The organism is Pseudomonas sp. GW822-FHT03F08 (genome assembly GCF_058801265.1).
On record NZ_JBXANC010000002.1, the window covers coordinates 164940 to 220478 of the forward strand.

The 55539-nt window shown below is 59.8% G+C and carries 57 protein-coding genes and 1 tRNA gene (2 of these 58 running past the window's edge); 28 read left to right on the top strand and 30 right to left on the bottom strand.

The window, feature by feature from the left end:
* Positions 1–545, bottom strand: partial view of a paraquat-inducible protein A gene (locus tag AC1RME_RS04630; protein ID WP_096821765.1) — the 5' portion only. Its footprint begins 52 nt before the window's first position; the window shows 545 of its 597 coding nt (coding positions 1–545); its start codon is at positions 543–545; its stop codon lies beyond the left edge, outside the window.
* A gap of 176 nt (positions 546–721) precedes the next feature.
* Here AC1RME_RS04630 and AC1RME_RS04635 point away from each other — a divergent pair, with 176 nt between their 5' ends.
* Complete coding sequence (locus AC1RME_RS04635) at positions 722–1408, top strand: alpha/beta hydrolase (RefSeq protein WP_493070515.1); 687 nt, start codon at positions 722–724, stop codon at positions 1406–1408.
* A 23-nt stretch (positions 1409–1431) separates the two neighbouring features.
* Here the strand turns inward: AC1RME_RS04635 and gstA are convergent, their stop codons facing one another.
* Complete coding sequence (gene gstA, locus AC1RME_RS04640; protein WP_096821767.1) at positions 1432–2043, bottom strand: glutathione transferase GstA; 612 nt, start codon at positions 2041–2043, stop codon at positions 1432–1434.
* A gap of 108 nt (positions 2044–2151) precedes the next feature.
* Here gstA and AC1RME_RS04645 point away from each other — a divergent pair, with 108 nt between their 5' ends.
* From AC1RME_RS04645 to AC1RME_RS04655, 3 genes are all read left to right on the top strand, one after another.
* Complete coding sequence (locus tag AC1RME_RS04645; protein ID WP_096821768.1) at positions 2152–3039, top strand: transcriptional regulator GcvA; 888 nt, start codon at positions 2152–2154, stop codon at positions 3037–3039.
* Between the two features lie 131 nt (positions 3040–3170).
* Positions 3171–3593, top strand: a complete 423-nt coding sequence (locus AC1RME_RS04650; protein WP_096821769.1) for a cupin domain-containing protein — start codon at positions 3171–3173, stop codon at positions 3591–3593.
* 212 nt (positions 3594–3805) lie between these two features.
* Positions 3806–4450 (top strand): hypothetical protein, encoded by a 645-nt coding sequence (locus tag AC1RME_RS04655; RefSeq protein WP_141401796.1) that lies wholly within the window; start codon positions 3806–3808, stop codon positions 4448–4450.
* 15 nt (positions 4451–4465) lie between these two features.
* On the opposite strand, the gene AC1RME_RS04660 is transcribed toward AC1RME_RS04655, so the two are convergent.
* From AC1RME_RS04660 to AC1RME_RS04670, 3 genes are all read right to left on the bottom strand, one after another.
* A complete protein-coding gene (locus AC1RME_RS04660) occupies positions 4466–4840 on the bottom strand; it encodes a hypothetical protein (RefSeq protein WP_096821771.1) in 375 nt (124 codons plus the stop codon).
* Between the two features lie 5 nt (positions 4841–4845).
* The gene (locus tag AC1RME_RS04665; protein ID WP_096821772.1) at positions 4846–5289 is read right to left on the bottom strand and encodes a hypothetical protein; all 444 of its coding nucleotides are present in this window, start codon (positions 5287–5289) and stop codon (positions 4846–4848) included.
* A gap of 120 nt (positions 5290–5409) precedes the next feature.
* Positions 5410–5571 (bottom strand): hypothetical protein, encoded by a 162-nt coding sequence (locus AC1RME_RS04670; RefSeq protein WP_176504878.1) that lies wholly within the window; start codon positions 5569–5571, stop codon positions 5410–5412.
* A 220-nt stretch (positions 5572–5791) separates the two neighbouring features.
* On the opposite strand from AC1RME_RS04670, the gene AC1RME_RS04675 reads away from it, so the two are divergent.
* Entirely contained in the window at positions 5792–6250 is a 459-nt protein-coding gene (locus tag AC1RME_RS04675; RefSeq protein WP_096821773.1) for a GNAT family N-acetyltransferase, read from the top strand.
* Positions 6251–6342: 92 nt separating this feature from the next.
* Here the strand turns inward: AC1RME_RS04675 and AC1RME_RS04680 are convergent, their stop codons facing one another.
* Together AC1RME_RS04680 and AC1RME_RS04685 are read right to left on the bottom strand one after the other, a co-directional pair.
* Positions 6343–6762: an organic hydroperoxide resistance protein gene (locus AC1RME_RS04680; protein ID WP_096821774.1), complete on the bottom strand. Its 420-nt coding sequence runs from the start codon at positions 6760–6762 to the stop codon at positions 6343–6345.
* Positions 6763–6889: 127 nt separating this feature from the next.
* Positions 6890–7507: a LysE family translocator gene (locus AC1RME_RS04685; protein WP_096821775.1), complete on the bottom strand. Its 618-nt coding sequence runs from the start codon at positions 7505–7507 to the stop codon at positions 6890–6892.
* A 66-nt stretch (positions 7508–7573) separates the two neighbouring features.
* Between AC1RME_RS04685 and AC1RME_RS04690 the strand changes: the two genes are divergently transcribed.
* Positions 7574–8491: a LysR family transcriptional regulator gene (locus tag AC1RME_RS04690; RefSeq protein WP_096821776.1), complete on the top strand. Its 918-nt coding sequence runs from the start codon at positions 7574–7576 to the stop codon at positions 8489–8491.
* Between the two features lie 92 nt (positions 8492–8583).
* Here the strand turns inward: AC1RME_RS04690 and AC1RME_RS04695 are convergent, their stop codons facing one another.
* The 7 genes from AC1RME_RS04695 to AC1RME_RS04725 form a co-directional block, all read right to left on the bottom strand.
* Positions 8584–10560, bottom strand: a complete 1977-nt coding sequence (locus AC1RME_RS04695; protein WP_096821777.1) for a caspase family protein — start codon at positions 10558–10560, stop codon at positions 8584–8586.
* The gene (locus AC1RME_RS04700; RefSeq protein ID WP_096821778.1) at positions 10553–11329 is read right to left on the bottom strand and encodes a copper chaperone; all 777 of its coding nucleotides are present in this window, start codon (positions 11327–11329) and stop codon (positions 10553–10555) included. Before AC1RME_RS04700 ends, AC1RME_RS04695 begins: the two co-directional genes overlap by 8 nt.
* A gap of 11 nt (positions 11330–11340) precedes the next feature.
* Positions 11341–12813 carry a tyrosinase family protein gene (locus AC1RME_RS04705; RefSeq protein WP_096821779.1) on the bottom strand — a complete coding sequence of 491 codons (1473 nt, stop codon included), beginning with the start codon at positions 12811–12813 and terminating at the stop codon, positions 11341–11343.
* A 110-nt stretch (positions 12814–12923) separates the two neighbouring features.
* A complete protein-coding gene (locus AC1RME_RS04710; protein ID WP_096821780.1) occupies positions 12924–15104 on the bottom strand; it encodes a multicopper oxidase family protein in 2181 nt (726 codons plus the stop codon).
* 104 nt (positions 15105–15208) lie between these two features.
* Positions 15209–15439, bottom strand: coding sequence for a type 1 glutamine amidotransferase family protein (locus AC1RME_RS04715; RefSeq protein ID WP_096821781.1), 231 nt, complete (start codon positions 15437–15439; stop codon positions 15209–15211).
* Between the two features lie 237 nt (positions 15440–15676).
* The gene (locus AC1RME_RS04720) at positions 15677–17056 is read right to left on the bottom strand and encodes a sensor histidine kinase (RefSeq protein WP_096821782.1); all 1380 of its coding nucleotides are present in this window, start codon (positions 17054–17056) and stop codon (positions 15677–15679) included.
* Positions 17034–17726 carry a response regulator transcription factor gene (locus AC1RME_RS04725; protein ID WP_096821783.1) on the bottom strand — a complete coding sequence of 231 codons (693 nt, stop codon included), beginning with the start codon at positions 17724–17726 and terminating at the stop codon, positions 17034–17036. The genes AC1RME_RS04720 and AC1RME_RS04725 overlap by 23 nt, the downstream gene beginning before the upstream one ends.
* 117 nt (positions 17727–17843) lie before the next feature.
* On the opposite strand from AC1RME_RS04725, the gene AC1RME_RS04730 reads away from it, so the two are divergent.
* The 4 genes from AC1RME_RS04730 (at position 17844) to AC1RME_RS04745 (ending at position 24294) form a co-directional block, all read left to right on the top strand.
* Complete coding sequence (locus AC1RME_RS04730) at positions 17844–18533, top strand: response regulator transcription factor (RefSeq protein ID WP_096821784.1); 690 nt, start codon at positions 17844–17846, stop codon at positions 18531–18533.
* 105 nt (positions 18534–18638) lie between these two features.
* Positions 18639–20057: an efflux transporter outer membrane subunit gene (locus AC1RME_RS04735; protein WP_096821785.1), complete on the top strand. Its 1419-nt coding sequence runs from the start codon at positions 18639–18641 to the stop codon at positions 20055–20057.
* Positions 20054–21220 (top strand): efflux RND transporter periplasmic adaptor subunit, encoded by a 1167-nt coding sequence (locus AC1RME_RS04740; RefSeq protein WP_096821786.1) that lies wholly within the window; start codon positions 20054–20056, stop codon positions 21218–21220. Before AC1RME_RS04735 ends, AC1RME_RS04740 begins: the two co-directional genes overlap by 4 nt.
* A complete protein-coding gene (locus tag AC1RME_RS04745) occupies positions 21217–24294 on the top strand; it encodes an efflux RND transporter permease subunit (protein ID WP_096821787.1) in 3078 nt (1025 codons plus the stop codon). Before AC1RME_RS04740 ends, AC1RME_RS04745 begins: the two co-directional genes overlap by 4 nt.
* A 3-nt stretch (positions 24295–24297) precedes the next feature.
* Here the strand turns inward: AC1RME_RS04745 and AC1RME_RS04750 are convergent, their stop codons facing one another.
* Positions 24298–25359, bottom strand: coding sequence for a YncE family protein (locus AC1RME_RS04750; RefSeq protein WP_493090596.1), 1062 nt, complete (start codon positions 25357–25359; stop codon positions 24298–24300).
* Between the two features lie 293 nt (positions 25360–25652).
* Between AC1RME_RS04750 and AC1RME_RS04755 the strand changes: the two genes are divergently transcribed.
* The 3 genes from AC1RME_RS04755 to AC1RME_RS04765 all read left to right on the top strand — a co-directional run bounded on the left by AC1RME_RS04755 (position 25653) and on the right by AC1RME_RS04765 (position 29288).
* A complete protein-coding gene (locus AC1RME_RS04755) occupies positions 25653–26807 on the top strand; it encodes an MBL fold metallo-hydrolase (RefSeq protein ID WP_493090598.1) in 1155 nt (384 codons plus the stop codon).
* Positions 26804–27553 (top strand): class I SAM-dependent methyltransferase, encoded by a 750-nt coding sequence (locus tag AC1RME_RS04760; protein WP_096821790.1) that lies wholly within the window; start codon positions 26804–26806, stop codon positions 27551–27553. Before AC1RME_RS04755 ends, AC1RME_RS04760 begins: the two co-directional genes overlap by 4 nt.
* A gap of 337 nt (positions 27554–27890) precedes the next feature.
* Positions 27891–29288 carry a hypothetical protein gene (locus tag AC1RME_RS04765; protein ID WP_493090600.1) on the top strand — a complete coding sequence of 466 codons (1398 nt, stop codon included), beginning with the start codon at positions 27891–27893 and terminating at the stop codon, positions 29286–29288.
* A 113-nt stretch (positions 29289–29401) separates the two neighbouring features.
* Here AC1RME_RS04765 and AC1RME_RS04770 read toward each other — a convergent pair whose 3' ends face one another.
* The 7 genes from AC1RME_RS04770 to AC1RME_RS04800 all read right to left on the bottom strand — a co-directional run bounded on the left by AC1RME_RS04770 (position 29402) and on the right by AC1RME_RS04800 (position 34450).
* Positions 29402–31261, bottom strand: a complete 1860-nt coding sequence (locus AC1RME_RS04770; RefSeq protein ID WP_493090602.1) for an ABC transporter ATP-binding protein — start codon at positions 31259–31261, stop codon at positions 29402–29404.
* Positions 31262–31529: 268 nt separating this feature from the next.
* Positions 31530–32075 carry a riboflavin biosynthesis intermediates N-glycosidase gene (gene ybiA / locus AC1RME_RS04775; RefSeq protein ID WP_096821793.1) on the bottom strand — a complete coding sequence of 182 codons (546 nt, stop codon included), beginning with the start codon at positions 32073–32075 and terminating at the stop codon, positions 31530–31532.
* Positions 32076–32209: 134 nt separating this feature from the next.
* Entirely contained in the window at positions 32210–33010 is an 801-nt protein-coding gene (sseB, locus tag AC1RME_RS04780) for an enhanced serine sensitivity protein SseB (RefSeq protein WP_096821794.1), read from the bottom strand.
* Positions 33011–33150: 140 nt separating this feature from the next.
* Positions 33151–33372 (bottom strand): hypothetical protein, encoded by a 222-nt coding sequence (locus tag AC1RME_RS04785; protein WP_096821795.1) that lies wholly within the window; start codon positions 33370–33372, stop codon positions 33151–33153.
* 48 nt (positions 33373–33420) lie between these two features.
* Positions 33421–33828: a hypothetical protein gene (locus AC1RME_RS04790; protein WP_096821796.1), complete on the bottom strand. Its 408-nt coding sequence runs from the start codon at positions 33826–33828 to the stop codon at positions 33421–33423.
* 48 nt (positions 33829–33876) lie between these two features.
* Complete coding sequence (locus tag AC1RME_RS04795; protein ID WP_096821833.1) at positions 33877–34260, bottom strand: hypothetical protein; 384 nt, start codon at positions 34258–34260, stop codon at positions 33877–33879.
* Positions 34261–34362: 102 nt separating this feature from the next.
* Positions 34363–34450 (bottom strand) — tRNA-Ser (locus AC1RME_RS04800).
* A 122-nt stretch (positions 34451–34572) separates the two neighbouring features.
* On the opposite strand from AC1RME_RS04800, the gene AC1RME_RS04805 reads away from it, so the two are divergent.
* Positions 34573–35244: a Bax inhibitor-1/YccA family protein gene (locus AC1RME_RS04805; RefSeq protein WP_003224442.1), complete on the top strand. Its 672-nt coding sequence runs from the start codon at positions 34573–34575 to the stop codon at positions 35242–35244.
* 72 nt (positions 35245–35316) lie between these two features.
* Here AC1RME_RS04805 and AC1RME_RS04810 read toward each other — a convergent pair whose 3' ends face one another.
* Positions 35317–35643, bottom strand: a complete 327-nt coding sequence (locus AC1RME_RS04810) for a YceK/YidQ family lipoprotein (protein WP_096821797.1) — start codon at positions 35641–35643, stop codon at positions 35317–35319.
* A gap of 40 nt (positions 35644–35683) precedes the next feature.
* Positions 35684–36121: an Lrp/AsnC family transcriptional regulator gene (locus tag AC1RME_RS04815; RefSeq protein WP_064381847.1), complete on the bottom strand. Its 438-nt coding sequence runs from the start codon at positions 36119–36121 to the stop codon at positions 35684–35686.
* A gap of 139 nt (positions 36122–36260) precedes the next feature.
* On the opposite strand from AC1RME_RS04815, the gene AC1RME_RS04820 reads away from it, so the two are divergent.
* Positions 36261–37154 (top strand): DMT family transporter, encoded by an 894-nt coding sequence (locus AC1RME_RS04820; protein ID WP_096821798.1) that lies wholly within the window; start codon positions 36261–36263, stop codon positions 37152–37154.
* Between the two features lie 2 nt (positions 37155–37156).
* On the opposite strand, the gene AC1RME_RS04825 is transcribed toward AC1RME_RS04820, so the two are convergent.
* The gene (locus AC1RME_RS04825; RefSeq protein ID WP_176504879.1) at positions 37157–38197 is read right to left on the bottom strand and encodes an FUSC family protein; all 1041 of its coding nucleotides are present in this window, start codon (positions 38195–38197) and stop codon (positions 37157–37159) included.
* A 46-nt stretch (positions 38198–38243) separates the two neighbouring features.
* Positions 38244–39869 carry an NADP-dependent glyceraldehyde-3-phosphate dehydrogenase gene (locus AC1RME_RS04830; protein ID WP_096821799.1) on the bottom strand — a complete coding sequence of 542 codons (1626 nt, stop codon included), beginning with the start codon at positions 39867–39869 and terminating at the stop codon, positions 38244–38246.
* 265 nt (positions 39870–40134) lie between these two features.
* Here AC1RME_RS04830 and AC1RME_RS04835 point away from each other — a divergent pair, with 265 nt between their 5' ends.
* The 3 genes from AC1RME_RS04835 to AC1RME_RS04845 all read left to right on the top strand — a co-directional run bounded on the left by AC1RME_RS04835 (position 40135) and on the right by AC1RME_RS04845 (position 43176).
* The gene (locus AC1RME_RS04835; protein ID WP_096821800.1) at positions 40135–40488 is read left to right on the top strand and encodes a c-type cytochrome; all 354 of its coding nucleotides are present in this window, start codon (positions 40135–40137) and stop codon (positions 40486–40488) included.
* A 76-nt stretch (positions 40489–40564) separates the two neighbouring features.
* On the top strand, positions 40565–41893 hold the full coding sequence (locus AC1RME_RS04840) for a D-arabinono-1,4-lactone oxidase (RefSeq protein ID WP_176504880.1): 1329 nt from the start codon (positions 40565–40567) through the stop codon (positions 41891–41893).
* Positions 41894–41967: 74 nt separating this feature from the next.
* Complete coding sequence (locus AC1RME_RS04845) at positions 41968–43176, top strand: DSD1 family PLP-dependent enzyme (RefSeq protein ID WP_176504881.1); 1209 nt, start codon at positions 41968–41970, stop codon at positions 43174–43176.
* Between the two features lie 3 nt (positions 43177–43179).
* On the opposite strand, the gene AC1RME_RS04850 is transcribed toward AC1RME_RS04845, so the two are convergent.
* The 4 genes from AC1RME_RS04850 to AC1RME_RS04865 are packed head-to-tail and all read right to left on the bottom strand — an operon-like array spanning position 43180 to position 45291.
* Positions 43180–43452: a bacteriocin immunity protein gene (locus AC1RME_RS04850; RefSeq protein ID WP_096821803.1), complete on the bottom strand. Its 273-nt coding sequence runs from the start codon at positions 43450–43452 to the stop codon at positions 43180–43182.
* Positions 43449–43715, bottom strand: coding sequence for a bacteriocin immunity protein (locus tag AC1RME_RS04855; protein ID WP_096821804.1), 267 nt, complete (start codon positions 43713–43715; stop codon positions 43449–43451). The genes AC1RME_RS04850 and AC1RME_RS04855 overlap by 4 nt, the downstream gene beginning before the upstream one ends.
* Positions 43712–43966 (bottom strand): bacteriocin immunity protein, encoded by a 255-nt coding sequence (locus AC1RME_RS04860; protein WP_096821805.1) that lies wholly within the window; start codon positions 43964–43966, stop codon positions 43712–43714. The genes AC1RME_RS04855 and AC1RME_RS04860 overlap by 4 nt, the downstream gene beginning before the upstream one ends.
* Positions 43967–43974: 8 nt before the next feature.
* Positions 43975–45291, bottom strand: a complete 1317-nt coding sequence (locus tag AC1RME_RS04865; RefSeq protein WP_493090606.1) for a pyocin-S2/colicin E7-DNase domain-containing protein — start codon at positions 45289–45291, stop codon at positions 43975–43977.
* A 277-nt stretch (positions 45292–45568) separates the two neighbouring features.
* On the opposite strand from AC1RME_RS04865, the gene AC1RME_RS04870 reads away from it, so the two are divergent.
* The 10 genes in view from AC1RME_RS04870 to AC1RME_RS04915 are tightly spaced (at most 55 nt apart) and all read left to right on the top strand, a layout consistent with a single transcriptional unit that may run on beyond the window.
* Positions 45569–46186: a transposase gene (locus AC1RME_RS04870; RefSeq protein ID WP_493090847.1), complete on the top strand. Its 618-nt coding sequence runs from the start codon at positions 45569–45571 to the stop codon at positions 46184–46186.
* Positions 46187–46241: 55 nt separating this feature from the next.
* Entirely contained in the window at positions 46242–47837 is a 1596-nt protein-coding gene (locus AC1RME_RS04875) for a ShlB/FhaC/HecB family hemolysin secretion/activation protein (RefSeq protein WP_493090608.1), read from the top strand.
* A gap of 14 nt (positions 47838–47851) precedes the next feature.
* Positions 47852–49651, top strand: coding sequence for a DUF2341 domain-containing protein (locus AC1RME_RS04880; protein ID WP_493090610.1), 1800 nt, complete (start codon positions 47852–47854; stop codon positions 49649–49651).
* A gap of 11 nt (positions 49652–49662) precedes the next feature.
* Positions 49663–50088 (top strand): ExbD/TolR family protein, encoded by a 426-nt coding sequence (locus AC1RME_RS04885; RefSeq protein ID WP_096821810.1) that lies wholly within the window; start codon positions 49663–49665, stop codon positions 50086–50088.
* A gap of 3 nt (positions 50089–50091) precedes the next feature.
* On the top strand, positions 50092–50796 hold the full coding sequence (locus tag AC1RME_RS04890; RefSeq protein WP_096821811.1) for an energy transducer TonB family protein: 705 nt from the start codon (positions 50092–50094) through the stop codon (positions 50794–50796).
* Positions 50797–50835: 39 nt separating this feature from the next.
* Positions 50836–52533, top strand: a complete 1698-nt coding sequence (locus tag AC1RME_RS04895) for a putative porin (protein WP_096821812.1) — start codon at positions 50836–50838, stop codon at positions 52531–52533.
* A gap of 17 nt (positions 52534–52550) precedes the next feature.
* Positions 52551–53180: a DNA repair protein gene (locus tag AC1RME_RS04900; RefSeq protein ID WP_096821813.1), complete on the top strand. Its 630-nt coding sequence runs from the start codon at positions 52551–52553 to the stop codon at positions 53178–53180.
* A gap of 29 nt (positions 53181–53209) precedes the next feature.
* A complete protein-coding gene (locus AC1RME_RS04905) occupies positions 53210–53677 on the top strand; it encodes a YbjN domain-containing protein (protein ID WP_493090612.1) in 468 nt (155 codons plus the stop codon).
* Positions 53674–54621 (top strand): peptidylprolyl isomerase, encoded by a 948-nt coding sequence (locus tag AC1RME_RS04910; RefSeq protein ID WP_493070570.1) that lies wholly within the window; start codon positions 53674–53676, stop codon positions 54619–54621. The genes AC1RME_RS04905 and AC1RME_RS04910 overlap by 4 nt, the downstream gene beginning before the upstream one ends.
* A 39-nt stretch (positions 54622–54660) precedes the next feature.
* A protein-coding gene (locus tag AC1RME_RS04915; protein WP_493090614.1) for a LysR family transcriptional regulator crosses the window boundary here: on the top strand, positions 54661–55539 show its 5' portion. 99 nt of this gene lie beyond the right edge of the window; 879 of the gene's 978 nt are visible here — the first part of the coding sequence; its start codon is at positions 54661–54663; its stop codon lies beyond the right edge, outside the window.

Genomic DNA, 55539 nt, shown 5'->3' on the forward strand with positions numbered 1-55539 from the left:
AACAGGCTGAGCACGGCCAACGCAAACAGACCGATGCCGGGAATCACGTCGAGCATGCCCGCCAGTTTGAACACCGCGACCATGGCGCCGAGCAGACACACTTCGAGCATGCTCCACGGCCGCAATGTTTCCAGCCAGCGCATGCACACCTTGAAGGCCGGGCAACGGCGCGAGGCGAGGGCGAAGCTCAACACCCAGATCAACAACACCAGCTGAAAGGCCGGGGCGATGATGATCGAGATCGCCGCGACCATCGCCATGAAGGTGATCGGCCCCTGACTCAGCGCCAGCACCGAATCCCACAGGGTCGCGCTGTTTTTCAGGCCCTGCATGCTGATGCTCATCACCGGGTAGAAATTGGCGAACAACCACAGCATCGCCGCCGTGAAACTCAAGGCCAGCCGTTGTTCCACGGTCAGGCCGCTATAGCGCTGGAGCACGCCGCCGCAGCGCGAACACAGGGTTTTCTGATGTTTGGCGAGCGTGGCGTGTTCGTACACGCAGTCGCAATGCTCGCAGATGATCAGTCGATCGGTGCTGGCCATGGGCGCTCGAGGGGAGGAGGGTTTGAACCTCTTCAATATAGGCGCGATGGGGCATTCGACAACTGTCACATCCGGAAACGCGCCTTTGGTCTGGCCGGCAGACACGTCACCGGAACCGTTCCATACTCCTGTGCGCCATTGGTAAATCGACCTTCATCATCCGCAGGAGAAACGCCATGAGTGAAAAACCGACGATTGTGCTGGTGCACGGATTCTGGGGCGGTGCCGCGCACTGGGGCAAAGTCATTGTTGAGTTGACACGCAAGGGTTACAGCGCGATTCAGGCCGTGGAAATGCCACTGACCTCGCTGGCCGACGACGCCGAGCGCACCCGCAAAATGGTCGCTCAGGTGAGCGGGCCGGTGCTGTTGGTCGGGCACTCGTATGGTGGGGCGGTGATCACTCAGGCCGGCAATCAACCGAATGTGGTCGGGCTGGTATACATCGCCGCGTTCGCTCCGGATCAAGGCGAAAGCCCCGGCGGTATCACTCAGGAACATCTGCCTGCCGCCGCGCCGAATCTGGCGCCGGATAGCGACGGTTACCTCTGGCTCAAGGCCGACAAATTCCATGAAAGCTTCTGCCAGGACCTGCCGGCGGATGAGGCGCTGGTCATGGCCGTGACGCAGAAAGCGCCGCTGGCCAGCACCTTTGGCGATGTCATCAGTGATCCGGCGTGGAAGCACAAACCGTCCTGGTATCAGATTTCCAGTCAGGACCACATGATTCACCCGGACAACCAGAAGCGCATGTCCGCCCGGCTCAATGCGAAAAAAGTGATCACCCTCGACGCCAGCCACGCCTCGCTGGCCTCCCACGCTGCTGAAGTGGCGGCGCTGATCGATGAGGCCGCCAAGGCCTGACAACGACCACGCAACCGGGCGTTTCAGACCGGTTGCGTGGCATCTTCTTCCGCGATGGCCGCCCGCACGCTGGGCCGTTCGGCGATACGCGCCATGTAGTTCGCCAGCGCTGGCCAGTCTTCAATGGCGATACTGAATGTCGGCAGCCACTTCAACACCGTGAACAGATAGGCATCCGCCACGCCGAACGCCTGCATCAGGAAGGGCTGGGTCGCGAGGATGCGGTTCAGGTAATCCAGACGTTTGAACAGTTTGTGTTTGAAGATCGTTTTGGTGGATTCCGGGATTTCGCTGCTGAACAATGGCGCGCTACCCCCATGAATTTCCGAACTGATGAAGTTCAGGTATTCCTGCAGGCGCGAGCGCTCCCAGGTGCCATTGGCCGGGGCCAGCGTATGACCGGGCACGAGGTCGACGAGGTACTGCAAAATGGCCGGACCTTCGGTCAGCACCGCGCCGCTGTCCAGCGTCAGCGCCGCCACGTAGCCCTTCGGGTTGATCTCGCGAAAGTCCCGGCCATCGGCGGTGCGCTTGGTCTGGTTGTTGACCCGGATCAGTTCGAACGGCAAGTCCAGTTCTCGCAGCACGATGTGCGGGGATAGCGAACAGGTCATGGGCGCGAAGTACAGTTTCATGGGATCTCCTTCCTGGTGAAGGCTCAGAATCCACTACCGCTGCGCCGCTTCGCAAAGGACATCTGTGGTGCTAGCGTATGACAAAATCTCATGGACTGAAGAGGTCATATGCTCCCCCGACTGCCATCGCTCAACGGATTGCGCGCCTTCGAATGTGCGGCCCGCCATTTGAGTTTCACCCGCGCCGCCGAAGAACTGAACGTCACGCAAACCGCGATCAGCCATCAGATCCGCCGCCTCGAAGATGAACTCGGCGTGCGGCTGTTCATGCGCTCGAAGGATGGGTTGACGCTGACGGATGAAGGCAACGCTTATTTTCCCGGTGTTCGTTCGGCGTTTCTGGAGCTGCGCCATTCGACCGAGCGTTTGCAGGAGGCGAACAACCAAAGCGTCCTGACGATCAGTACCCTGGTTTCGGTGGCGTCCAAATGGTTGTTGCCGCGCCTGCCGTCGTTTCGCGAGGCGCATCCCGAGATCGATGTGCGGATCAGCGCGTTAACTCGACTGGTCGACTTTCGCAAGGTCGGCATCGACGCGGCGATCCGCTACGGCAAGGGCGAATGGCCTGGATTACGGGCTGACTGGTTGATGTCCGACGAGGTCTTTCCCGTGTGCAGCCCGCGACTGCTGACGGGCGAGAAACCTTTGAAGACGCCGGCGGACCTGGTTCATCACCCGTTGCTGCAAGTCAGCGGCCTGACCGCCAATGACTGGAACGACTGGCTGCACGCGGCAGGCCAGCCACCGCTCACGACCAAAGGCCCGCGTCTGACCTTCGATCTGGCCATGATGGCGGTGCAGACAGCGATTGACGGGCAGGGCGTGTGCATCGGGCGCTCGACCTACGTCGATGACGATTTGCGCGCCGGGAGACTGGTGGCGCCGTTTGATCTGCGGCTGAAGTCCGACTCGGGATTCTACTTCGTCACGCCCCATGAAAACGCGAATTCGAAAAAGGTCGTCGCCTTCAGGCAGTGGCTGTCGCAAGTGGTGTGAGTTGTATGCGCGTGTATCAATCCCGCGCTCGTACACAGTGAGGTAACAAGCGCCGGTATCGGGACACATTCCCGGTACATGCCATGCTCAAAGTAGAGGCGTCACTTCACTACTTCCGAGAGGGCAACACCATGCGCCGCACACTTCTGATGACCGCAGCCGCCGCACTCGTTTCACTGACCGGCCTCGCGTACGCGGCTGACACCCAACCCGCCGCCCCCGCGAAGAGCTGGCAACAAGGCCTGAGCCGCACGGATCTGGTCCGCCAGGATCTGGGCGCAGCGGAGCGCGAAGTGATTCAGGCCCGGGTGGATTTCGAGCCAGGTATCACCTCGCCCCGGCATGCGCATCCGGGCGTTGAAGTCGCCTACGTGATCAGCGGCACCTTCGAATACCAGCTCGAAGGCCGGGCACCGGTGACACTCAAGGCGGGAGACTCGCTGTTCATCCCGGAGGGCGTGGCGCATATCGCGAAGAACATCGGTAACGAAAAGGGTTCGGAGCTGGCGACTTACATTGTCAGGAAGGGCGAGCCGTTGCTGATTCTCAAGTGACAGCTTGATGGTAACTCGCCAAAACTGCACACAAGCGTTGATTTGACTTCAGTCCGGGCGCAACAAGAGCGACAAAGGCCTGCCACAATGGCAGGCCTTTTTTTTCACCGCAGATTCGTGTGCGATCGATCCCGGAAAGAGCCATCTGTCATGAAACCGTATAATCTCCTTTCCGGTTTTTCAGGTGATGGGCGCAACTCAAAGGACGAGTCATGAGCAGGATGCTGTGTATCACGTTGACAATTTCGATCATCACTTCATCGCTGACAGGTTGTGCTACGCCGTCGGTGCAACAACCGATCATTGGACCTCAAGTGCTGGGTTACACCCTGAATCAGCCACTGACCGAAGAAGAATTCAACGCGGTGACCAATACCGGAGACAAGTGGGGATTCGGGGGCTGGGTATATCAGCGTGATGACGGGCAGGGCGGTGTGTTGCGGGTGTACCTCGACAAGAATCATCGCCCCAAGGGTATTGAACGGATCAGCCAGACCTTTGACACCAAGGATGAATGCGAATCCGTATTCGCGGCTCAAACCGTCGAACTGAAGAAGCAAATGACGGCCTACAACATCGCGAACAGGCGGTCAGAAAATGCAGGGCGACGTGAGTATCTGCCGGGAGAGCGCCATGTCGAAGTGAGCGGGGGCGGCTGTCGGGATCGTCAAGGGGATCCGCGTGATGTTTACCGTTTTGACCTGCAGGTTCGTGAATCCATTGAAACAGCGGCACCGAAGCGAGGGCTGAGTGACAAGTTTCACGACGCCTACGGGAATGCGTGGATGACGGTGTTCGTGATTGTACTGCTGCCGTTTGTATTGATAGGCGCCGCCGTTGATGCCGCTACCGATTGATCGCCTGTACGACGCCTATTGCATGCCAGGACACTCATCGGCCCACCGTGTAACCGTCATCTCCTTGAATTGCTCTCCAATGGTGTCGACGCGCAGACAGGCGTCTTTCTTTGAGTAAAACAAGATGCAGCGCGAGCTATCAACAGAGCAGGTCTCTACCTCGAAGAGCTTGTGTGCAACCAGCTCTCGTTCCACACCACTCAATACATATCCGTCGGTGGAATGCATTCGCGTTGGCTTCCATCCTTGTTTGACGAGCCTGGCCCTGGCGGTCATCAGCGGCTCACCGACAGTGATGACTGCCGGCCCACCGCTGTCGGGTGAACCACCCGCAAACGCGGTGTGGGTGCCAATGCAATAAAGCGCGATGAGCGCAAGTGCACGCTTCATAGGCTTCAACCTGATTTAGAGTCCCAGCCAGTGACTTGGCCATTCTCGACAGTGATGCGAAGGCCATATCTGTTCGCACCTCGGTGTCGATACTTCCAGATATCTCGGGTTTTTGTTTTCAAGAATTTGTGATCGGTAGCGGCAGGCTGGCCAAGGGAGTCGATCAGTTGCTCGGAAGTTTGACCGATCCAGACTTTTCGTCCGAGGATGTTTTGAACGATATCTTCGCTCTGGTATTTGTCTCTCAGGTATTTCAGTCGTGCGCGCTTTTTAGACCAGCTATTGAGTATCAGCAGCAAAAGAACTCCGCCAACCACCAAAGCCGGGATCTGCCAGCCAATTGACTTGTTCATTCTGTCAAACAGGTAGATCGGCAGCCCGACAACGATTGCGAGCAGAAACAGCCACCCAGTCAACTCCTTCTCAGCCTTTGAGACTCGCTTCGCCATGTTCTTTCCCTGAAATCGGCAAGGTTGATAGCCGAAAGCTACTACTTTGAGTGTGCACGGCGTTACTGAGGATTCGTACAGGCCAGAAAAGCCCGGACCTGGCCGGGCTGGTGGAGGATTTCAGCGCGCATCCACCTCTTTCACATTCCCGGCCGATGCTCTTTGCCTGCGCCTCTTAAGCCAGCTGAAAAACGCATGCACCGGATGAAGAACGGCGGTCAGCACGCCAAGCAGCAGGATGATGAAGAGGATGATCAGCGGGACGCTTTCGTGCGAGAACATGGTGGGTTACTCCTGTAGTCACTATGTTGGAACCCGCAGACTAGACGCATCCGACGATGTTTTTGGTGAACGTATGTTCATCCTCGGGTGCTTCGATTGTGCTACGGCAAGGCTTGGGATCGGCTCCGGAATGGTCAGAAATTCAAAGGCCCGGCGTTGGCAACGAACGCCATCCATCGCATGCTGAACGTCTTATTCATCGTCACTGAAGAGGCATCCCTTGCAGACCCTTCGCCGTGCTCAATCCGAAGACGCCGCGCCCATCGCCGCGCTGGTCGATGAGGCCTACAGCCCCTACATCGCCCGAATCGGCCGCAAGCCCGCGCCCATGCTCGATGACTACGAGCAAGTGCTGCGCGAAACCGATACGTTCGTGCTGACCGACAACGAGGAGATCCTCGGTGTGCTGGTGATGAGCCGGGAAGGCCAGGAGCTGCTGCTGATCAACGTCGCGGTTTCGCCTCGGCACAAGGGCAAAGGTCTGGGCAAAGTGCTGATGTCGTTCTGTGAAGAGCATGCGTTGAGTGCCGGCTGCGAAGCGGTGCGGTTGTACACCCACGAGCGGATGACCGAGAACATCGCCATCTATGAAAAGCTCGGTTTTGTGGAAACCCATCGCGCCACCGAGGACGGATTTGCCCGGGTTTTCATGCGCAAGACGCTGGCCGGTTCTCGCTGATTGTCACGCCGGTATGCCGCACACGAGTGATGTAAAAAAAAGCCCAAAGCAGTGCTTCGGGCGTTTGAGGATGAAACCGGCGTAAACCTGTTTCAGATCAGGCGCAGGGTCACGTCGATATTGCCGCGAGTGGCCTTGGAGTACGGGCAGGTCTGGTGCGCGGCTTCCACCAGTGTCTGGGCGACCGAAGTTTCCAGCCCCGGCAGGCTGACATTCAGGCGTGCCTGAAGGAAGAATGCATCACCGGTCTTGCCCAGATCGATTTCGCTTTCCACCGCCACATCGGCCGGCAGTTTGATTTTCAACGCGGCAGCGGCTTTGCCCATGGCGCCGATGAAGCAGGCTGACCAACCGGCCGCCAGCAATTGCTCCGGGTTGGTGCCGCTGCCAGCGGAGCCGGGTGGTGACAGTTTGATGTCCAGGTTGCCGTCCGAACTGCGCGAGGCGCCATCGCGCCCGCCGGTGGTGCGGGTCTTGCCGGTGTACAGCACGGTGTCGATTTGATTGATCATGGGAATGCCTGCCTGAGTGAGTGATGGAGTCGGAAACGAAGGTTCCGATGGCCCACACTTTTGCATCGGCATGTACCCGGGATGTGTCGTGCAGCGGGGGTTTATGTATCGCTGTGTAGCGGTTGGATCATCCTGAGCGCTGAGAGAGGCTCAGCAATATCCCGAAGCTCACGAGCAGGCCGCCAAACGCTCGGTCAATCCACAGTCGTGCCGCCATCAGCTTCTCGCGCACCCTCCCGGCCGAGAAACACAGCGCGACCAGACTGAACCACACCACATGCGCCCCGGCGATGAACAGTCCATAGGCCAGTTGCACCGCCAGCCCCGTGTCCGGCCGGACGACACCCATGAACAGGCTCACGATGAAAATCGAGGTTTTGGGGTTCAGCGCGTTCGTGAGAAACCCCGTACGCAGCGCGGCCAGATCCGACAGGGCAGGTGGCGGCGCATCCTGCGGCTGAACATCGGGCCTTGAGCGAAGCATTTTGATGCCCAGATAGACGAGATACCCAGCCCCGGCCAGCTTCAGCGCATTGAACAACCAGGGCGTTTGTTGAAGCACCCATCCGAGCCCGAGCAGCGTATAGCCGACGTGAACCAGCACCCCCAGACCAATGCCCATCGCAGTGAGAACGCCTGCGCGTCGAGAGAGCAGCAAGCCGTTGCGAGAGACCATGGCGAAATCCGGCCCGGGGCTGATGCATGCCAGCAATGTAATGGTGATTACGGCTATCCATTCGCTCATGGTGGAACCTTGCGGTGGTTGGTGATAGAAAGCCATGTTTACAGATATCGTGCGCTGGAACTAACGATGATTTCTGAAGTAGATGGTGACTTTGAATCACTGAAATCCGAATCGAGAATGCCTTCTCTGCTGGCGCTGCGTTGCTTCGAATCTGCTGGCCGGCTTGAAAACTTCGCCCGTGCGGCTGATGAACTGCATCTGACACCCGGCGCCATCAGCCGGGCCGTGCGCCTGCTTGAAGAGGACCTGGGCGTTGACCTGTTCGAGCGGCGCAAGCGAAGGGTTTTCCTGACGGACGCTGGAAGACGACTGCTGACCGCGGTGAGTGAAGGGCTTGGGGTGATGAACCATGCCGTCCGCGAGATACGCAGCGAGGCACGCCGTGCGCGGCGGCTGGTCCTGTCCTGCGAGCCAACGCTGTTGATGCGGTGGCTGATCCCGCGCTGGAGTGAGTTCCAGGCACAACATCGTGGCCCGGACATCCATCTGGTGGCCGGCGGTGGTCTCTTTTCCTTTGAGCAGGGGATAGACCTGGCCATTCGGCGAGACGATTTTCCCCGTCCGTCCGGTTACCACGCCGAGAGGTTATTTGCCGAGAAGGTCGGGCCTGTCTGTCGACCGGAAAGGGTCGGCCAATGGTTCGATGAAAGCGGCAAATGTCTCCGCGCCACGGCCCCTCTACTGCAAACGAGCAGCCGACCCACCGCCTGGCAGGAATGGGCCGCCGCAACAGGGCAGCCGGTTCCGGCGACGCAGATGCAGTCCTTCGAACACTTCTATTTCAGTATTCAGGCAGCGGTTGCTGGTCTTGGAGTGGCCATGGGGCCGTGGCACCTGGTTCGCGACGATATCCAGAGCGGCGTATTGGTCGCGCCATCCGGGTTTGTTGAAGACGGCTCGCATTATTGCTTGCTGTCGCCCACACCTCCCAAGCCGGGCAGCCTGGAAACGGATTTGCTGGAATGGTTGCGGGCGGTGGGTTGAGGCGGTGACGGATTCACCTCTGAGCCCTGTCAGTTCTCAGGTCAGAGGTGATCCGATCGAGCGAGGTTGTGAGACATGTGACCGTCCGCCGATCAACCCGGCAGCAGGCCCCAGTCCTTTGCCAGTTGTTGTGCAGAGTCCGGAGGCAACGCTGTCGAGCCGCTGCGGCGAACATTCGCTGCATGACCCGCAAGCCCTTCGACAAGCACGGCCCATTCCGGCCGAGGATCGTTGACATAATCCCAGCCAAGTCCAAGCCATGGGCATCGGCCGCCAATACGGGCTTCCACGGCAGGCGTTGCCTGGGTGGCGTAGTCAGGGAGTGATGGCGTGTTCTGTCGCGACTCGCGTGCCTTCACCGCTGGCACACTCAGCCGTAGATTGCCCTGTTCGTCTCGTGACACCTGCATCGCCCCGAGCAGGGCGATGTCATAGGGTACGGCCTGGCCTTGGGTGACGTAGAAGTAAGCCATGCGACGGATGTTGTCGTAGTCGGCCACCGCTCGATAGAGATAGGCGCAGATGACGCCCAGCATCGGGTCGGCATGTTTTTCGTGCCGCAGGTCGGCGGCCAGTCGGTCAAGACTGTCGACTTGCAGTCGGCCTGCCACGAAGTCGTCAATGGCCTGCAAGGCAACCTGGTACCGATCGGGAGAACCTTGAACCCCATAGGCCTGGAAAACGTTTCCTCCGGTGCTGGAGGTGACCACCGAGTACAAACCGTCATAAGGCACAACCGGGGTAAACTGCCCGTCGCTCAGTTCCACCAGAACAGGGGTGCCGTTGGCATCGGGATCAACGTGAAACTCAATGGAATGGGATTTGATCCCTAGCTGCTTGATCCGACTGCCGGACAGGGTTTTCACCTTATTGCCCCAAACGATCAGGTTTGCGCTGCCAATCTGTTCGATCTGCTCCAGTCGGTTTCGAACCTCTCCGGCGGCGGCTTCGGATTCAAGTTGTTGAACCAGCGCCTTGATCTTTTGCTGCTTGCCGGGAATCCGGACTACGGCCTCGCGCAGTTCAGCCAGGCTCTTCAGTAACTCTTTGCTGTCCACCGGTATTGGAATGGCATGACTGAGCGGAGCCGTCAGGTTGAAACGTTTGAGCCCGAAATTCTTGCCGAGCATGCGATCCCGGAAAGTACCGTCGATCTGTACCCGTTCAAGGATGTGGTCGGCGGAATCCGGTACGCCCACTGCTGCCTCTGCGCCCAGTTTCGCCACATTGTTTCCGGCAGGCCAGGGTTGCAGATCGGCAGGGCCTTGCAGTGGAATAGTCGTGTCGTAAAGCACCACCGATTCGGGATCGACCTGGCATTGAGGATTGAGCTTGAGATGATATTCGCTGGCACGCTCGGTAGTGAGCGTGCGAACGCATTTACCCAGCGTCGAGGTGGTAATCACCCCGTCTTCGATCGCAGTCGGCTCCTGCCCCCAGAGCACATCCGCGACAACCCCGGAAAACACACACTTTCCCGGCGCCGCTGCTGCCGGATCATGGACCATGTAGCCGAGCTGTCCGTCCTGGCAGGATGCGAGGCGATCGAATCGAGGGCTATCCACTTGAGTGCCCTGGACTACGATCCCGCGTACACCATCAAGCCGCATCAACTCCAGACCCTGGGGCGCTTCGCGGCAGGCATCGCTGATGAGTGTGATGCGCTTGATGCCGTGCAGCAGTAATTCTGCATAGAAAGAGTCAGCCACGACTCGGTACTTCAGCTGCAACGAGTCGCTGAACAGCCAGGAAATCGAACCGAAATTCGCATCGGTCAGTCCATGCCCGCAAAATGCCAGGATCAGTTGGTCAACGACGTCGGCACCTGCGGGAAACAACTCATCGACAGCTTTTTGTACCCGTTCACGCGTGACTGGAATCACTTGGCCGCGGATGTCACCGTCGTCGACGACTCTTACATTGTCAGCACCGAAACCCGAGCGCAGGGCCCATTCACCCATTGAGCGGGCGGCGAAAATGGCGCCGTCCAGATATGCGAAACTCAGAGGCGGGTTTGCAACAGTCGTTACAGTACTCACTCCAATTGCCAGACATGCACGCCTAACCATGACGACGCTCCTTGTTGGGTTTGGTGAGGAGGGTGTAAAGGTGAACAGGAGAAAAAAACAGCGGCCAGTACCCGCGCCGAGGACCCGGAGGCGTGAGCCGTTCAGCCAGCATGATGGCGCCCGCCAGCAGCATCACCGGAATGTGCCAGGCCCCGCTGATCAGCGGCACCAACATCCATGCCCAGCACGACACAATGCAAAACAGGCCGTGGGTCATGCCGAAGGCCAGACAGTCCCTGTCAGCGGTCCAGCCGAACAGACCGATTCGCCGCGGTTGATGGCCACGAATCAGTGCCGCGCGGTGCCACGGCCCCATACGCCATAGCAGGGCGATGAGGATTGCCACGACCAGCGCGCTTTTTCCCGCAGTGATCTGCAGCAGCAACGCCAGGGCCGACAGAAGCGGGCCGATGGCCATCCATAGCGCGCAGTAGCCGAGCAGAAACATGACTGACGCCCGTATTCGCCTGTTGGGCAGGCTGGAACGCCAGACATGCATGAGCGGCATCGCCAACAGGGGCGGCATCATGGCCAGCAGCATCAGGAACCAACCCGCCAGGATTCGGTGAAGTGGGTTCAATGCCAGCTCCGCTTGCAGCGCAGCGGGCCAACTGGTGATGATCGATAGCCCATTTACCGCCACACAGAAGGCCGGGCCTTCGGCACTCACATCGTTGTAAAGGGACAGCGCCAGGCCGAGCCCCGCCGTGGCCAACAGCAATGGCCAGGGAGCGTAGGTGAAGCTGCGTAGAACCAGGCCTGGTCGCATGACGTCGACCCTCAGCTCACGACACCACTTCGCTTGAGAACGCTGATGCGTTCGACCGTCACGGGTTTGGCATCCGAGATCTGTTCTCCCGGCACCAGCGTCACTCGCAGATGATCCAGGTCGAAGTCTCCGGCGTCTGTCAGCCGCTGGGCGAGATCGGTGATGTCGATGGTATAGCCCAACCCGGTGCCGGCGTGGGGCCCGTTCTGTCTTGAAGCGACGTTGAGTCCGAAGAGTGTCAGGTTGCCGGCCAGTCGGTCGGGATTGAGTGCCGGGTCGGCGCCTTCGGGCAGGTTGACGTAAACCTGCAGGAGAGGTGATGGCGCGGAGCCGCGCACTGACTCCAGGGAAAGATAGAGCCGGGCCACTTCCTTGCCCGGTGCTGTCGCGCCCATGGTGGCGACGCTCTTGGCGGTGGCCGTCGGTTCGAGGTCGATGTGGGTGTCTACCGCTGTGCCCCCGACCTTGACCACTGAAGTGTTGGCGCCGATTGGCAGAACGGTTTGGTTACCGGGCGAACCCATATTGACCCGTGCCACTGCATGAACTCCCGGCGTTACACCCGTGCCTGTGATCAAATCATCATAGGGCCGATAATACTTGCCACCTTTCAACGTGTCCTTGCTGGTAAAGGTTACTCCAGGTGCGTTGTCGCCGGGAGCTGGCATGATGAAGCTACGATTTACCGGGCCATTGGACCACAGCGGATTGTGAACCATCGTCTTGCCCGGCGTGTTCATCCACGCCTCCCAGAGCCGGTCGATGTTGCAATGATGCAGCCAGAAAATCGGGTCGAGGCCCGCCAGATCGGCATCGGCCATGAATCCCCCAATGAGACGGTGAACCGTGTTGTGGGGATTGCTCTCCAGGTCGCCGGTTTTTCTGGCGAAATGAGCGAAATCGCCCATGACTCCGCCACCGAATCCAATTGTTCCGTCGTTGCCCACGACAAAATCGTTTTCATCCATCGCATCGAGACTGAACCCATCCCCGTCACCCGGCTGCAATTCAGTGATCCCGGGGGTACGAGGGTATTTGTTCAGAGGGTTCGGGCTACCATCGGGCAATGTTTTTGCCACAAAGGCATCTGGCAGATACCGTGCTTGCGGGTTATTGCTGTTGAGGTAGTTCCAATAGGGAAGGGCCCAGTCGTCGCCGGTCAGCTCTTTTACTTTGGCTGCGACGATCGACTCGAACGCAAACAGATAAGCGCGGTGCCAGGAAAGGAAGTACCAGCTGCCATGCTGACACTGAGCGCCAAATGTGTCGTTGGTCCAATCCGTCGGAATCGGCTCAGTCGCCGTGATGAGGTTCTCGTCGATCCATGTCTGGGGCTCGAACCCGTGGATGGCACCAAGGAATTTCCAGCTATTGCGATCCATTATCGGCAATGCGTCCAGCGCTCGCATGGCCAGTGCGTAGTTCAGTAATGTCTTGTTCCATCCAGAACCCAGTGTTGCAACATCCTGGCGAGAAGCGGTCATGATCCTTTGCTCCATTTCTGTTAGGTGATGTCTGCCCAACGTCAGCGCCGGCCCTCATCACGTAGGGTCTGGCGCCAGGGCCCAGCAGCCTTGCTCTGTTTGCAGCAACATCAATGTGAATGAGTGCCCGACGGTTGATTCGCTGCGTGCTTCATGCCGGCCATGCCGATGCCGCCGCCGGCGGCATTGAGGTCCGGGACGATCCGGATGTTGGTCATCATGCCGCCGTCTTCGTGGTCGAGGATGTGGCAGTGGATGACGAACTCACCGATGTAGCGGTCGTAGTGAGTGCGCACCAGCACCTGATAGTCGTTCTGCACGAAAAGGGTGTCCTTGAATTCATGCCACATTCCGCAGTACTGGTTTTGCAGTCCCAGTTCGTCGGCCGGCACCAGGCATTCGCCGTTGGGGCCGTAGATGCTTTTGGGCTTCTCGCCGGGCTTGGCGTACAGCACATCCATCACTTGGAACGGGTTGACGTGAATGTGAAAGATGTGGGGTTCGCCCTGGGAGGTCAGCACCCAGTCATCGGTGGTGTTGACCTGGCGGGTGAAGTCGACCCGGTCCGGGTCATAGGATTTGTAGTTGATGAAAAAACCGAACGCGCCCGTCCATGGTTCTCCCGGTTTCGACGGTGGGGTCGCAGGAGGTGAGGGCGGGAATGGCGGATTGCCGATGAAGAAGTCGACCTTCTGAATGTCATCGTTGACCACGGCATCCTTGAGGTCGTCCATCCCGCGCCACGGCTTCAGGTTGCCGGTCAGCAGTCCTTGCAGGGCCTCGGCGGGCAGCGATGAGTCTGATTTGTTGCCGTCGTAGAGCGCTTGCTGGATATAACGCTGCGGGTCGTCGGTGACGACTTTTCCACCAGTGACGATGACCGTCGCCAGCAATTGGGTTTCGTTCGGTCCCTGGCCGCCGGGGCCACCATGAGGCCCGGCGTTGGCGCGTTCTGCTGGCGTTGCCGCCTGGTTCAGCACGCAGTAGGTGCCGTCACGGGGGAACATCAGCAGCACATCACTGCGATAGCCGGGTTGCAGAAAGTTGCTGCCGATGCCGCCGCTGATGCTTTTCTTGTTCACGCCTATGGGGCGGATCGCCGTGCGCGTGATTCCGTCGGCGGCAATTTCGAATTGCGGGACAAGCTCGACCGGTTTGCTGGAGTCGGGCACCGTCACCGGGCACAGGTCGGCGATGATCGATTCCTGTTCCTTTGGCGTGCCGCCGAGCACACCCTTGAGGGCGAGACTCGCTTTGGGACTGGCCGTGTTCATGGGCACGATCTGCAGGTTCACGGTGTCGTGGATGCCGCCGTGAATAAAGCGCCAGCGTTGGATCTCGCCCGCAGCGATGCCTTGCAGTGTCGGTTGCACCACGCCGTTGATGCTGGTGAATCGACCGCTCTCGTCCCAGACCGTGGCCGAAGCGAGCTGCTTGTCGAAATTCTCCACCACGCCAGTCTTGCCGCTGGGGCACGTCCAGGTGTGATCCTTTTGCGTGATGATGGTGCCGTCGTCGTTGAAACAGGCGTAGGGAATCTGCTGGAACAGAAAAACCTGTTCGGTAAACGGCTTCCCGGTTGCGTCCTTGAGGATGGTGTCGATGTCGCCCTGTTTGTCGCCGGTGTAAGGGCGGTCGCCGCGCACAATCAAGGCGCCGGCCGCGCCGCTGGCCACCTGCAGCGCGGTGGAACCATGCCGGTGCGCGTGATACCAGAAAGTGCCGGATGGGTGATCGGTGGGGATGTTGATCTCGTATTCGAATTTTGTTTGCGGCGCGATGTTCAATAGCACGTTGTCACTGTTGCCCGCTGGCGAAACGTGCATCCCGTGATAGTGCAGGTTGATCGTGTTGAAGCAGCCGGGGTCACCGTTCGCCGGGTCCTGTCCACCTGGACAGCTGGGGTCGTTTTTATCCAGTTGATTGTCCAGATGCACCCGCAGGGTGTTGCCGGGCCTAACGTCGATGAGCGGCCCCGACAGACAGCCGCCATACGAACGCAGCATCACTTTGTCCTTGGCACCATCGGGATTGCCCGGGTTGTACATGTAGTTTTCGCGTTTCTGCACTTGCAGGTTGAGTTCCACGGTTTGCCCGTCGCGGGTGATATCGCCCGCCGGATTGCAACCCGTTTGCGCAACGGCCAGTTCGGTGGCTTTGAGTGTGCCGGGCCGGCCCTTTTCAAGAAGCCTGGGCGGTGACAGGAAAGGCTGCGCCGCCAGGTCGGCGAGCGCTGCGTGGGAGGCTGTACACATCATCAATCCGGCCAGAACCCTGTGAAGCGAAGCCATGTTGTGCTCCCTGCGTCGTTGCGCGCGTGTCTGCGACAGCCTCGATGGCCGCGTGTCCCTTGATCAACTGAACAACTTGAAAAGTGTTGGCTGCACGCTCGCTGTCAGGAGGGGGCTGTGCGTTTGAGCACGCTGACGATGGTCATGCCGTCACCGGTGGCAATGGCTGGTCCATCAAGGGAATTCAACTGAACGGGGCGGGGTGAGGTGGCGGGATCGTGCTGCGATTCAACCGGAGCCATGCAGTTGAATGGCTGGTAGGGAACACTGACGTCGAGCAGATCCACGCCATCGTAGACCGCGATTGCGATCAGGTATTGTCCTGGTGCAGGCATGACTCCCTCCTGGGGAACACCGCGGCGACCGCAATGGCGTCGTCAGGTGCATAGCGTCTTGCTAATCAGCGTTGCGAGGCCCGGACAGCAAAACCGGAGGTTCAGCCGCTTAAGGCCAATGGCCAGTAGGGCAGCTGTTGGGAGCATAGTCGGCGTTATTCTGCGTGCAAGGCGTTTTCCAGGGCATCTGCCGAGTGGTATCAGGCGCTGCTGGCGGCATCCACAGGCGCCCGTTTTTCAAGGCCGGTCGATAACCGGCGTTGCCTTGCCCAGCAAGTCAATCCGACAGCCCGGCGCCGCATCGCTCACCGTCACCCGCATGTCATGCAGGCGCGCAACCGCCGACACCATGCTCAATCCCAACCCGTTGCCCGGGGTGTGGCGGCTGGATTCCGCGCGGTACAACCGGCGCAACACCGCTTCACGCTCGGCCGGGGGAATGCCGGGTCCGTTGTCGGTGACGCGAATCCCGACGCTGTCCTGATCCGCGATAACGCTCAACCGCACTTGGCTGTGGTCGGGCGAGAATTTGATGGCGTTGTCGAGCAGATTGCACAAGGCGTCGAACAGCAGTTGTGCATCGCCCGCCATGATCGCGGGGGCCTGACTGTTTTCGATGGTCAGGCTGATGCCGCGTTCTTCGGCCAATGGCTCATACAGCTCGGCGGCATCGGCGCTGATCAGGTTCAGGTCCAGCGGGGCGAAGTGACTGCGCCGGGCGCTGTTTTCGATTTCCGAAATCCGCAGCAGAGCCTTGAAGGTCAGCAGCAAGGCCTTGGCTTCCGTCAGCGCCGCATCGATGCTGGCGGCGTATTGCGCTTCATCCAGGCCCCGGCGCTGGGTGCGTTCAAGGCCAGCGATCAAGCGGGTCAGCGGGGTGCGCAGGTCGTGGGCGATGTCGTCGCACACGCCTTTGACCTCACTCATCAGTCGTTCCAGCTCATCGAGCATGCCGTTCACCACCGAGGCGAGCCGGTCGATGTCGTCGTTGTTGCCCTGAACCGGCAAACGCCCGGTCAGGTCGCCCTCGATGATGCCTTTGATCGAGCGGCTGACTTTATCCAGCCGGCGATGCGCCGAATAACCCAGCACCACGGCGCCGAGCAACCCGACCAGCAACAGCAGCAGGCCGCCGGAGATCAGCGCGTTGATCAGCAGCTCGTCGAACTCGCGAATGTCGTGGACGTCCTGGGCGACCAGCAGGGTCTTGCCGTCGGCCAGTTTATGAACGATGAACCGAACCGGCCGATGATGCCCGTTGGACTTGAGCCAGCGAAATTCCTGCGGCTTGTCATAGGCGGAGAAGGGCGGCAGTTGCTTTATCACGCCGGCAATGAATTTGCCGTCGGCGTCGAACAGGCTGTGGGGCAGGCGCGCTTCGACGTCCTGCAAGGCGTGCTTGCGGATCTCCTGCAATTGCAGTTCCGGCGGCTGTGCACTGCGGTTTTCCACCTGACGATACAGGGCCGTGTCCGCTTCGGTTTTCAGGTAGAACGCGGTTTGCCAGTAGACGTAACCGAACAACGCCAGAAACGAACAGCCGAACAGCCCGAGAAAAAGCAGCGCGGTACGAAAGCTGATGGTGCGCGGGATTTCACTCAGGTGAACGGAGGACATACCCGGCTCCACGAATGGTATGGATCATCGGCGGTTCGCCGTCACTGTCGACCTTGCGGCGCAATCGGCTCATGTGCACTTCGATGACGTTGGTGCGCTCGTCATAGCTGTAATTCCACACCGCTTCGAACAGCATGGTGCGGGTGACCACCTGATCGGCATGACGCACCAGATGTTCGAGCAGCGCGTATTCCCGGGGCACCAGATCGATGGTGCGCTCGCCGCGTCGGACGGTCCGGCTCAGCAGATCGACTTCCAGACTGCCGACTCGCAAACGGGTTTCCTGAACCTGGGATACCGGTTCGGCGCGGCGCCGGTTCAAGGCATCGAGGCGGGCGGTCAATTCGATGAACTCGAACGGTTTGGTCAGGTAGTCGTCGCCGCCCGCACGCAAGCCGCGTACCCGTTCATCGAGCGCACTCAGGGCGCTGAGAATCAGCACCGGCGTGTTCACACTGGCGGCCCGCAACGCGGTGAGTACGCCCAGGCCATCGAGGCCACCGGGCAACATGCGGTCCAGAACGATCAGGTCGAACGGCTCGCCGAGGGCTTTGAGCAGGCCATCGCGGCCATTGTCGACGCTGCTCACGGTGAAACCGTGGTCGGTGAGGGCCGCTTCGATTTCGCGGCGGGTGGGCAAGTCGTCCTCGACGACCAGAACATGGGTCATGGCTTTTGAACCACTCACATCATCAGGCAGAGATGGCATAGTGTGGCAAAGCCTGCGGTCGCGCCACGTTCCCGCTGGATAAATAAAAGTTCAGGTTGGCTTGATGGAGTAGGTGCCTTGCGCATTCTCGTGGTTGAAGACGACGCCCAGACCGCCGCTTACCTGCTGCGCGGGTTGAGCGAAAGCGGGCATGTGGTCGATGTCGCCAGCGATGGCAACAGCGGTCTGGACATGGCACTGGAGGGGATCCACGACGTGCTGGTCGTCGACCGACGCTTGCCCGGCCTCGACGGCATCGGCCTGATCAAGGCCTTGCGCGCCCGGCAGGTGCGGGTGCCGATCCTGATGCTCAGTGCCCAGGCATCGACCGAGCAGAAAGTCGAAGGCTTGCAGGCTGGTTGTGATGATTACCTGGCCAAACCTTATGCCTTCGCTGAAGTGCTGGCGCGGCTCGAAGCTTTGCTGCGCGGGCGTGATCAGGTCGCCGGGCCGGCACGGCAATTGGTCGTGGGTGAATTGCAACTGGACTGCGCGACACGCACGGCCGTGCGTCGGGGCAAGGTCATTGCGTTGCAGCATCGCGAAGCCCTGTTGCTGGAAAAACTCATGCGCCACAGCGGCCAGATCGTCACCCGCGACATGTTGCTCGACAGTGCCTGGGATTACGAATTCGACCCCAACAACAACGTCATCGACAAACACATCCATCGCTTGCGGCGCAAACTCGATGACGGTTTCGAGTATTCGCTGATCAAGACGGTGCCCGGTGCCGGCTACAGCTTCCAGACGACGCCCGAGCAAGGCTAAACAAAAGTTTATCTGCCGGGGAACGCTCTGGCAGGCACCCCTCGCTATCTTCGCCGCATTCGTGGATCGCTCCACAAAGGCTCAAGCGGGGGAGACAGCTTGCTCATGTCGGTTTCAAAGACGAAGGCGCGCAGACGGCGCGTTGCATTTCAATCATCAGCGACGCTGATCCTGCTGGGCGTTCTGACGCTCGGCGGCTGTTCGATGGTGCCTGAATATCGGCAACCCGAACTGCCCTTGGCCCAGCAGTGGAACGAGGCTTCCGGCGGTCAATCGGCGGCGGGTGGGCAATGGTGGCGCGAGTTTCACAGCGCCGAGCTGGATCAGTTGATCGATCGCGGGCTGGCCTCCAACTTCACCCTCAAAGCAGCGATCAGCCGTATCGACGAGGCGCGGGCCTCCGCGCAAGTCACTGGCGCCGGGCAATACCCGGCGCTGAATCTGGGCGGCAACTTTCAGCGCCAGAACAATTACGGCACCACGCAAAAACGCAGTGTGTTTGCCGAAGCCACGTATGAAGTGGATTTCTGGGGCAAGCAGCGCGCCGCCGCCGATTCGGCCGATGCGCTGGCCAACGCGACGGCGTTCGATGCCCAGACCCTGCGCATGAGTCTGAGCGCGAGCATCGCTGACAGTTACTTTCAGGTGCTGTCGCTGGAAGAGCGCCTGCGTCTGGCCCAGTCGATCGCCGACGATGCCCGGCAGGTGCTCGATCTGGTGGAGATCCAGGCCAGTCAGGGCGCGGTTTCCAATCTTGAGGTCGCCCAGCAGCGCAACGCCATGCAAACGTTCGAAGCAGCGATGCCACCTCTGCGTCAGCAACGGGATCAAGCGCTGTATCAACTGGCGGTGCTGGTCGGTGCGCCGCCGCAAGGGTTTCATTTGCAGGGCGACGGCCTCGGTGCGTTGCGAGTGCCGCAACCGGCGACTGGGCTGCCGATCGGTCTGCTGCGTCAGCGGCCGGATATCCAGGCTGCTGAAGCGCGGCTGAAATCCGCCAACTTCGATGTCGGCGTGGCCCGTGCGGCTTTCCTGCCCAATCTGTCGCTGGACCTGCTGGGCGGCATCGACACTCTTGCCGGCGGGCAGATCTGGAGCGTCATCGGCACCCTTGGCCAGCCGGTTTTTGCCGGTGGCCAACTCAAGGGCCAACTGCATTTCGATCAGGCCCACGTAAAGGAACTGACCGCCAGTTATCGCGAGTCGATCGTTGAGGCCCTGCAAGACGTCGAAACCCAGATCAGCGCCGCCCGCGAACTCGACAAGAGCTACGCGTTGAACGCCTCGGCGGTGGACTCGGCGCGGGAAGCGGCGCGCCTGGCGCAGGTTCGCTATCGCCTCGGCTCCACGGACTTCCAGACGCTGCTGATCGTCGAGCGCACGCAATATCAGGCCGAAGACACATTGCTGCAGGTGCGCCTGCAACACCTGCAAGCGGCTGTCGGTCTGTTCCGCGCTCTGGGCGGCGACTTTTCCGCTGATGCCCTCGCTCTCAATTCTTCTGCTCAGGTGACTCACCCATGACTGTCCTGCACCCACGTCGTCGCACCGTTTTCCTGGGCGTCGCGGCACTTTCGCTGGCTGTGGCCGTTGGCGGTTTTCAATGGATCAAACGGGCTGAGGCCACTCCGGTAAAAAGTGATGCCGGCGCGATTCCGGTACAGATGACCCAGGTCAGTCGTCAGGATCTGCCGGTGTGGATCAGTGCCATCGGCAACGTGCAGGCGCTCAACAGCGTCAATGTGCGGGTGAGGGTGGACGGCGAGTTACAGAAAGTGCTGTTCAACGAAGGGCAGACCGTTACCGCCGGCAGCCTGTTGGCGGTGATCGATCCGCGGGTCTATCAGGCCCAGGTCGCTCAGGCTCAGGCATTGCTGGCGAAGGATCAGGCGCAACTGGCGAACCTCAGAGTCAATCTCGACCGCGCGAGCAAACTCGCCGCTGCCAAGGCTGGCCCGACTCAGGACGTCGACACTTACCGCGCGCAACTGGCCGCGCAACAGGCGACCGTGCAGGCCGATCAGGCGGCACTGGATGCGGCGCGGTTGCAACTGGAATTCACTCAGGTCAAGGCGCCGCTGACCGGCCGTACCGGCCAGCGTTTGCTGGATGTCGGCGCGATTGCCCACGGTGCCGAGGCGACGGGGCTGGTGACGATCACCCAGATGAATCCGATCTCCGTCGCATTCGCCGTGTCCCAGGACGAACTGGCGGAGATCCTTGAAGAGAATGCCAAAGGTGCCTTGCAAGTGGTCGCGATGACCCGCGATGGCCAGCAGGAAATTGCTCATGGGCATCTGAGTTTCATCGACAGCCAGGTGACGGCGGCCAGCGGGCAGATCCAGCTCAAGGCGCAGTTCGACAACGCTGACGCCAAACTCTGGCCGGGTGAATTGGTCAGTGCGCGGTTGCTGGTGCAGACCCATCGCGATGTGGCCGTTGTCCCGGCCGATGCGGTGCAGCTGGGGCGTCAGGGTAATTTCGTCTACGTGGTCGATACCGAGCAGCGGGTGCAGCCGCGTCTGGTGGACGCCGCCAATGTGGTGGACGGCAAGCAGTGGATTCGCCAAGGCCTGAATGCGGGCGAAACCGTTGTGGTGCAGGGGCAGTCCCGGGTCGCACCGGGGCTGAAGGTTGTGCCGGTCAAGACTGACACCACCGCCGATCTGGCGGAGGCTGCCCAATGAATGCGCTGGCCGGACTGATTCAACGGCGTGTGGGGCTGAGCCTGCTGGCGCTGGGCGTCATGCTGCTGGGGGCTTTCGCTTACTTCCAGCTGCCGGTGGCGCCGCTGCCGACGGTGGATTTTCCGACCATTCAGGTCACCGCGAAACTCTCGGGGGCCAGCGCCGAAACCATGGCATCGTCGGTGGCAACCCCACTGGAGCGGGCCTTCGCTGCCGTGCCGCAAGTCACTTCGATGACCTCGTCGAGTGCGGCCGGCAAGACTCAGGTCGTGCTGCAATTCGATCTGTCGCGGGACATCGACGGCGCTGCGCAGGACGTACAAACGGCAATCAACACCGCCACCCCGAACCTGCCCAAGACCATGTCCAGCGCGCCGACCTTCAACAAGGTCAACCCGGCCGAAGGCACCGTGCTGTCGCTGGCGGTGACGTCGCCGACCCGCACGCTGCCTGAGCTGGATCGCTACGCCGACAACTACATCGCTCAGCGCCTGTCGCAAATGCCCGGCGTCGGCCTGGTGGATTTCCATGGCGAGCAGAAACCGGCGGTTCGCGTGCAGATCGACCCCGATGCATTGGCCGCACGGGGCCTGACCCTCGAAGATGTGCGCAGCGTGATTGGCGTCAGCACCCTGGATCAGCCCAAGGGCACGCTCGATGGCCAGAGTCGTTCGATCACCCTTGGCGCGACTGATCAGTTGCTTGATCCGCAGCACTATCGCGATCAGGTCGTCGCCTATAAAAACGGCATGCCGATCAAACTCGGCGACCTGGGCCGGGTGATCGCCGGGGCTGAGGACACTCAGCAAGCCGCGCAAATGGGGAGCGAACCCACCGTCATTGTCGACATCCACAAACAGCCGGGTTTCAACCTGCTGTCGACCATCGCCACGATCAAGGCCAAGTTGCCTGAACTGACCGCTTCATTGCCTCGTGACGTGCAGGTGCAAGTGGTGGGCGACCGTACCCAGACCATCGAAGCGTCGGTCAATGACATGCAGTTCACCTTGCTGCTGTCGATTGCGCTGGTGGTCGTGGTGATCTTCGTGTTCCTGCGCAAGGCCACCGCCACGCTGATTCCCAGCCTGACCATTCCGCTGTCGCTGGTGGCCACGTTCGGCGTCATGTATTTGCTCGGTTACAGCCTCGACAACCTGTCGATCATGGGCCTGGCGATTGCCGTCGGATTTGTGGTGGACGATGCCATCGTGGTGATGGAGAACATCGTCCGGCACCTGGAAATGGGCAAGTCGCGCCTGCAATCGGCGGTCGATGGCTTGCGCGAAGTGGGATTCACCATCGTTTCGATGACGGTGTCGCTGATCGCGGTGTTCCTGCCGATTCTGTTGATGTCCGGCATCGTCGGGCGCTTGATGCGTGAGTTTGCAGTGACCGTCAGCGTGGCGATCATCATGTCCGGCATCGTCTCCCTGACCATCACGCCGATGCTGTGCGCGTGGCTGCTCAAACCCCATGCCGATCAGGAGGAGGGGCGCTTTGCCCAGGCCTGCGAGCGCGTGTTCGACCGACTGCACAACGGCTATCGACGCAGTCTGGATTGGGTGCTCGATCATCAGCGCATCACCATGGCGGTGGCGATTGCCACGCTGGCAGCCACGGCGGTGCTGTATGTCGGCATCCCCAAGGGGTTCTTCCCGCAGCAGGACAACGGTCTGATTCAGGGTGTCGCGGAAGCGGCGGCGGATATTTCGCCGATCGCCATGCGTGCGCAGGTCAACCGGGCGGCCGAGATCATCGGCCAGGATCCGGCGGTGGCGCGGGTGTATTTCTGGATCGGCCCGAATCCGACGGTCAGTCAGGGCAAGGTGATGATCAACCTCAAGCCGTTCAGTGAACGCACGGCGAGTGCGGCCGAGGTCATCCGGCGCCTGCAACCGGCGCTCGACGGGTTGTCCGGGGTCAAGGTGTTCATGCAGGCCAACCAGGACATCCAGATCGGCGGCCGGGCCAGCAAGACGCAGTATCAGTACACCTTGCAGGACCCGGACAGCGTCGAGCTGGATCACTGGAGCGGGGTGCTGCTGGCCAAACTGAAGACCTTGCCGCAACTGCAACACGTCACCTCTGACCAGCAGCAGGCGATCGCCCAATCGACGCTGGTGATCGACCGTCCGACCGCTGCGCGCCTGGGCGTGACCGTTCAAGCGATTGATGACGTGCTGTACGACGCGTTCGGCCAACGGCAGGTCGCGACGATGTTCACCCAGCTGGATCAGAACCATGTGATTCTCGAACTCGATCCGAGCTGGCAGACGTCCACTGCCACCCTTGAGCATCTGTTCGTTCGCGCCAGTTCCGGAGCCTTGGTGCCGCTGAACCTGCTGGCCAGTATCAAGACCGAGCAGGTGCCGATCATCATCAACCATCAGGGCGTGTTCCCGGCCATTACCCTGTCCTTCGACCTTGCGCCGGGGCACGCCTTGAGCGAAGCGGTCAGCGCGATCAATCAGGCGTCGCTGGCGGTCGCGATACCCGACACGGTGGTGGGCAGTTTCCAGGGCACCGCCCAGGCGTTTCAGGATTCGCTGAAGTCGCAGCCGTGGCTGATTCTGGCGGCGATCCTGACGGTCTACATCGTGCTCGGGGTGTTGTATGAAAACGCGATCCACCCGCTGACGATCATCTCGACCTTGCCGTCCGCCGGTTTCGGCGCGCTGCTGGCCTTGATGCTCTGTGGGCAGGATCTGTCGGTGCTGGGGATGATCGGGATCATTCTGCTGATCGGCATCGTCAAGAAGAACGCGATCATGATCGTCGACTTCACCTTGCAGGCGCAGCAGCGAGGGCTGTCGCCTCGGGAAGCCGTGAGGGAAGGGTGCCTGTTGCGTTTGCGGCCGATCCTGATGACCTCGCTGGCCGCGTTGCTCGGGGCCGTGCCGCTGGCGTTCGGGCATGGCGCTGGCTCAGAGTTGCGTCAGCCGCTGGGCATCGCGATTGTCGGTGGTCTGGCGGTTTCGCAGATCCTGACGCTCTACACCACGCCGGTGGTCTACCTGTGGTTCGAGCGTCGGCGGCACAAGACACAGGCCGCCGGGATCATCGAGGCATCCTGACGCTTACTGCGACTTGAAGGTCAGGACCGTGAAGGTGCCGGGGTGAAACACCGGGTCGGGCTTGGGCTGTTCCCGGCTCGGTGCCGGCTGGGTGAAGTCGGCGGTGAACAGGTAGGCCTGACTGCGTTTGGTGTCCAGCACCATGTTGTGGGCCCACGGCCGCGTCCCGACTGTACCGCGCAGTTGGTATTGGCCCTGGTTGTCGCGCTGGACGATCGCAAGACTGGCGTCGGTGCCGCTGGGCACCAGCAATTGGTCTTTCACGGGATCGTAAGCCAGTGCGTTCACGGCGCGGCCGATCGGCAGGATGCTGAAGGCCTTGCCCGTGTTCAGGTCTGCGATCACCAGAACGGGGGCGCCGCCTCGGCACGCCACGAACAGACGTTGATGCGGTTCGTCCGCGGCCAGAGCGCTGGGCTTGCTGCAGCCTTTGAATGTCCAGAGTTGCTGGTGTTCAAGTTTCTTTCCGGAAAGAACGGCGACCTGGTCTTCATCGCGCATGGGCACAATGAAGTTGCCGTTTTCAAGAATGACGGGGCCGTCGAGCTTCTGCGCCGGCACATCCACCGCGTCCGTCAGGCGATCGGTTTTCGGGTCGATCAGGTACAGCGTCGAATGATCACCGCGCCGGCCACTGGTGACGATCAACCGGTCACGGCTGGCGTCGTAAAGCAGATTGTTGAGGTTGCCGGAATCGAGCTTCAGCCGTTGCAGGACTTGCAGGCGATCCAGCGCCACGATCCCCAACGTCCCGTCCATGTTGGCGACATACGCCCGATTGCGCTCAGACACGAAGGCGACGGCGTTGGCGCCGGCGGAGTTGTCGAGGGTCTTCACCAACCGTTGCTGTTCGACGTCGAACACCGACAGTCCGTTTTCCCGGCGGGACACGAACAGGCGTGGCCCCTTGGGTTCCAGTGCCGCGAAGCCCCAACTGTGACCGTCGCCTGGCAATACCGTCGAGGCGCTGAGGGTGTATAGCAGCGGCTCTTTCGCTTGAGCATGGGGGCCGATCAGGCCAAGCGCCAGTCCTGCAAGTGCGAGCCACGTTTTTGAAAACAACATCAAAGACCTCAGTATTTTTGTTGAATGGACAGGTGTGGAATCGCGTTTGGCGGCCGATACAGGCCCAGAGTACCTTGCTGATCTGCGCGCTGCGACGCCCGCGTTGCTACTTTTCGTACTGAGCCCGGGTGTGTTATTTTTTTGAGCAGGTCATTGAATATGTATACAAAGTGGTGTAGCGGCTGCGTTTAGTGGTGGTCTGTCAGTAAACTGGCAACGGGTTGTTTTTTTGAGGTTGTTGTTCTTTTGCTTAACTCACAGTTTGATTAATTAATATATGAAGGGTTAGGCAGTTGGATATAGAGTTCGTCAATCACGCCTCATTGCTTCTGGAAGAGAAGGGCAGTTATTTTCTTACTGATCCCTGGTACGTTTCTCCTGCGTTTGGCGGCTGGATTCAAAACCCGTCACCCAGAACAGCAATGATTGAGAAGTTGCTTTCTCTTCCGGCCGATAAACTTAATGTCATTATCTCGCATGGCCATGATGATCATCTGGATGAGTTTTTCATTCAGCAGCATTTGGCAGATGCCGCATTCTTTGTTCCGAAGTTCAAGACGAATGGACTCTCCAAGCGGATTGAGCGCCTCACCGGCCGTTATCCGGTTGAACTGACAGAAGAAGCCTATTACGTCGACGGGGTGGAGTTGAGATGCTTCATCAATCCGGATTTCACGGAATATGATTCGATTGTGACTGTCGTGTCTGAAACCGATGCGGTTATTCATGCCAACGATAACTGGCACGAGTATCCGGTTGCGCTCACCGATGCGCTCAATGAATGCTTGAGTGCTGTCCCGGTTGAAAACCGTTACTTTTTTATCCAGTTCGGCATCGCTGACAGTTTCCCTGTCAACTACCCGTCCTTTGACAAGCAAAGTGCGGACGAGATGATTGAATCCCGATTCAAGTCTTATCAGGCCGCCACCACGGCGAACCTTAAACACTTGGGACTCGACAAGGGCTTCTATTACGCGAATCAATCGCTGTACCAATACCCGGCCTCTTGGGATCGCGGGTCGCTCTATGATCTTGCGCAAGACTTTCTGCGCCGGAATCCAGGGCCGTTTACCCAGTGTGTGTCCGGAATCGACATAAAAACGAGCCAGCTCCATGACTCCCCAGGTGAAGAACTCTTTGATTTGCTGCTTGGGCAGCTCGAGCGTTTTCTGAACAAGGCCGTGGGCGGTCCTGTTCCCGTCAGATTGCTCACCGCGTCGGATGAATATGAGAGCGGTACCGTCGGCTACGAGGCTTCGCGCCATGTCTGGTCTCGGATATTGAACGCCGAGTTGACGCTGGAGGCGATTATCATCGGAGGCATGGGGCTCGTGCACAGGCCGGATCAAAACATATCCAGTATCCACGCCAAGGTTTCCAAACTGGCGTACCTGATTCAAAGCAAACTCATTTCGAACGGTCTTAACTTTTTGATGGAAAGTAAATGAAAACTCAAGACGGTCAGCTGTTTTTTACCCCTCCCAGCCAGGCGGATGCCTACAAGGAACTGCGGGATATTCATGGCGAGATTCATACAATCGCAGGGGAATACTGGAACTGGCCTTCGGTTGCTACGCTGTCACGACCTTCGCTGGCGCGAATCCTGAACCTTAACCTCCTGTACGACGAGATGCTCCCTGTTGCGGGATCGATCTGCGAGTTTGGCGTTCATTACGGCAGCAGTCTGGCAACGTTGCTGAATCTTCGGGCTATCAAGGAACCCTACAATTACTCGCGGCATATCTTTGGCTTCGACACCTTCAGTGGTTTTGCCGAAGTTGACGAGAAAGATGGCGCGCAAGTCAAAGCAGGCGACTTTCATGTAGACGATGGTTATGAGAATTTGCTGGAGCGGCTGCTCCAGGCTCAAGAGTCGCTGAGCCCCAATAATCACCTGAAGAAGTTCACCCTGATCAAGGGTGATGCTTCAGAGACTTCGAAACAATGGCTTGAAGACAATCCTCACTCGCTCATCTCGATGGCCATTTTCGATATGGACGTTTATAAGCCGACGAAGGATGTACTGGAAGCGATCAAGCCACGACTGTCAAAAGGTTCGATTCTGGTTTTTGACGAGCTGAACTGCCCTCACTTCCCAGGCGAAACACAAGCGCTGCTTGAAGTGTTTGATATGAACACTATTCAGGTTAAGCGCTCGCCGTTCCTGCCTTACGTATCGTACTTCCGCTTGTGATCTGCAGTGATGCGCTGTCTGAGTGGTCATGGATTTTTCTTTCGGGAATCCGCGATCAACGTGCGCCGGTCAGTCGCTCAGTCGTAGCGGCCAGCAGCGCCTGAGTCATTCAGCGTATCTTCCTTGCCTCAAAGGCCGGTCAACCGGTCGTTGAGGCAAGGGTTACCCATCACCACGCGGACTCATCAAGACGCTTGTGCGAGTTTGCGCAGGTTGCAGCCATGGTTTTTACACCTAACCTCAACATGGGCATCTGTGTGCGCTCCGCCAGCTTCAAATCTGCATGACTTCAATGCCCATCAGTGGATAGCTACATCCATAGGCAAGGAGTCTGAAAATGAAAATCCCCCGCACGCTATGCGCATCTATCGTTTTGAGTTTGACCGCTTGTTCGTCCACCCCGCTTATCTACAATGCCAGCGATAACTCTCCAGGCACTATAAAACCGCTACAGAAACTGCTCCCTGACAACACCCCTGTGAGGCTGTTTTTTGTTCATGGTGTAGGAGATCACTGTCCGGGTTACGCCCTGGGTCCTGACGGCTGGTTGAATGAAAAAAACGCTGCTGCGATGGGATTGAAACCCGTACCCGGCGGAATCGAATCTGATGAATTCATCAATGTGAACGTCTATATGGGGGGAAAAAAAGACCCGCACTCAGGGGTGAACGTCCTCAAAAGAAATTACTCTCTGACGCTGCCTGACAGGGACCGCGCAGTGAGCGTAGAGGCGATTGAAATTACCTGGTCACCCCTGACCCGATGGCTGAAAAGCAATCAGCTTGGATATGACTCGCCGTCTGTTTTCGCAAATAAAAAACGCGAGCCATGCATTGAGTTCCCCGATCCGAAAATTCCGCCAACGGTACAGGCGCCACCAAGGCTTTTGCTCGACAAAACAATCAAGGAGCAGGTTTTTGACCGGAACTTGTCCGATGCCATTCTCTATACCGGAACCTATGGGCAGACCATGGTGCGAGGGCTTGCAGAGGGGATTTGCCATGCCATCACGCCTACGGACAAGAATAAAAAATGTATATGGCCCTCTGCGCAGGAAAGTAAAAAAACACCGCACAAGAATTTATTCGTGACCCACAGTCTGGGCAGTCGCATGACTTACGATATGTTCCTCCAGCTTCTGGACCAGACAAAAGACAGCAAGACCAACCCTTTTCCCTACAGCGAACGCAGCAGTGCACAGGGATTCATCGAAAACATGATCGCGAATACGCCTGCCTTCTACATGATGGCGAATCAGCTTTCGTTGCTGGGTTTGGCCAAAGTTCCGCCACTAGCCCGCTCCAGTGATAGCGTTGCACATCCTTTTTTTTGGCAGTTATTTCCTGTAAGTGACTTTGATGCTCCCTCGTTTCAGTCGCAAGAAAACGCAGGACCGGCTGTGTACGGTAATGTTCTTTCGGAACTCGCAGATTTAAAATCAACCGTAGAAACGAAGAGCGGAAAACAAACTGACGGCCTTCAGATAGTCTCTTTCAATGACACAAATGACCTGCTCACCTGGCATATCCCGAGTTGGTACGCCAACGCTGAGGCTACGCCGGGAGGGCGGCCACGGATCGATGTGACGGACGTATTTGTGCAGAATACCCCCAAGCTCCTGATCATCGAGCTTCCCCTGAACGCGCACGTTGACTACTTTAAAAACCCGGACGTCAGGGATCTCATCCGTTGCGGCGCTGCCAATGGCGAAGTCTCGAAGTGCCCGGGGCGTTGAACTGGTTGTAATATCCAGGAAGCCCGGAATCGACAAAGCCCTGAATAATCAGGGCTTTGTCGATTTGGTGGGGACGAAAAAATAAATCTGTCCCTATTTTCACGTCCCTATTTTCACGCCCGATCCATCGCCTCATCCAGCCTTTGATCCTCACCCAGAAAACCACCGCTCTGGTGCTGCCAGAGTCGCGCGTAGGTGCCGTTTCTTTCCAGCAGTTCGGTGTGGGTGCCTTGTTCGATGATGCGGCCCTCATCCATGACAATCAGACGATCCATGGCCGCGATCGTCGACAACCGATGGGCGATGGCGATGACGGTCTTGCCCTTCATCATTTCATCGAGGCTTTCCTGGATGGCGACTTCGACTTCGGAATCCAGAGCACTGGTGGCCTCGTCGAGCAGCAGGATCGGAGCGTTCTTGAGCATCACCCGGGCGATGGCGATACGTTGGCGCTGGCCGCCCGATAGCTTGATGCCGCGCTCGCCCACCAGCGTGTCATAGCCCGAGTGGCCTTGGCGATCACTCAGTTGGCTGATGAAACCGTCGGCCTGGGCATTGATCGCGGCGCTGCGCACTTGTGCATCGGTAGCATCCGGGCGGCCATAGGCGATGTTGTCGCGAATCGAGCGATGCAGCAGGGACGTATCTTGCGTCACCATGCCGATTGCACTGCGCAAGCTGTCTTGCGTTACCTGAGCGATGTTCTGCCCGTCGATGCGAATCTCACCGCTGTCGACGTCATAGAACCGCAACAGCAGATTGATCAGCGTGGATTTGCCGGCACCGGAGCGGCCCACCAGACCGATTTTTTCGCCCGCGCGAATCTTCAGACTCAATCCGTCGAGCACCTGACGCTCGCCACTGTAGTTGAAGTGCACGTTGTCAAAGGTCACGGCGCCGCCCGAAGGCACCAGCAGGCCGGCGTCCGGCGCATCCTGCACTTTCGGGCCACGGGTCAGGGTCGCCATGCCGTCCTGCACGGTGCCGATGTTTTCGAACAGCGATGTCATTTGCCACATGATCCAGTGCGACATGCCATTGATCCGCAGCGCCATGGCGGTGATCGCCGCCACAGCACCCGCACCGACCTGGCCCTGATGCCAGAGCCAGAGGGCATAGCCGCCTGCGCCAAGGATCAAGCCGACCACCAGCGCCTGATTGACGATCTCGAACTGGCTGACCAGGCGCATCTGGCGAAAACCGGTCTGCTTGAAATCCTCCATGGCCGCGCGTGCGAAATGCGCTTCACGGTTGGAGTGCGAGAACAGTTTGACGGTGGTGATATTGGTGTAGGCGTCGGAAATACGCCCCGTCATCGAGGAGCGTGCATGGGCCTGTTCCTGCCCGACTTGCCCCAGGCGCGGCACGAAGTACAGCATCGCCAACCCGAACAGCGCGACCCAGGCAAGAAAGGGCAGCATGAGTTTCAGGGCAAAGCCACCGGCCAACGCGATGATCGCAATAAAGTAAACACCAATGCCGGGCGCGATTTCGATAAGGGTGAACAGCACCTCGCGCACTGCCAGCGCAGTCTGCATCACCTTGGTCGTGACTCGGCCGGAGAACTCATCGGAAAAGAACGAAAGGCTTTGCCGCAACATCAGGCGATGGAAGTCCCAGCGCAGCCGCAGCGGCAGATTGATCGCCAGAATCTGGTGCTGCACCATCGTGCGCAACGCCACCAGGCCGATGCTGGTGAGCAACACGATTGCGATCCCCCACAGCACTCGGCTTTCTTGCCCGCTCACTTCACCACCGGCCTGCCAGGTCGAGAGCAGGTCCACCACTTGCCCGAGAAAGGAAAACAACCAGGCTTCGTAGATCGACACACTGGCGCTCAATAACGCAAGGGCAAGGACATAACCACGGGCACCGCGGGTGCAGGCCCACAGAAATCGCATCAGGCCAACCGGCGGTGGCGGCGCCTCGTCGGGGGGGAAGGGGTCGAGCCTGCGTTCAAACACGCGAAGCATAGGGGTCTCCGAAATGATCAGGTTCAGGGGGAGTATGCCATCTTCGCCATTGGCCCCGGACAGGAGGACTGCCAGCGGACGATTTTCGTGTGGTGCTCACGGATGGCCAGATCATGGAACGGGCCGACTACTGGAAACGACTCATGGATTTACGTCCACGAAAGCGAGCATGAGAGGGTGGTCGCGCAAGTCGCATGATGACTGTTCGCTAGATCGGTCGCGGTGTTCACCACCGCGACTGGATCGCTAGAGTGTGATAGTGGACGAATCAGCTTCCGTCGCGGACCTGCATCAGCGCGAACCCCAGCAGATTCAGGCCTTGCCACAGGTTGGGGTTCCTCGCGTTTTCGTGGTCCTGGGCGAGCCCGATGCCCCAGATGCTATCAACCGGGCTTGCCTCAACGATGATGCGCGAACCGGTGTCCTTGAGGAATGCATTCAACTCCGGGTTCTGAGAGAACTTGGCCTGGTTGGCCCGGACGACAATTGCATATCGGTGTTGCAGCCAATCCTGTTCGTTGAATCCACGCACGTTGCGGCCCAGCGCTTTCGCTGCATTGGGTGTAGGTGCCTGGAGCACTTGAGCACGAACTTCCTGATCGCCGAACAAGGCGGCCTTCTCGGCCATCATGAAATGCTCGGCAGTCGCGTAGCGTTGCCCGTCGACAGCGAATTCGGCCTCGAACCACTGGCTGAAGCACGACGCTGTAACGCCGCTCTTGCTTCGCTGGTGTCCCCAGAAAAACGTAAATTCAAGCGCCTCTCCTGAGTTGAAGCGGGAGCGGAGGTCTTCCAGATACTTTGAATCTTGCAATGAGGTTTCCTCGGCAATTGGCTTTGCGGTGGGAGATTTAGTATGACGAAGCAGGGTAAATTTCGATCGATGGGATTACTTGTCTTTGCTGGTGCAGAGTTTTCTCGGCACCGTTAACACGGCGTTGTGCTCTGTCACGCCTTGCCAAAGCCAAACAATGAGCGCAGCCAGCCTGCCGACTTCCGTTCATAGAAGGGGGTGGTTTGCTTGAGGAAGTAATCGCCAAGGCCTGGATCACCTTCTTGAACGCGGTACAGGTCCACGGGTTCGCCATCCGGAGCGGTGTCCCCGGCAACGTTGCCGGCTTCAAGCATGACCCGTTCAATATCGCCGTCCGCTTCGATACCCACGATCAGATGAGGCTTTTGATCGGACGATGCGTCATGCATCAACGCCAGAAACGCACGCTTCACGTTGTGATGTTTGGCGAGTAATTGGGTGAGCGAGTTGACCATCTTCGCGGGATATTGCGATGGCTGCCCGAGCAGCACTTGAGTGTCTTTTTCGACCGTGCGCTGCGTCGGCTTTTGGCCGATCTCGTCGCCGAGCAAATGGCGCACTTCCTCCGGGAAGAACTCTTTCCCGTAAGGAGACTTTGGATTAAGGAAAAGAGGGGTGCCCTGTGTGATTTCAAACAGCGATCTGGCCGGGATCTCGATGTAGGACTCTTCGCTGTCTATGGATTTCTGTAGCGTTTGCAACGAAGAAAAAAACGGGATGACCGCGGTGCCGTCGGGCTTTTGCCAATGCGCGATGCTGATGTTGCTGCCAGCCTCAAGGTTGACTTGACCTTCGCCAGTGTCGGTCGTACCAAGAATGTAGATAGTGGAATTCAACAGTGTCTTGAAAAAGTCGGGTCGATGGGCCGGCTCATCCGCCGCCAGCCTGAGTGACTTTTCGAGGGTGTTTTCTTGTTGGGTATCCATGATGTCCATCGGCAGTTCCATCAAAACAGACAAAAAGTGAGTAGCAAAGCGTGCGCAGTTTTTCACGCTGCTGTGAAAACGGGAAGAACACAAGCCTGATGAATCTGCAGCACAAGGGCCCACACCACGTGATCTGCCTTGCCTTGCCTTCACTTCATTCGCGCACCATAGAAGTGGTTGAGTAGTATCAGCTCAACCACAGCTACAAATACGCACAGCACGAGAAAGCCAGGACTGAAGACACGCTTGCGGCCGGATGAGCTTATATCCATCCAGTTAGCGCCTGAATCGCCGGAAGTCAGCAGCAGGAACGCTATCCAGGCACAGGCCCAGACTTTGCCCCAGAAGCCAAGATTTCTGAAAGAAGTCATCCGTGTTTTTCCGTATGCCGCTTGATTCGGCAGATGTTTATCTGTTGGTTAGGCTTGAGAAAATAAAGGGGGCCAGTCCTCATAGAAAGAGCCGCCTATAGGGATCGGGTTGCCATCCATGTGGTATGCAGCCCATGCCAGTAGGTGTGCCATGCGTTCTGCACCAACTGGCGACAGTCCGCAAGACTCTATAACTTCGCCTAGTCGTGCTCGGCAAACATCGAGGTGGCGTCGAACGCCTGAAAACCCGCCAAGATAGAGATAGAACTCGTCGAGAACGATACCCACGCCTGGAATACCATAGGTGCCCGCTACACCTGGAGCCTCGTCGTATATGGCCTTCACATCATGACCTTCCAGGATTGCGACCGCGGTTAGTACCTCGCAAAAGGTATCTTTCATGCTGTTGCTGACCCAGAGGTCATAGCTGTTGCCAATAATAATGGGCGCGCCCATGAGTCTTATCCTGATTTTGCTAATGGAACGATAATAAAGGTTTTTATTTTAAGGAGAGGGTGCGGGCGCTTTTCTCCAGACGACAGGCGAAAGTAGAACTACCGCTATAAGAAACGCCACCTGAGACAGGTAGAACAGCTCCAGCCACTGGTGATTCAGGGCAACGTAGTAGGTGTTGTGGGCGACGTCCGCCAGAATGATTGCTGCAGTCAGGAAGATTCCAGCCCTGGGCTTTATGAACAGCAGCAGCGCTGCCAGCGGGTCCAGAAACGTAAGCGCTGCCCAGAAAATGCGGCTGGCCCAAAGAGTGCTCGGCCCATATCCGTAATCCCAGAACAACCCATGCTGGAAATCCGCTCGAATGTGATTGGTAGTCGCCACCAAAAGACAGCAGGCGAACAGAATTCGGATGGCGAATGACAGCCTTGTCATGGATTGCTCGGTTTTCTGAAGGACCGCCATGATGACCGCAGAATTTTCAGAACACCAGAAACGACAAAGCCCTGAATAATCAGGGCTTTGTCGTATCAAATATGGCGGAGGCGATGGGATTCGAACTCATGGACCTGTTACAGTCGACGGTTTTCAAGACCGTTGCCTTAAACCACTCGGCCACACCTCCGTTGCGTTGCGGGCGCCATAATACCTGAATGAAACACACTGTCAAACTCTGTGCATGGCTTGTTACAGAGCGTCTGTTATGATCTTTGCGACTGAACGTTTCAAACCAACAGGAGTGTCGCCATGCGCGAACAGGATTACGCAGTTCACAACAGCGTGCAGGCTGAGCAGCTAGAGGTTAGCCGCGTCCTGCGCAACACTTATGGCCTACTGGCGCTGACCCTTGCATTCAGCGGCGTGATGGCTTTCGTAGCTCAGCAGATGCGTGTTGGCTACCCGAACATTTTCGTGGTGCTGATCGGCTTCTACGGGCTGTTTTTCCTCACCAACAAACTCCGTGATTCGGCCTGGGGCCTGGTGTCCGCGTTTGCCCTGACCGGTTTCATGGGTTTCCTGCTCGGCCCGATCCTCAACCGTTACCTGGGCATGCAGGGCGGCGCTGAAGTGGTCAGCTCGGCGTTCGCGATGACTGCACTGGTGTTCGGTGGTCTGTCGGCCTACGTGCTGATCACCCGCAAGGACATGAGCTTCCTCGGTGGTTTCATCACCGCCGGTTTCTTCGTGTTGCTGGGTGCCACTCTGGCGGGCATGTTCTTCCAGATCAGCGGCCTGCAACTGGCGATCAGCGCAGGTTTTGTGCTGTTCTCGTCGGTCTGCATCCTGTTCCAGACCAGCGCCATCATCCACGGCGGCGAACGCAACTACATCATGGCGACCATCAGCCTGTATGTATCGATCTACAACCTGTTCATCAGCCTGTTGCAGATCTTCGGCATCATGAGCCGCGACGACTGATTGGTTGAATCGGCGTTAACAAAAAACCCGCGAAAGCGGGTTTTTTGTTGCCTGCGAAAAGGGAGCAGACGATCAATTGATCTCGATACTGCCATCGGCCTGTTGCTTGTAGATCGTGTAGGGCAACAGCAATGTATCGAGCACTCCCGACACGGCCGCATCGACCAGCAGACCCGGTGTCGCGTTCTTGTAGTCGAACGCATCGACGTCATCCGGCTTTTCGGCGTGCAGCATGCAGAAGTCATACGTCACGCCACTGTAGATGCGCGGTACGGCGCCGCAGTAAGATTTTTTAGCCTTCAACTGGTCGGTAGAAAACTTGTCACTGAACGCCACGGTCTGCACCGTCCCGCACCCAGCCAACATCAACGCCGCCAGCGTCATTGCCTGAATTTTCATGCCGCCAATCCTTCGCCGGAAAAAACTCAATCTACGCCGCTCACGCCATGGGAGGCAATCGACGTTTCACCGGGGTCTTCTTGACGATCGCGGTATTGGTTTCCGCCAGTGTGTTCAGCCGGTCGAGCAGGGTGTCGAGTTGCTCCATCGAACGCACATGCAGACGGGCGATAAAACAGTCCTCGCCGGTGACCTTGTCACATTCGGTGAACTCGGGAATCGACAGGATCTGCCGTTCCACTTCCTGCAACTGCCCCGGCAACGGCCGCACCCGGACAATGGCCTGCAACTGGTAGCCGAAGCACTTAGGATCGATCTCCACGGTGTAGCCCTTGAGTACGCCGCGCTCTTCAAGGCGCCGCAAGCGTTCGGCCACGCTCGGTGAAGACAAGCCGCTGATTTGCGCCAGCGCCTTGAGCGAACGCCGGGAGTCTTCCATCAAGGCCCCGATCAGGATCTGGTCGATATCGTCGGTCATACAAAAATCTCCCGCATTAGGCGAATGACGCAAACTACCCTTGATAAAAAAGGCAGAAATCGAGTTTAGCCTGCTTTTTGCGCTGGAGAAGCCCCGGTCTCGCTTGGCATACTTTTGCCACACATTAAGGAGATTGATGATGGACAACCCAATCCGTCGCGGCTCATTTGAAATGACCGCTGCCATGCTGATATCCGGGACGATCGGCTGGTTCGTACTGGTGTCAGGCCAACCGGTGCTGGACGTGGTGTTCTGGCGCTGCGTATTCGGCGCCGGCACCTTGCTGCTGATCTGCGCCGCGTTCGGTTTCTTGCGTCCGGGGATTCTGACGCGCACCACATTCCTGCTGGCGGTGCTCAGTGGCATGGCGATCGTCGGCAACTGGGTGTTGCTGTTCGCCTCCTATTCCCGGGCGTCGATTGCCATCGGCACGGCGGTGTACAACGTACAGCCGTTCATGTTGGTGGGTTTGGCGGCGCTGTTTCTTGGCGAGAAGATCACCCTGCAAAAGCTGTTCTGGCTGGGAATTTCCTTCCTCGGCATGTTGGCGATTGTCAGTGCCCACGGCGAGCAAGGCGAGGGCGGCAATGACTACCTGATGGGGATCGCCCTGGCCCTTGGCGCGGCATTGTTGTACGCCATCGCCGCGTTGATCATCAAGCGCCTGACCGGCACGCCGCCACACTTGATTGCGTTGATCCAGGTCTGCACCGGGGTGTTGATGCTCGCACCGTTTGCTCACTTCAGCGCGCTGCCGCAAGCGCCCAGTGCCTGGGCGAGTCTGGTCACGCTGGGCATCGTTCACACGGGCCTGATGTATGTGCTGCTGTATGGGGCGATCCAGAAACTGCCGACTGCACTGACTGGCGCGCTGTCGTTCATCTACCCGATTGCGGCGATTTTCGTCGACTGGTTTGCCTTCGGCCATCAACTGCAAACCCTGCAATGGGTAGGCGTGGCGGCCATCCTGCTGGCCGCCGCCGGGATGCAACAGGGCTGGGGTTTCAAGTCCCGACGGCTGGCGGCGCAGTAACCTCAGATGTTCCAGCGCGGCGCGGTTTTCGCCAGGCGCTGGCGCATTTCGCCGATGTTGGACGCCAGTTGCCGGGTCAATAGACGGTAACCGTCCAACGGGTTGTAGACCGGGGCGTCAAGGCTGGCGTCCGGTAATTCCACCGGGCGCCCGAGACGCTGGGTTGCACCGGTTTTCAGGGCGCGGGCCATGCCGATCAGTTGCACGCGAATCTGCCGGTGCTCGGCCTTCAATGCCGATTGCAGATGCGCCATCGCTTCGGGATCGTTGGTGTCCGGCCGGGTATTGCCGAGGATTTCCAGGGTGCTGATGCACATGCGCAGGTTGCGCTGGATCGCATCCAGTTCGGTCATCGAGACCTTCACTTCCTTGGACACCGATGGCATCAGTGAGCGCAGTTGCACCATCACCGTGTTCAACCGGCCCATCAGTTTCAAGTGTTCATCGGCCGAGACCGGCTCACCGCTGATGATCCGCCCGTACACCGTCGCGCAATCGCGCAATGCGTCGGCCAGGTTGTAGCGCCACGAATACACCGCGTACAGCGGCAACGCGAAGGAAAAAGCCAGGGCCAGGGCGATACCGATCAGGATATCGACCCCGCGCCACAGCCCGTCGGTGATCGGGTTGTCGCCATGCCCGGCGACAATGAAAACGGTGATGGCCGAAAGCAGGGCGGTGTAGCCGCCCTTGCCGATGGCGTGATACGAGAAGAATCCGCACACCACCGCCATTGCAAAATAGGTCAGCCACGGCAGACCGAGCCATGCCTGTTGCGCCACCAACAACAGGCCGACGCCGGCGCCGATCAAGGTGCCGGTGGCGCGTTCGGCGGCTTTCTTGCCGATGTTGCCGTGGTGCTGCAAACCGCCGATGACCACCAGCATGGTCACCGACGCCCACTCGCCGTGGGGCAGGTTGATGCCGGTGGTCAGCAGGATCGTCGCCAGTAACCCCAGCGCCACCCGCACCGCATGAATCAACCGCGCGTGCCGGTAGCGACGGTACGGGTCCAGCAGCGGCCGCAGGATCCGCCGCAACAGCGGCGGCCAGCGGTGGGGGCTGAAAGTGCTCAGCGCTGATTCCTCCTTAAAAGATGTAATCGGTCGCGATGAAGTTTGAATCCCGTCCGCGAATGATTTCGCTGATCAGATCCTTGTTGGGTTCCTGGAACTTGGTCGCCACCAGCGTACGGATCGAAAACACCCGCAGCGCATCGTGTACCGACAGCGTGCCTTCGGCGGAGTTCTTGCGCCCGTTGAACGGGTAGGTGTCCGGGCCGCGCTGGCACTGGGCATTCAGGTTGATACGCCCGACCTGGTTGGCGAAGGTGTCCACCAATCGGCCGACGGCCACCGGGTTGGTGCCGAAGATGCTCAGTTGCTGGCCGAAATCCGATTCCAGCACGTAGTCGATCACGGTATCGAGGTGACGGTACGGCACGATTGGCACCACCGGGCCGAACTGTTCTTCCTGATACACGCGCATCTGTGGCGTCACCGGGTACAGCACTGCTGGATAGAAGAACGACTCTCGCGACTCGCCGCCATTCGGGTTGACCACTTGGGCGCCTTTGCTCTGCGCATCGGCCACCAGGCCGTGCAGGTAATCGACCTTGCCCGACTCCGGCAGCGGCGTCAGCGACACGCCGCTGTCCCACGGCATGCCCGGTTTGAGGCTGGCCAGTTTGGCGTTGAATTTCTCGATGAAGCTCTCAACCACGTCTTCATGCACAAACAGGATCTTCAGCGCGGTGCAACGCTGGCCGTTGAACGACAGGGAACCGGTGACCGCTTCACTGACCGCGTTATCCAGATCGACCTCGGGCAGGACGATGCCGGGGTTCTTCGCATCCAGCCCCAACGCGGCGCGCAAACGGTGCGGTTTCGGGTGCAGTTTCTTCAGGTCGCTGGCGGCCTTGTTGGTGCCGATGAAGGCGAAGATGTCGATCTTGCCGCTGGCCATCAGCGCGCTCACGGTCTCGCGGCCGCTGCCGTAGATGACGTTGATGACACCGGTCGGGAAGCTGTCGCGGAAAGCTTCGAGCAATGGACGGATCAGCAGCACCCCGAGCTTGGCCGGTTTGAACACCACGGTGTTGCCCATGATCAGCGCCGGAATCAGCGTGGTGAAGGTCTCGTTCAACGGATAGTTGTAAGGGCCCATGCACAGCGCCACACCGAGCGGTACGCGGCGGATCTGGCCCAGGGTGTCCTGTTCCAGCTCGAAACGGCTGGAGCGGCGGTCGAGTTCTTTCAGCGCATTGATGGTGTCGACGATGTAGTCGCAGGTGCGGTCGAACTCTTTTTCCGAGTCCTTGAGGTTCTTGCCGATTTCCCACATCAGCAACTTCACCACGGCGTCGCGCTGCTGGCGCATGCGCCCGAGGAAGGCTTCGACGTGCTGGATGCGTTCGGCCACGCGCATGGTCGGCCACAGGCCCTGGCCCCGGTCGTAGGCGCGGACGGCGGCGTCTAGGGCGGTGAGGGCAGTCTCGGCGTCCAGCAGCGGCGTGCTGCCGAGGATCACTTGTTCGTCGCCGTTGTCACCCTTCAGATAGACCGGGCTGCGCACGGTGGCGAGCGGGCCGTCCCAGCGGCGCAACTGGCCATCGACCAGGTATTCGCGTTGTTCGACCTGACCGTCGAGACGGTATTTTTCCGGGATGTCGCTGACAGAAGGGAACAGGTTGCCAAGGATGTTTGCTGTGGTCATGTCGCTACCCCGCGTGTCATTGAAAAAGTCTGTAACGGTTATACGCCTGAACGCGCTGAAATTTAAACCCGCAAATGTCACGCGAATGTCACTCAAAGGCGCAGGACAGAGGGCTCAACAAGATTCCCACCTTTTATTCGATCCCGAGTCGCATCCCGACTGTCCCCGTTTGCCCCCTTCACTGGCCCGCAATGCCCTCAACCCGCCGCCGTCGCTGCCTTAAGGTGTGGTCACAACAATAAGTGGCACCCACGCGAGGATCGTTATGCGGGCATCCCGAATCACGTTGCTGCTGATGCTGGTCACTGCACTGGCCGGTTGCGGCGAAGACCCCAAACCCCCGGCCAGCACCAACAACACCATTCCCAAAGACCCGGCGCTGGCGCAGATCTACGCCAACAGCTGTCAGCTCTGCCACGCCAACCCCGCTGCGAATGCGCCGCTGACCGGTGACCGCAAGGCCTGGGAACCGCACATCCAGCAGGGCGTCGACACGCTGCTCGACCACGCCATCAACGGCTACAACGGCATGCCGCCAATGGGCCAGTGCGTCGAGTGCTCGGAAGAACAATTCCTTCAGTTGATCGGCTTCATGGCCGATCAGCCGCTCCCACAATAAGGATCCTGGCATGCCGATAGATCTGACACGCCGGCAGTTATTGCAACGGGCAAGCATCGTCGGGGCGTTCAGCGCGCTGGCCTCCAATCCGGCGCTGGGCCAGTTGATGCGCGCGCCCCGGCTGATTCCCTGGCGCAACTGGTCGGGCGGGCAGAGTTGCCTGCCGGCGGCGCGGGTAGCGCCGAAGAATCTGGATGAACTGACGACGGTGATCCAGCAGGCACCGGGCAAGATTCGCCCGGTCGGCTCGGCGCATTCCTTCAGCGCGTTGGTGCCTACCGACGGCACGCTGTTGTCGCTGAGTTACTTCAACGGCCTGCTCGAACACGACCCGAAAACCTTGCAGGCCGAATTCGCCGCCGGCACGCCGATGTCGCGCATGGGCACGCCGCTCAAGGACATCGGCCAGGCCCTGCAAAACATGGCCGATATCGATTACCAGACCCTCGCCGGGGCCATTTCCACCTCGACCCACGGCACCGGCAAAACCTTTCAGTCCTACTCGGCCCATGTCTGCGGGATGCAACTGGTGACCGCCAACGGCGAAGTGCTGGACTGCGACAGCCAGCGACATCCCGAAGTATTCAATGCCGCCCGGGTATCCCTCGGCGCGTTGGGCGTGGCCACCAAAATCCGCCTGCAAAACCGCCCGGCCTATCGCCTGCGCGAAACCCAGTGGATCGCCAAGACCGAAGAGCTGCTGGAAGACATCGACAAGAACACCCGCGAAAACCAGCACTGGGAAATGCTCGTCGTCACTCATTCCGACTACGCCTTGTCGATCGCCCTCAACGAAACCACCGACCCGCCCACGCCACCGATCCCGCCTGAAGAGGAGGGCGGCAACGAGTTCGTGACGCTGATCGAGAAGATCGACAAGTACGGCAGCGACTTCCCGAACCTGCGCAGTTCGCTGCTCAACAGCCTGCGGCATCTGGCGAGTTTCGATGACCGGGTTGGCGACTCGTTCGACATCTACGCCAACGTGCGTACGGTGCGCTTCAACGAAATGGAATATTCGGTGCCCGCCGAGCATGGCCCGGCGTGCCTGCGCGAGATTCTCAAGCTGATCCGCGACAAGGACCTGCGCACCTGGTTTCCCATCGAGTACCGCTACGTGAAGGCCGACGACATTCCGCTGAGCATGTTCGAGGGCCGCGACAGTTGTTCGATCTCGGTCCACCAGCATTACCAGATGGACCATCACAACTTCTTCGCCGCCGTCGAGCCGATTTTCTGGAAGTACAACGGTCGTCCGCACTGGGGCAAGTTGCACACACTCAATGCCCGCACGTTGCAAACGCTCTATCCGCGCTGGCAGGAGTTTATTCAGGTGCGTCAGGCGCTGGACCCGAGTGGCAAGTTCCTCAACGGGCATCTGTCGTCGATTCTGGGGGTGAGCTGATGGCGGTCAATCGACGTAATTTCGTGCTCGGCACCTTGGGTGTCGGTGCCTTGCTGGTGGGCGTTGGTGCATGGCTGCGGCCGGGGGATCGCGGTGGGCTCTACAGCGAGTATTTCCGGGCGCTGAACAATGAGCTCAAGGCAAAAGGCCCGATGCGCCCGGTGTTGCTGATCGATCTGGATCGGCTCGATCACAACATCGATGTGGTGATGCGCTCGGTCAAACGCACCGGCAAGCACCTGCGACTGGTGGAGAAATCGTTGCCGTCGCCGGGGCTGCTCAGCTACATCGGTCAAAGAGCAGGGACGCAGCGACTGATGTCGTTTCATCAGCCGTTTCTCAATCACGATGCACAGGTTTACCCGCAGTCCGACATTCTGCTCGGCAAGCCCTTGCCGGTGCGCTCGGCGGAGCTGTTCTACCAAACCCACAAAGGCCCGTTCGACCCGGCGAAGCAACTGCAATGGCTGATCGACAACCCCGAACGCCTGCAGCAATACCTAGCGCTGGCCCAGGGTTTGAGCACGCGGATGCGGATCAACATCGAGCTGGATGTCGGCCTGCACCGTGGCGGCGTCAGTGATCTGAACGTGCTCGGGCAGATGCTCGCGCTGATCGCCGCCAACCCGCAACACCTGGAGTTCGCCGGGTTCATGGGCTACGACCCGTTCGTGGGCATGGGCGTGCCGGGGATGCTCGGTTCGCCCGAAGAGCTGTTCGCCAAGGTGATGGTGATTTATCAGCGCTGCGTCGACTTCACCCGACAGCAATATCCGGCGCTGTGGCATGACGGCTTGTGCCTGAACACCGCTGGCAGTCCGAGTTACCGCATGCACGAAAATGAAAATCTCAGCAGCGAAGTGTCGGTGGGGACGGCGATGCTCAAGCCGACTCATTACGATCTGCCGTCGCTGGTCGAACACGAGCCTGCCGCGTACATCGCCACGCCGGTGTTGAAAAGCACGGGGGCGGTGAATATTCCGGCGCTGGACGACAAGTCGAAGCTGTTTTCGTGGTGGGACGCCAACCAGCGCCAGACGTTCTTCATCTACGGCGGCAACTGGATGGCCGAGTTCGAATCACCGCCGGGCCTGCAGAGTAACGGTGTGTATGGCCGAAGTTCGAATCAGGAGATGGTCAATGGCTCGAATGCCGTCGGGCTGACGGTGGAGGATCAGGTGTTCCTGCGACCGACCCAGACTGAAGCCGTCCTCCTGCAATTCGGTGACTTGCTGGCGGTGCGTGGCGGCAAGATCGTCGACAGCTGGCCGGTGTATACCTGAAGGTTAGTCGGGTTTGAATCCCGGCAGGCCTTGGGATATGCGCCATTCTTTTATGGTTCGGGTTATTCCTTCCGCTGAGTCATCGGCCTCGGGCAGCGGACGATAGATCAGGTTCATCTTCTCCGGATGCCCGACGATCTTGTTGAAGTGGCGAACCAGCAAGTCGGCACGCGCATCCGTAGATGCCTTGTCTTCTTTGAAAATCTCATCCACAAAACTAATGAATTCATGTTCTGTGTAATCAGAAATGCTTGCTTTGATGAAGGAGTCATTCATTCTTGCTTGAATCCCGGTAGCCCTCGAAATGAACGCCATTCTTTCAGGGTTCTTGTGATTCCCTGTGCAGAATCATCTGCACCGTCATCCGGGTAGAAAATCAGGTCGGAGCCAGCAGGGTGCTCGCAGATCGTATTGAAGTGGTGCACGAGCGAGTTTTCGTTCTCTTCGCTTTCCTCATTCCCAACGATGCGTTGTAGCAACTGGATGAACTCGGCTTCTGTGTAGTCAGTAATGCTGGCTTTGGTGAGCGAGTCGCTCATTGTTGCTTGAACCCTTGCAAACCTCGGTCACTACGCCATTGTTTCACTGTGCGTGCAATTCCTTCCGGGGAACTGTCCCGACCCGGTTCCGGATAAAAGATCAGGTCAGTACCTTCAGGGTGGGCCGCAAGCTTTCTGAATTTTGCCAACATTTCGCCGAACTCCTCATCCGAATTAGCTTTGTTAGCAGCGAGAATCTGCTGAATCAAATCTATGAATTCTGTTTCGGTGAAGTCTGAGATGTCTGTCATGGTCTGCTCTACTTTGCTCTGTGCTGTTCAATATGATTTTTTGGTGTATTTATCCGCAGATTGTCTACATCGTAAACAGGGCCCCCATCTGCAATGCGTCGGACATGATGAATTTCAAAAGTGCTTCTGTTTCCGGTGGCATCCTTGTCACGCACCACTGGAGCGTTGCCTGAGCGTAAGCGCTCTTGAGCGATGTTGTTGAACTGGCTGAAGAACTCTCTATCGTTTCTTACTGTGATCCAGAACGCCTTCCTGAACGCATCGAAATCTCTGAATCGCTGCCCTCTCAACTGATCAGCAATCCGCGTCGGTATCGGAGCACCCAACCCATTGCCTGCCCCCGCGAGCCAAATCCCCTCAACATCCTCACCCACCCCCGTCACAACCCCCGGCTCATACCGCGTGCTGAGCACCACATAAATCGGTGCCAGCCCCGCATCCACCGGAAACCAGACGATCGCGTCGTGATAATCCGGCGGGTGCTGCGGGTTGACGAGGATGCGGTCAGTCTTCTCGCCCGGCGGATAGACCCAGATCGTCGGCAGCGGCGGGGCGCCTTCCAGGGCGGGGATGGGGGGCGCGTCGTCGGGATTGGCGGCAGGTGTCCAGATCAGGCCGATGCCGTGGCCGAGGTCGGCGATGAAGTGTTCGCCTTCTCGTTGCGCCTTGATGACCGGGACGAACTCCCAGTCTTTCTTGCCACCCGTGTAGAAGCCGTAGGCGCTGATTGAGCCGTCGGGCAGTGTCTTGGCACTGAAGCGCACACGGGTGCGGCCGCTGGCGAGTAGTGCGTATTGTTCGGTTGTGTAAAAAGCGCTGTCGGACGAGGTATCCGTGTTGGGGATCAACAACGCCAGCGTGCCGACGGTACTGGCGCCACTCAACAGGCTGAGCCCGAGCGAACCGCCGAGCCGCTGGGCCAGCGCCCGACCGCTTCCGGAGCCTGCCGCCCATTTCAATGGCACGCCTTCAGCGCTGATCGGTACCTGACTGCCGAGAACGGCCCACTGACCGTACTCGGCCAAGCGTTCGGTCGGGATGAAACCGGCCGGATTTTTGTGATCTATCACGCCGTCCGAAAGGTTGCAGCTTTTGGCGAACACACAACCCCGGCCGGGCGCTTGCGGACGCTGCTCGACCTGGCGCAAGTGCCGATCTTCATACGCCTGCTGGCGGGCGATCATTGCGTCGTAGGTCGCTTCTCGGGCTTTGAATTCGGCGAACTCGGTCGACGTCATGTCCCGTGGGACAAGCCTGCCGTGTCCGGCGCCGCCATTGCCGCCCCGGTCTTCCCAGACCTGGGGAATGTCGTTGTCCCGCGCCATGGTTGTTTTTCTGCATGTAACCGAAGAAGCGCGAAACCTAACCGGGCGGCCCCTGACCTGGCGTTAGGACGTTTCCTAAATGCAGCGCTGAAATTTCCTGTTTCGCGGTGTTACTGCGGCGTCCTCAACCCTCACTGGATTTCTGTAATGAAGCTTTTATGACAAAAGTTCGGTAGCACATCGCCAGTCCGGTCATGCCTATGTAACGCGCTTGAGGGGCCCTTTGGGCGCTTTTCACAAGCCGAGGCGGGACGCCGGGAGTGAGGCAATGGGGACTATGGAACGCTACTCGAAAGTGGGCATGCAGGAACTCGATCAACGCCTGTCGAAGATCGTCGAAGCCGCGCGCAAGAAGCCGGTTTCGGTGTATCGCTACGGCGCGCCGTGGGTCTGGATCGTGTCGCAGGATGACTGGCAGGGCGCCTTGAAAGAGGTCTCCAGCTACATTCCGCCGGGGCATTCGCTGGTGCTGCTGCGCCCGCAGATCGACGACCTGTTCGACGGTCACAGCGATCTTCTGCACGACCTCAACGCCCAGCCCGGCATGCTGATCCCGGCGCAAACGGTCATGCACATCCTGCTCCTGCAACTGCTGTATTCGGTGCCCAGCGAGCAGCAGCTCTACGAACAGCTCAATTACAACCTGCTGTTCCGCTGGTTCGTCGGCCTGGGCCTGAATCAGAAAGTCTGGAGCTTCAACGTCCTCAGTCGCGACATCGCCATGCTGCTCAACGAGCCGCGTGCGGTGCAGCTCATCCAGAAAATCATCGGTGAAGTGTTCTGCGGCGCGCTGCTGCAAATGCCCGAGTTCTCCTTGAACTTCGCGCTGCTGCACACCTGGCTGGGCAAACACACCGGGGCGTGCACTTCAGCAATCAAGAACGCCAGTAACTGACGCACACGCAAGGCGCATGAGCGCCAACAGGTCATCGCGAATTTCAGGGGGTAGTGTGGATCAGATTTTCACGTCACGGCTGGCGCTGTGGGGCTGGCTGCTGGTGACGGCCGGCGCGCAGCCGGCGTTCGCCGAGGAGGCCGAAAACACAGCGGCGCAGCGTCTGGTGGACGTCAACGAATACTTCGTGCGCGGCAACACCGTGCTCGATGCGCGGGCGATCGAAGAAGCGGTGTATCCGTTTCTCGGCCCGCAAAAAGCCTTGAGCGACATCGAAGGCGCGCGGGACGCCTTGCAGAAGGTCTATCAGGAACGCGGCTATCAATCGGTGTTCGTTGAACTGCCGGAGCAAGCGGTGGCCGACGGCATCGTCTACCTGCAAGTCAGCGAAACCAAGGTCGGCCGGGTGCGGGTGGTCGGCGCCAAACACTATTCGCCGCTGGATATTCGCGACAACGTCCCGGCTCTCAAAGAAGGCGAAGTGCCGGACTTCGCCAAGGTCCAGGGCGAACTGGCGCAACTCAACAAGACCCCGGGCCGCCAGGTGATGCCGCTGGTTCGCGAAGGCCAGCGCCCCGGCACCATGGACGTGGACCTGCAGGTCGAAGACCAGAACCCGTGGACCGCCAGCGTGGGGCTGAACAACGACTACAGCGCCGATACCGAAAAACTCCGCGCCGTCACCAGCCTCGGCTACAACAACCTCTGGCAACTCGGCCACAGCATCAACCTGACTTACTTCACCGCGCCGCAGGACACCGACAACGCCAAGGTCTGGTCGGGCTCGTACACCGCGCCGTTGACCGACCGCTGGAGCGTGCAGTTCTCCGGTTACCAGTCCGACAGCAACGTCGCCACCATCGGCGGCAGCAACGTGCTCGGCAAGGGCCACTCCTACGGTGTGTCGGCGATCTACACGATCCCGTCCAGCGGCAACTGGTCGAACTCTCTGTCGGCCGGCATCGACTTCAAGGACTTCGACGAACGCCTGACCCTGTCCGGCGAAAGCGACAAGGTGCCGCTGAAATACGCGCCGTTCACCTTCGCCTACAACGGCTATCGCTACACCGAAAAGAGCCAGCTCGGCCTCGGCCTGAGCCTGGTCGCGGCCACCCGCAGCATTTTCGGCTACGGCAGCTCCGACGAAGAGTTCGACTACAAACGCTACCGCGCCAACCCGAGTTTCGCCGTGCTCAAGGGCGATACCAACTTCACCTGGACCTTCGACAGCGACTGGCAGAGCGCAAGCAAAGCCGCGTTCCAGCTGGCGTCGGGGCCACTGGTTTCCAACGAACAATTCTCTGCCGGCGGCGCGACCTCGGTACGTGGCTATCTGGCCGCCGAACGCACCGGTGATGACGGCGTGCTGCTCAGTCAGGAAGTTCGCACACCGTCGCTGGCCAAGTACGCCGGCACCTGGATGCAGGACTGGCGCTTCTACGCCTTTGCCGAAGGCGCGCAGCTGTATCTGCGCGACGAGCTGCCGGATCAGGACGCCAGTTACGCCCTGGCCAGCGTCGGCCTCGGCACCCGCGCCAGCCTGAGCAAATGGCTGTCCGGCAGCGTCGACTGGGGCTACCCGCTACTCGAAGGGCCGAACACCTCGAAACAGGAATCGCGCCTGCACTTCAACCTTCAGGCCACTTTCTAACAAGGAGCACTTCCATGCAGCGCCTCTTCCTTTCGTTGTTGATCTGCCTGGGCTTCGTGCTCCCGGCCACGGCTCAGGCCTGGTGGCAGGACGACTGGCATTACCGCAAACAGATCGCCGTCGACACCACGCCGCAGGGCGCCGGGATCAATCAGGCCCTCGGCCGCACCGCGCTGCTGGTGCGCCTGCACACCGGTAACTTCACGTTTGATGGCGTGAAAGAGGACGGCTCGGACCTGCGCTTCGTCGCGGCCGATGACAAGACCGTGCTCAACCACCAGATCGAAAGCTTCGATGCGCTGATGGGCATGGCGCTGATCTGGGTCGATGTGCCGAATGTCGAGGGCGGTCAGCGCCAGGACATCTGGATGTACTACGGCAACCAGAAGGCGCCGGCGACCGGCAACGGTCAGCTCACATTCGATCCGAATTACACCGCGCTCTATCACTTCGAAGGCGCCACCGGCACCCCGGCGAAAGACACCACTGCCTACGGCAACACCGCGCAGAGCGCGACCGGCGCCGCCATCGACGGCGTAGTAGGGCGGGCCTTGCAGTTCAGCGGTCAGCCGTTGCTGCTGCCGGCCAGTCCGTCGCTGCAACATAACGCTGGCAGCGCGTTCACCTTCAGTGCCTGGCTGAGACTGGATCAGGCCAACGGCGAGCAACTGATCCTGGCCCGCCGCGAAGGCGCCAACAGCCTGCTGGTCGGTGTGAATCAGGGCGTGCCGTTCGTGGAAATCGACGGCCAGCGCGCTGTGGCCACACAACCGCTGAATCCGGGCCAATGGCAGCACGTTGCGCTGACCGCCGAAGGCGCGAAAGTGACGCTGTACATCAACGGTCGCGAAGGCGCGGCATTGGCCCAGGTGATGCCGGCGTTCAATTCGGTCATGGCCATTGGTGCTGATCTTTCCCCGAGTGCGTTCCAGCCGTTTGTGGGCGCCATCGATGAACTGCGCCTGTCGAAAGTTGCCCGTCCGGCGCCGCTGTTGCTGGCCGACGCCACTTCCCAAGGCGCCGAGTCGAAACTGGTCGCTTACGGTGTCGATGAAGAACAGTCCGGTTTCGGTTTCGGCAGCCTCGGCTTCCTGCTCAACGCCGTACCGGTGGACGCCTGGGTGATCATCGCGGTGCTGGTGCTGATGATGTTCCAGTCGTGGATCATCATGCTGCGCAAGAACCGCACCCTGAGCCGAGTGACTGCGGCCAACGAAGACTTCCGCGTGCAATTCGCCAAGGTGGGCACGCGCCTGGAGATGTTCGCGGACGACGCGCAACTCGCCCAGCGTTTGCAGCACTCGCCGCTGTGGCGTCTGTACCAAGTGGCGGTGAAAGAGATCCGCACCCGCCGCGAGCAGGGCGCCGATACCTCGTCGGTTTCAGCCGCGACCATCGAAGCCATCCGTTGCTCCATGGACGGTGTGCGTACACGAGAAAACCAGCAACTCAGCTCGAAACTCTCGACCCTGTCCAACGCCATCGCCGGCGGCCCGTACATCGGCCTGCTCGGCACCGTGCTGGGGATCATGGTGGTGTTCCTCGGCACGGCCATGGCCGGCGACGTCAACATCAACGCCATCGCCCCGGGTATGGCCGCAGCCTTGCTGGCCACCGCCATGGGCCTGTTCGTCGCGATCCCGGCGCTGTTTGGCTACAACCGCCTGATCACCCGCAACAAGGAAGTCAGCGCCGACATGCGCGTGTTCGTCGACGAGTTCATCACCCGTCTGGCGGAGATGCACGGCGAAGGCCAGTCCAGTGAAGCGGCGCATCAGCGCGGTCATCACGCCAACCATTCCGTACCGGCCTGAGGAGCACTGACATGGCGTCCGTAAATGCCTCCCACGACGATGACGAAGATGCCGCAGTGGACAGCATCAACATCACGCCACTGGTGGACGTGCTGATGGTGGTGCTGGTGATGTTCATCCTCACCGCCACCGCGCAGGTCTCCGGGATCCAGATCAACTTGCCCAAGGCCAGCGCCGCTGTGTCGCTGTCCGAGGCCAAGACCAAGGCGATTTCGGTCAACGACGGCGGCCAGGTGTTCCTCGACGCCTACCCGGTGACCTTGCCGGAGCTGGAAGAGCGCCTGCGCATCGAGAAGGCGCAGAACCCGGACTTCCCGGTGATCGTGCGCGGCGACGCCACGGTGCAGTACCAGAAGGTTATCGAAGTGCTGGATCTGCTGCGCCGGCTCGAACTGTCCCAGGTCGGTCTCGTCACCGGCAAACCGAGTCAGGGCTGAGTCATGACCGCACAACTTCCGATCGAACCGCTGCCGGTGAAGCCGTCGCCCCTGCGCTATGCGAAGTGGGGCGCCGGGCTGGTTCTCGCGGCACTCGCCGCGTGGTTCCTGTGGCAGTGGGCCAACGACATGAGCGGCATTCGCCGCGAAGCGCCGAAAGTGCCGACGATCATCCCGTTGCCGCCACCGCCACCTCCGCCGCCGGAAAAACCACCGGAGCCGGAAACCCCGGTGGAAGAAAAAATCGTCGAACCGGAGCCGACGCCCGAGCCACAGGAAGTGAAACCCGAAGAAGAAGCGCCGCCATCGCCGGCGGACGACCTGGCCAACCCGATGCAAATGGACGGCGACGCCCAGAGCGGCAACGACGCCTTCAACATCGGTGCGGGCAAGGGCGGCGGCATGGCGGGTGCCGGTGGTGGGCGCGTGGGCAACGGCACCTACAGCCAGTTCCTCGCGTTCACCTTCCAGAAGCTGCTGCGCGAGAACCCCGACCTGCGCAACCTCGCGTTTTCGCTGCAGGCCGATGTGTGGCTGAGCAGCGTCGGCGAGATCACCCGGGTCGAGCTGATCAAGTCCAGCGGCAACCCCGAGATCGACAGTCAGGTGCTGGCGGCCTTGCGTAACGCGCCGCATCTGAGCGAACGGCCGCCGGCCTCCATCACCTTGCCTGTGCGCATGTCCCTGCAAGGGCGGCGTCCGGGTTAACCGAATTCATAAAGCTGTATGAAAAGGAGTTGTGTGCAGATGATTTCCAACGTGAATCGATTGTCCCTGGCAGTCGGCATGGTCATCGCGACCCTGGTCGGTCAGGCCGCGGCAGCGCCTGCGCCCTCGGAGAACGCCACGATCAATCTGATCCGCTTGCTGGTCGAGCAGGGCATTCTGAAACAGGACAAGGCTGACGCACTGATCGCCCAGGCCCAGAACGAAGCGGCCCAGGCCAAGCAGGCTGCGGCGTCTACCGCTGTGGCAGCCGGGCCGGTCGCAGCACCGGGCGATGTGCGGGTGCAATACGTGCCGGCCGCGGTGCGCGACCAGATCCGTGATCAGGTCAAGGCCGAGGTCATGGCCACCGCCAAGCAAGAAAACTGGGCCGCGCCCAACACCTTCCCGGACTGGGCGTCGCGCATCAGCTTCGACGGCGATATTCGTCTGCGTGACGAGTCGCGCTACTACTCGGGCAGCAACAGCAACGAAATCGTCGACTTCGCCAAACTCAACAACAACGGCCCGTACGACGTGAACCCCAACAGCAGCACCGCATTGCCGCCGTTGCTCAACACCCGTGAAGACCGTACCAACCTGTTCCGCCTGCGCGCCCGACTGGGCATGAAAGCGGTGATTTCGCCGGAATGGACTGCCGGCATCCGCATCGGCACCGGCTCGGACAATAACCCGGTGTCGACCACCCAGAGCCTTGGCGGCGGCTTCGCCAAGAAAGACATCTGGCTCGATCAGGGTTACCTGACCTGGAAACCATCGGATGAGCTGACCCTGACCGGTGGCCGGTTCGCCAACCCGTTCATGTCCACCGACATGCTGTATTCCAACGACCTGAACTTCGACGGCGTGGCGGCGATTTTCGACCACAAACTCAGCAGCGACTGGGGCGTGTTCGGCACCATCGGCGCGTTCCCGGTGGACTACACCAACGACACCACCACCAGCAACGGCTTCGACAAGGAAGAAAGCGACAACAAATGGCTTTATGGCGGGCAGGTCGGCGCCAAGTGGGCGATCAACAGCAACAACCGCTTGAAAGGTGCTTTGGCTTACTACCGCTTCCAGGACATCCAGGGCCAGCGCTCCAGCCCTTGCGAGCCGTGGGCCGGCGCGCCGGGCTGCGACAGCGACGGCACGCGTGCCGCATTCATGCAGAAGGGCAACAGCGTGTTCCTGCTGCGTGACATTACGCCGAACCCGCTCAATCCGAGCACCACGCCGCAGCCGCAATTCGTTGGCCTGGCTTCGGAGTTCAACCTGCTGGACCTGAACCTCGTGTGGGACGCCGACCTGCCGGAAGACTTCAAGCTGCGCACCCAGGGCAACTACATCCACAACCTCGGCTACGACGAAGGCGACATGCGCAAGCGTGCGGCCGGGCAACTGGTCAACAACCTCGACAGCAACGGCAACATTGAAAGCGGCGCCAACGCGTGGATGGTTCAGTTCACGCTCGGCAGCGCGCTGGAGCTGAAGAAGCAGGGCGACTGGAATATGTTCGCCGGCTACAAGTACATCCAGCCTGACGCCTTGCCGGACGGTTTCAACGACTCGTCGTTCCACCTCGGCGGCACCAACGCCAAGGGCTATTTCCTGGGTGGCAACTACGGTCTGGCGAAGAACGTCTACGCCACCGGCCGCTGGATGAGCACCGAGGCGGTGTATGGCGCGCCGTTCGACATCGACGTCTTGCAGCTCGAGATCAACACGCGCTTCTAAGGCGCCGGGAGAGGGTTATGAACGCGCGATTTTTAGTGTTGGGTCTGGGCTTGATAGTCGCCAGCGGGGCCAGCGCCGAAGGCATGGAGGAACGTCTGCGCACTCAGTTGCGCAGCACCACCCAGCAGCTGCAAACCCTGCAAAGCCAGCAGGCCCAGGCCAGCGCCGCGCAGCTGGCGGCGCAGAACGAAGCCAAGGCAGCGCAGGCGCAAATCAAGCAGTTGACCGCCGAACTGGCCAAGGCCAAAGGCGTCGCCGAGCAACTGGCCGGGCAGCAGCAAAGTCTGCACAGCCAGGCTCAGGCGCAGGTGGCGGCGAGTAACGAGCAGACCGGCAAGTTCAAAAAGGCCTATGACGAGCTACTGGTCATGGCCCGTGCCAAAGAGGCAGAACGGTCTAAGCTTCAAGCGCAATTGACTGAACGTGACACACAAGTGCAGCAATGTTCGGTCAAGAATCAGCAGATGTACGGCGTGGCCAAGCAGATTCTCACCGCCTACGAAAACATCGATGTGGCCGAGGTGATGAAAATCCGCCAGCCCTTCGCTGGCAGCGCCCGGGTCAAGTTCGATGAACTGGCTCAGGGCTTCGGCGATGAGCTGTACAAGACTCAATTCGATGCGCCGCAAGCCGCGATCGCGCACTGATTAAAAGACTCATAAACAAGGAAGAAGTAATGACTCAATTGATCTCCCACGTCTCCCCGCAATCCCTGACCGACGTACTGCAAGCCGCCGGTTATCGCGTCAACCAGACCGAACAGAACGGTATCGTCCAGTTGCTCAGCGCGAGCCAGGGCATCGGTTACGCCGTGCGCTTCGGCAACCCGGCGGTGGCGGAGCAGGGCAGCTACGTCGACTTCACCTTCAGCTGCGCCTTGCGCGTGCAGGGTGAGTTGCCGGCGGGTGTGGCCGAGCAGTGGAACGCGACCCGTCGCTTTGCCCGGTTGTCGTTGCAGGGCGAGTTTCTGGTGATGGAAATGGACGTGGTGGTGGCCGCTGGCGTCAGCAGCGATTACCTGCGCGGCAACCTGGAATTGTGGGATCGCCTGCTTCAGGAATTCATCGTTTACCTGCGTGACTTCACCCAGAACGCTGCTGCCGCCCAGGCTCCAAAGGTTCAGCAAGAGGAAGTCGCGCTGTGACGAAACCTGCCATGGTAATCAGCGCCGCTGCGGTGGCGCTGTTGGTGGTGGCCGTGGCGCTGGTGGTGCGGCCGGGCAATGACCCGGTCGCCGCCCAGCAACCGGCGCCGGTCATTGCGGCGAATGCCGGGCCGGCGGTGGCGCGGCTGGGCAATCAGCAGGTGTCGCCGGAGGAGTTGCAGGCGTTGCTGGCGGCCGTACCGCCGCAGACCCGCGAGCAATTGCGCGGCAATCGTGAAGCGCTGGAGCGCTGGATTCGTTCACGCCTGGCTGAAAAAGCCGTGCTGGAACAGGCCGATGCCCAGGGCTGGGCGCAGCGTCCGGACGTGGTGCGGCAAACCCGTGCAGCCACCGAGCAGATCGTGTTCCGCGACTATCTTCAGTCGGTGAGCAAAGTACCGGCGGATTACCCGAGTGCTGCCGAGTTGCAGCAGGCGTATGACGCGGGCAAGGCCAATTGGCAGACGCCGGCGCTGTATCGGGTCAGCCAGATTTTCCTCGGCGTGAATGAGCCGCAGAATCTTGACGCTGTGCGCAAGCAGGCGGCGGAGTTGAGCAAGAAGGCGCAGTCGACCCCAGCAGAATTCGCGGCGTTGGCCAAAGAGTTTTCCCAGGATCGCCTGACCGCTGAACGTGGCGGCGACACAGGGTTGCAGCCGTTGCAGCAACTGGTGCCGGAAGTGCGTGGTGCGGTGGCGCGGCTCAAGGTCGGCGCGGTCTCTGAACCGGTGCAAAGCAGCGCCGGGTTTCACGTGATCAAACTCACCGAACAACAACCGGCCCGCACCGCGACCCTCGACGAGTTGCGCGACCAACTGACTCAGGCCTTGCGTGCCCAGCGTCAGGAACAGATCGCCCAAGCGTATCTGGACGGCATGCTCAACACCGCGACGCTGAGCATCGACGGGGCCGAGCTCAACAAGGTGCTGGAGACCAAACCTTAAGCGCTGCACACCAAAACAAAGATCGACAGGGAGTCATCGATGTCATTCACCGAACCCGCAGCACGACAGAGCAGCGCCGATTTCCGCTGGCCCCGGGACAAGGAAGAACCCTGGCCGGCGCACGCCGCGACCCTCGACGGCGACGTCGCCCAATACTTTCTGGTCAGCGCCCGTTGCGGCTGCTTCATGCAGGCCGCCCGCAGCCTCAACGTGCGCTCGACCCTGCTGCGCAAGCAACTGGCGCAGCTTGAACAGCAATTGCAATGTGCGCTGTTCAGCTTCCAGGGCAGCGCCTTGACCCTGACCCGCGAAGGCCAGCAATTGCAGGCGCAACTGGTTGCCCTGGCCCACGAACGCAAACTCCCGGTGATCGAGCAACCCTTGATCAGGCTGGCGGTCGCCGAATCGATCCTGCACGACATCCTCGGCCGCGACCTCATCGCACTGCTGCGCCGCAACGCCAGCGTGCGCCTCGAGATCATCGCCCTCGACAGCGAACTGGCCCTGAGTGCCGTCAGTGCCGACATCGTGCTCTGGCTCGCCCATGGCGACACCCCACATCCCGGCCCGACCTTCGCCACCAGCGAACCGCAACGCCTCGCGCAACTGGAATATCAGCCGCACATCGCCAAACGCTACTCCCGCGTGACTGCACGCCCGGAAAGTCCCGACGACCTTGCCGATTTCATGCTGGTGCAATGGCAGCATGATCGGCAGATCGACAGCTTTCGACCGTGGAATGAACTGGTCGAACAGCGCTTGGCCGGGGTGGTGCAGATGCAGTCCTATGAGCTGATGCTGGAGATGATTCGCTGCAGCGCTTGCATTGGTTTGCTGCCGATGTATATGAGCCGGTTTGATCGCGGGCTGGTGGCGTTGCCGGGGTTGTTTGGGGAGGCGATGCGGTTGCAGGCTTGG

Excerpts from the sequence above, each read along its gene's own strand:
- AC1RME_RS04705 (WP_096821779.1), bottom strand. The coding sequence starts at position 12,813 with ATGACCGCTTCTCGCCAGGATGTTGCAACACTGGGTTCTGGATGGAAC.
- AC1RME_RS04795 (WP_096821833.1), bottom strand. The coding sequence starts at position 34,260 with ATGACAAGGCTGTCATTCGCCATCCGAATTCTGTTCGCCTGCTGTCTT.
- gstA (WP_096821767.1), bottom strand. The coding sequence starts at position 2,043 with ATGAAACTGTACTTCGCGCCCATGACCTGTTCGCTATCCCCGCACATC.
- AC1RME_RS04720 (WP_096821782.1), bottom strand. The coding sequence starts at position 17,056 with ATGTCCTCCGTTCACCTGAGTGAAATCCCGCGCACCATCAGCTTTCGT.
- AC1RME_RS04810 (WP_096821797.1), bottom strand. The coding sequence starts at position 35,643 with ATGAAAATTCAGGCAATGACGCTGGCGGCGTTGATGTTGGCTGGGTGC.
- AC1RME_RS04700 (WP_096821778.1), bottom strand. The coding sequence starts at position 11,329 with ATGCGACCAGGCCTGGTTCTACGCAGCTTCACCTACGCTCCCTGGCCA.
- AC1RME_RS04695 (WP_096821777.1), bottom strand. The coding sequence starts at position 10,560 with ATGGTTAGGCGTGCATGTCTGGCAATTGGAGTGAGTACTGTAACGACT.
- AC1RME_RS04740 (WP_096821786.1), top strand. The coding sequence starts at position 20,054 with ATGACTGTCCTGCACCCACGTCGTCGCACCGTTTTCCTGGGCGTCGCG.
- AC1RME_RS04855 (WP_096821804.1), bottom strand. The coding sequence starts at position 43,715 with ATGAGCGACTCGCTCACCAAAGCCAGCATTACTGACTACACAGAAGCC.
- AC1RME_RS04715 (WP_096821781.1), bottom strand. The coding sequence starts at position 15,439 with ATGCCTGCACCAGGACAATACCTGATCGCAATCGCGGTCTACGATGGC.
- AC1RME_RS04635 (WP_493070515.1), top strand. The coding sequence starts at position 722 with ATGAGTGAAAAACCGACGATTGTGCTGGTGCACGGATTCTGGGGCGGT.
- AC1RME_RS04655 (WP_141401796.1), top strand. The coding sequence starts at position 3,806 with ATGAGCAGGATGCTGTGTATCACGTTGACAATTTCGATCATCACTTCA.
- AC1RME_RS04660 (WP_096821771.1), bottom strand. The coding sequence starts at position 4,840 with ATGAAGCGTGCACTTGCGCTCATCGCGCTTTATTGCATTGGCACCCAC.
- AC1RME_RS04770 (WP_493090602.1), bottom strand. The coding sequence starts at position 31,261 with ATGCTTCGCGTGTTTGAACGCAGGCTCGACCCCTTCCCCCCCGACGAG.
- AC1RME_RS04650 (WP_096821769.1), top strand. The coding sequence starts at position 3,171 with ATGCGCCGCACACTTCTGATGACCGCAGCCGCCGCACTCGTTTCACTG.
- AC1RME_RS04900 (WP_096821813.1), top strand. The coding sequence starts at position 52,551 with ATGAACGCGCGATTTTTAGTGTTGGGTCTGGGCTTGATAGTCGCCAGC.
- AC1RME_RS04805 (WP_003224442.1), top strand. The coding sequence starts at position 34,573 with ATGCGCGAACAGGATTACGCAGTTCACAACAGCGTGCAGGCTGAGCAG.
- AC1RME_RS04815 (WP_064381847.1), bottom strand. The coding sequence starts at position 36,121 with ATGACCGACGATATCGACCAGATCCTGATCGGGGCCTTGATGGAAGAC.
- AC1RME_RS04820 (WP_096821798.1), top strand. The coding sequence starts at position 36,261 with ATGGACAACCCAATCCGTCGCGGCTCATTTGAAATGACCGCTGCCATG.
- AC1RME_RS04645 (WP_096821768.1), top strand. The coding sequence starts at position 2,152 with ATGCTCCCCCGACTGCCATCGCTCAACGGATTGCGCGCCTTCGAATGT.
- AC1RME_RS04785 (WP_096821795.1), bottom strand. The coding sequence starts at position 33,372 with ATGACTTCTTTCAGAAATCTTGGCTTCTGGGGCAAAGTCTGGGCCTGT.
- AC1RME_RS04665 (WP_096821772.1), bottom strand. The coding sequence starts at position 5,289 with ATGGCGAAGCGAGTCTCAAAGGCTGAGAAGGAGTTGACTGGGTGGCTG.
- AC1RME_RS04790 (WP_096821796.1), bottom strand. The coding sequence starts at position 33,828 with ATGGGCGCGCCCATTATTATTGGCAACAGCTATGACCTCTGGGTCAGC.
- AC1RME_RS04865 (WP_493090606.1), bottom strand. The coding sequence starts at position 45,291 with ATGGCGCGGGACAACGACATTCCCCAGGTCTGGGAAGACCGGGGCGGC.
- AC1RME_RS04745 (WP_096821787.1), top strand. The coding sequence starts at position 21,217 with ATGAATGCGCTGGCCGGACTGATTCAACGGCGTGTGGGGCTGAGCCTG.
- sseB (WP_096821794.1), bottom strand. The coding sequence starts at position 33,010 with ATGGACATCATGGATACCCAACAAGAAAACACCCTCGAAAAGTCACTC.
- AC1RME_RS04885 (WP_096821810.1), top strand. The coding sequence starts at position 49,663 with ATGGCGTCCGTAAATGCCTCCCACGACGATGACGAAGATGCCGCAGTG.
- AC1RME_RS04905 (WP_493090612.1), top strand. The coding sequence starts at position 53,210 with ATGACTCAATTGATCTCCCACGTCTCCCCGCAATCCCTGACCGACGTA.
- AC1RME_RS04725 (WP_096821783.1), bottom strand. The coding sequence starts at position 17,726 with ATGACCCATGTTCTGGTCGTCGAGGACGACTTGCCCACCCGCCGCGAA.
- AC1RME_RS04710 (WP_096821780.1), bottom strand. The coding sequence starts at position 15,104 with ATGGCTTCGCTTCACAGGGTTCTGGCCGGATTGATGATGTGTACAGCC.
- AC1RME_RS04830 (WP_096821799.1), bottom strand. The coding sequence starts at position 39,869 with ATGACCACAGCAAACATCCTTGGCAACCTGTTCCCTTCTGTCAGCGAC.
- AC1RME_RS04895 (WP_096821812.1), top strand. The coding sequence starts at position 50,836 with ATGATTTCCAACGTGAATCGATTGTCCCTGGCAGTCGGCATGGTCATC.
- AC1RME_RS04860 (WP_096821805.1), bottom strand. The coding sequence starts at position 43,966 with ATGACAGACATCTCAGACTTCACCGAAACAGAATTCATAGATTTGATT.
- AC1RME_RS04735 (WP_096821785.1), top strand. The coding sequence starts at position 18,639 with ATGTCGGTTTCAAAGACGAAGGCGCGCAGACGGCGCGTTGCATTTCAA.
- AC1RME_RS04760 (WP_096821790.1), top strand. The coding sequence starts at position 26,804 with ATGAAAACTCAAGACGGTCAGCTGTTTTTTACCCCTCCCAGCCAGGCG.
- AC1RME_RS04835 (WP_096821800.1), top strand. The coding sequence starts at position 40,135 with ATGCGGGCATCCCGAATCACGTTGCTGCTGATGCTGGTCACTGCACTG.
- AC1RME_RS04765 (WP_493090600.1), top strand. The coding sequence starts at position 27,891 with ATGAAAATCCCCCGCACGCTATGCGCATCTATCGTTTTGAGTTTGACC.
- AC1RME_RS04670 (WP_176504878.1), bottom strand. The coding sequence starts at position 5,571 with ATGTTCTCGCACGAAAGCGTCCCGCTGATCATCCTCTTCATCATCCTG.
- AC1RME_RS04680 (WP_096821774.1), bottom strand. The coding sequence starts at position 6,762 with ATGATCAATCAAATCGACACCGTGCTGTACACCGGCAAGACCCGCACC.
- AC1RME_RS04690 (WP_096821776.1), top strand. The coding sequence starts at position 7,574 with ATGATTTCTGAAGTAGATGGTGACTTTGAATCACTGAAATCCGAATCG.
- AC1RME_RS04850 (WP_096821803.1), bottom strand. The coding sequence starts at position 43,452 with ATGAATGACTCCTTCATCAAAGCAAGCATTTCTGATTACACAGAACAT.
- AC1RME_RS04750 (WP_493090596.1), bottom strand. The coding sequence starts at position 25,359 with ATGTTGTTTTCAAAAACGTGGCTCGCACTTGCAGGACTGGCGCTTGGC.
- AC1RME_RS04685 (WP_096821775.1), bottom strand. The coding sequence starts at position 7,507 with ATGAGCGAATGGATAGCCGTAATCACCATTACATTGCTGGCATGCATC.
- AC1RME_RS04880 (WP_493090610.1), top strand. The coding sequence starts at position 47,852 with ATGCAGCGCCTCTTCCTTTCGTTGTTGATCTGCCTGGGCTTCGTGCTC.
- AC1RME_RS04890 (WP_096821811.1), top strand. The coding sequence starts at position 50,092 with ATGACCGCACAACTTCCGATCGAACCGCTGCCGGTGAAGCCGTCGCCC.
- AC1RME_RS04870 (WP_493090847.1), top strand. The coding sequence starts at position 45,569 with ATGGAACGCTACTCGAAAGTGGGCATGCAGGAACTCGATCAACGCCTG.